Source organism: Oceanotoga sp. (assembly GCF_030445905.1).
Classification (GTDB): domain Bacteria; phylum Thermotogota; class Thermotogae; order Petrotogales; family Petrotogaceae; genus Oceanotoga; species Oceanotoga teriensis.
Window position 1 is genome coordinate 1 of the sequence record NZ_JASUSU010000012.1, and the last position, 57,671, is coordinate 57,671.

58 protein-coding genes and 1 tRNA gene (1 of these 59 running past the window's edge) are annotated in these 57,671 nt (G+C 26.3%); 28 read left to right on the forward strand and 31 right to left on the reverse strand.

The genetic code is table 11. The features are described 5' to 3' along the window. The 8 genes from PWP28_RS04980 to PWP28_RS05015 all read right to left on the reverse strand — a co-directional run bounded on the left by PWP28_RS04980 (window position 1) and on the right by PWP28_RS05015 (window position 8,660). A tRNA-Glu gene (locus tag PWP28_RS04980) sits at window positions 1–72 on the reverse strand. A 123-nt stretch (window positions 73–195) separates the two neighbouring features. Further along, on the reverse strand, window positions 196–1,548 hold the full coding sequence (gene murC / locus PWP28_RS04985; protein ID WP_308644354.1) for a UDP-N-acetylmuramate--L-alanine ligase: 1,353 nt from the start codon (window positions 1,546–1,548) through the stop codon (window positions 196–198). Window positions 1,549–1,557: 9 nt separating this feature from the next. Then, window positions 1,558–2,589, reverse strand: coding sequence for a glycosyltransferase (locus tag PWP28_RS04990; protein ID WP_109604360.1), 1,032 nt, complete (start codon window positions 2,587–2,589; stop codon window positions 1,558–1,560). Further along, window positions 2,576–3,682: an FtsW/RodA/SpoVE family cell cycle protein gene (locus PWP28_RS04995; protein WP_109604359.1), complete on the reverse strand. Its 1,107-nt coding sequence runs from the start codon at window positions 3,680–3,682 to the stop codon at window positions 2,576–2,578. The genes PWP28_RS04990 and PWP28_RS04995 overlap by 14 nt, the downstream gene beginning before the upstream one ends. A gap of 2 nt (window positions 3,683–3,684) precedes the next feature. Next, complete coding sequence (murD, locus tag PWP28_RS05000) at window positions 3,685–4,968, reverse strand: UDP-N-acetylmuramoyl-L-alanine--D-glutamate ligase (RefSeq protein ID WP_308644355.1); 1,284 nt, start codon at window positions 4,966–4,968, stop codon at window positions 3,685–3,687. A gap of 1 nt (window position 4,969) precedes the next feature. After that, entirely contained in the window at window positions 4,970–5,899 is a 930-nt protein-coding gene (mraY, locus tag PWP28_RS05005) for a phospho-N-acetylmuramoyl-pentapeptide-transferase (protein WP_109604357.1), read from the reverse strand. Next, window positions 5,896–7,164, reverse strand: a complete 1,269-nt coding sequence (gene murF, locus PWP28_RS05010) for a UDP-N-acetylmuramoyl-tripeptide--D-alanyl-D-alanine ligase (protein ID WP_109604356.1) — start codon at window positions 7,162–7,164, stop codon at window positions 5,896–5,898. Before murF ends, mraY begins: the two co-directional genes overlap by 4 nt. Further along, the gene (locus tag PWP28_RS05015; RefSeq protein WP_308644356.1) at window positions 7,161–8,660 is read right to left on the reverse strand and encodes a UDP-N-acetylmuramoyl-L-alanyl-D-glutamate--2,6-diaminopimelate ligase; all 1,500 of its coding nucleotides are present in this window, start codon (window positions 8,658–8,660) and stop codon (window positions 7,161–7,163) included. Before PWP28_RS05015 ends, murF begins: the two co-directional genes overlap by 4 nt. 121 nt (window positions 8,661–8,781) lie before the next feature. On the opposite strand from PWP28_RS05015, the gene PWP28_RS05020 reads away from it, so the two are divergent. The 11 genes from PWP28_RS05020 to PWP28_RS05070 all read left to right on the forward strand — a co-directional run bounded on the left by PWP28_RS05020 (window position 8,782) and on the right by PWP28_RS05070 (window position 19,491). Further along, window positions 8,782–9,789, forward strand: coding sequence for a hypothetical protein (locus tag PWP28_RS05020; RefSeq protein WP_109604354.1), 1,008 nt, complete (start codon window positions 8,782–8,784; stop codon window positions 9,787–9,789). A 33-nt stretch (window positions 9,790–9,822) separates the two neighbouring features. Beyond that, a complete protein-coding gene (locus tag PWP28_RS05025; protein WP_109604353.1) occupies window positions 9,823–10,497 on the forward strand; it encodes a nucleotide exchange factor GrpE in 675 nt (224 codons plus the stop codon). Further along, complete coding sequence (dnaJ, locus tag PWP28_RS05030) at window positions 10,497–11,642, forward strand: molecular chaperone DnaJ (RefSeq protein WP_109604352.1); 1,146 nt, start codon at window positions 10,497–10,499, stop codon at window positions 11,640–11,642. The genes PWP28_RS05025 and dnaJ overlap by 1 nt, the downstream gene beginning before the upstream one ends. A gap of 16 nt (window positions 11,643–11,658) precedes the next feature. Then, complete coding sequence (locus PWP28_RS05035; protein ID WP_308644357.1) at window positions 11,659–12,546, forward strand: YitT family protein; 888 nt, start codon at window positions 11,659–11,661, stop codon at window positions 12,544–12,546. A gap of 65 nt (window positions 12,547–12,611) precedes the next feature. Beyond that, on the forward strand, window positions 12,612–13,931 hold the full coding sequence (locus PWP28_RS05040) for a hemolysin family protein (RefSeq protein ID WP_109604351.1): 1,320 nt from the start codon (window positions 12,612–12,614) through the stop codon (window positions 13,929–13,931). Continuing rightward, complete coding sequence (locus PWP28_RS05045; protein ID WP_109604444.1) at window positions 13,909–14,310, forward strand: cytidine deaminase; 402 nt, start codon at window positions 13,909–13,911, stop codon at window positions 14,308–14,310. The genes PWP28_RS05040 and PWP28_RS05045 overlap by 23 nt, the downstream gene beginning before the upstream one ends. Beyond that, window positions 14,294–15,445, forward strand: a complete 1,152-nt coding sequence (locus PWP28_RS05050) for a fused response regulator/phosphatase (RefSeq protein ID WP_308644358.1) — start codon at window positions 14,294–14,296, stop codon at window positions 15,443–15,445. The genes PWP28_RS05045 and PWP28_RS05050 overlap by 17 nt, the downstream gene beginning before the upstream one ends. 57 nt (window positions 15,446–15,502) lie before the next feature. Beyond that, entirely contained in the window at window positions 15,503–16,045 is a 543-nt protein-coding gene (locus PWP28_RS05055) for an NUDIX domain-containing protein (RefSeq protein ID WP_109604349.1), read from the forward strand. 1 nt (window position 16,046) lies between these two features. After that, window positions 16,047–17,504: a glutamate--tRNA ligase gene (gene gltX / locus PWP28_RS05060; protein ID WP_109604348.1), complete on the forward strand. Its 1,458-nt coding sequence runs from the start codon at window positions 16,047–16,049 to the stop codon at window positions 17,502–17,504. Further along, on the forward strand, window positions 17,504–18,898 hold the full coding sequence (cysS, locus tag PWP28_RS05065; protein WP_374045482.1) for a cysteine--tRNA ligase: 1,395 nt from the start codon (window positions 17,504–17,506) through the stop codon (window positions 18,896–18,898). The genes gltX and cysS overlap by 1 nt, the downstream gene beginning before the upstream one ends. Before the next feature lie 125 nt (window positions 18,899–19,023). Continuing rightward, entirely contained in the window at window positions 19,024–19,491 is a 468-nt protein-coding gene (locus tag PWP28_RS05070; RefSeq protein WP_109604347.1) for a chemotaxis protein CheX, read from the forward strand. A gap of 59 nt (window positions 19,492–19,550) precedes the next feature. Here the strand turns inward: PWP28_RS05070 and PWP28_RS05075 are convergent, their stop codons facing one another. Further along, on the reverse strand, window positions 19,551–21,578 hold the full coding sequence (locus PWP28_RS05075; RefSeq protein ID WP_109604346.1) for an alpha-amylase family glycosyl hydrolase: 2,028 nt from the start codon (window positions 21,576–21,578) through the stop codon (window positions 19,551–19,553). Window positions 21,579–21,674: 96 nt separating this feature from the next. Beyond that, window positions 21,675–22,412, reverse strand: coding sequence for a hypothetical protein (locus PWP28_RS05080; protein ID WP_109604345.1), 738 nt, complete (start codon window positions 22,410–22,412; stop codon window positions 21,675–21,677). Window positions 22,413–22,668: 256 nt separating this feature from the next. Here PWP28_RS05080 and PWP28_RS05085 point away from each other — a divergent pair, with 256 nt between their 5' ends. Continuing rightward, window positions 22,669–23,016 (forward strand): encapsulin-associated ferritin-like protein, encoded by a 348-nt coding sequence (locus PWP28_RS05085; protein ID WP_109604344.1) that lies wholly within the window; start codon window positions 22,669–22,671, stop codon window positions 23,014–23,016. 21 nt (window positions 23,017–23,037) lie between these two features. After that, complete coding sequence (locus PWP28_RS05090) at window positions 23,038–23,823, forward strand: family 1 encapsulin nanocompartment shell protein (RefSeq protein WP_305081467.1); 786 nt, start codon at window positions 23,038–23,040, stop codon at window positions 23,821–23,823. 28 nt (window positions 23,824–23,851) lie between these two features. Here the strand turns inward: PWP28_RS05090 and pgl are convergent, their stop codons facing one another. From pgl to gnd, 3 genes are read right to left on the reverse strand one after another with little or no spacing between them, the layout of a single operon-like run. Next, window positions 23,852–24,538 carry a 6-phosphogluconolactonase gene (gene pgl / locus PWP28_RS05095; RefSeq protein WP_305081466.1) on the reverse strand — a complete coding sequence of 229 codons (687 nt, stop codon included), beginning with the start codon at window positions 24,536–24,538 and terminating at the stop codon, window positions 23,852–23,854. Between the two features lie 4 nt (window positions 24,539–24,542). Then, window positions 24,543–26,057 (reverse strand): glucose-6-phosphate dehydrogenase, encoded by a 1,515-nt coding sequence (zwf, locus tag PWP28_RS05100; RefSeq protein ID WP_305081465.1) that lies wholly within the window; start codon window positions 26,055–26,057, stop codon window positions 24,543–24,545. After that, window positions 26,041–27,030, reverse strand: coding sequence for a phosphogluconate dehydrogenase (NAD(+)-dependent, decarboxylating) (gene gnd / locus PWP28_RS05105; RefSeq protein ID WP_109604341.1), 990 nt, complete (start codon window positions 27,028–27,030; stop codon window positions 26,041–26,043). The genes zwf and gnd overlap by 17 nt, the downstream gene beginning before the upstream one ends. Before the next feature lie 189 nt (window positions 27,031–27,219). On the opposite strand from gnd, the gene PWP28_RS05110 reads away from it, so the two are divergent. From PWP28_RS05110 to PWP28_RS05120, 3 genes are all read left to right on the forward strand, one after another. After that, window positions 27,220–27,816 (forward strand): deoxynucleoside kinase, encoded by a 597-nt coding sequence (locus PWP28_RS05110; RefSeq protein WP_308644359.1) that lies wholly within the window; start codon window positions 27,220–27,222, stop codon window positions 27,814–27,816. After that, window positions 27,803–28,417 carry a deoxynucleoside kinase gene (locus PWP28_RS05115; protein WP_109604339.1) on the forward strand — a complete coding sequence of 205 codons (615 nt, stop codon included), beginning with the start codon at window positions 27,803–27,805 and terminating at the stop codon, window positions 28,415–28,417. Before PWP28_RS05110 ends, PWP28_RS05115 begins: the two co-directional genes overlap by 14 nt. An 86-nt stretch (window positions 28,418–28,503) precedes the next feature. Beyond that, complete coding sequence (locus PWP28_RS05120) at window positions 28,504–29,697, forward strand: FprA family A-type flavoprotein (RefSeq protein WP_109604338.1); 1,194 nt, start codon at window positions 28,504–28,506, stop codon at window positions 29,695–29,697. Window positions 29,698–29,720: 23 nt separating this feature from the next. Here the strand turns inward: PWP28_RS05120 and yjjX are convergent, their stop codons facing one another. The 8 genes from yjjX to PWP28_RS05160 form a co-directional block, all read right to left on the reverse strand. Next, window positions 29,721–30,242: an inosine/xanthosine triphosphatase gene (yjjX, locus tag PWP28_RS05125; protein WP_109604337.1), complete on the reverse strand. Its 522-nt coding sequence runs from the start codon at window positions 30,240–30,242 to the stop codon at window positions 29,721–29,723. A 12-nt stretch (window positions 30,243–30,254) separates the two neighbouring features. Further along, window positions 30,255–30,962 (reverse strand): adenosylcobinamide-GDP ribazoletransferase, encoded by a 708-nt coding sequence (locus PWP28_RS05130; RefSeq protein WP_109604336.1) that lies wholly within the window; start codon window positions 30,960–30,962, stop codon window positions 30,255–30,257. Then, window positions 30,952–31,608 (reverse strand): cobamide remodeling phosphodiesterase CbiR, encoded by a 657-nt coding sequence (gene cbiR, locus PWP28_RS05135; RefSeq protein ID WP_264150544.1) that lies wholly within the window; start codon window positions 31,606–31,608, stop codon window positions 30,952–30,954. The genes PWP28_RS05130 and cbiR overlap by 11 nt, the downstream gene beginning before the upstream one ends. Further along, window positions 31,605–32,129: a bifunctional adenosylcobinamide kinase/adenosylcobinamide-phosphate guanylyltransferase gene (locus PWP28_RS05140; RefSeq protein ID WP_109604334.1), complete on the reverse strand. Its 525-nt coding sequence runs from the start codon at window positions 32,127–32,129 to the stop codon at window positions 31,605–31,607. Before PWP28_RS05140 ends, cbiR begins: the two co-directional genes overlap by 4 nt. Next, on the reverse strand, window positions 32,117–32,719 hold the full coding sequence (locus tag PWP28_RS05145) for a hypothetical protein (RefSeq protein WP_109604333.1): 603 nt from the start codon (window positions 32,717–32,719) through the stop codon (window positions 32,117–32,119). Before PWP28_RS05145 ends, PWP28_RS05140 begins: the two co-directional genes overlap by 13 nt. Before the next feature lie 150 nt (window positions 32,720–32,869). After that, window positions 32,870–33,523, reverse strand: coding sequence for an ABC transporter permease (locus PWP28_RS05150; protein ID WP_264150542.1), 654 nt, complete (start codon window positions 33,521–33,523; stop codon window positions 32,870–32,872). Next, window positions 33,520–34,614, reverse strand: coding sequence for an ABC transporter ATP-binding protein (locus PWP28_RS05155; RefSeq protein WP_264150541.1), 1,095 nt, complete (start codon window positions 34,612–34,614; stop codon window positions 33,520–33,522). Before PWP28_RS05155 ends, PWP28_RS05150 begins: the two co-directional genes overlap by 4 nt. A gap of 12 nt (window positions 34,615–34,626) precedes the next feature. Further along, a complete protein-coding gene (locus tag PWP28_RS05160) occupies window positions 34,627–35,280 on the reverse strand; it encodes an ABC transporter permease (protein WP_308644360.1) in 654 nt (217 codons plus the stop codon). 250 nt (window positions 35,281–35,530) lie between these two features. Between PWP28_RS05160 and PWP28_RS05165 the strand changes: the two genes are divergently transcribed. The 12 genes from PWP28_RS05165 to PWP28_RS05220 all read left to right on the forward strand — a co-directional run bounded on the left by PWP28_RS05165 (window position 35,531) and on the right by PWP28_RS05220 (window position 48,125). Next, a complete protein-coding gene (locus PWP28_RS05165) occupies window positions 35,531–37,705 on the forward strand; it encodes a sodium-translocating pyrophosphatase (RefSeq protein ID WP_109604330.1) in 2,175 nt (724 codons plus the stop codon). A 146-nt stretch (window positions 37,706–37,851) separates the two neighbouring features. Next, on the forward strand, window positions 37,852–38,661 hold the full coding sequence (locus PWP28_RS05170) for a fumarate hydratase (RefSeq protein ID WP_305081463.1): 810 nt from the start codon (window positions 37,852–37,854) through the stop codon (window positions 38,659–38,661). After that, window positions 38,651–39,139 (forward strand): FumA C-terminus/TtdB family hydratase beta subunit, encoded by a 489-nt coding sequence (locus PWP28_RS05175; RefSeq protein ID WP_109604328.1) that lies wholly within the window; start codon window positions 38,651–38,653, stop codon window positions 39,137–39,139. Before PWP28_RS05170 ends, PWP28_RS05175 begins: the two co-directional genes overlap by 11 nt. Before the next feature lie 23 nt (window positions 39,140–39,162). Then, on the forward strand, window positions 39,163–40,299 hold the full coding sequence (locus PWP28_RS05180; protein ID WP_109604327.1) for an NADP-dependent malic enzyme: 1,137 nt from the start codon (window positions 39,163–39,165) through the stop codon (window positions 40,297–40,299). Between the two features lie 394 nt (window positions 40,300–40,693). Then, window positions 40,694–42,991, forward strand: coding sequence for a methyl-accepting chemotaxis protein (locus PWP28_RS05185; RefSeq protein ID WP_308644361.1), 2,298 nt, complete (start codon window positions 40,694–40,696; stop codon window positions 42,989–42,991). A gap of 192 nt (window positions 42,992–43,183) precedes the next feature. After that, window positions 43,184–43,783 (forward strand): hypothetical protein, encoded by a 600-nt coding sequence (locus PWP28_RS05190; RefSeq protein ID WP_146192150.1) that lies wholly within the window; start codon window positions 43,184–43,186, stop codon window positions 43,781–43,783. Between the two features lie 18 nt (window positions 43,784–43,801). After that, window positions 43,802–44,605: a DUF4198 domain-containing protein gene (locus PWP28_RS05195; RefSeq protein WP_109604324.1), complete on the forward strand. Its 804-nt coding sequence runs from the start codon at window positions 43,802–43,804 to the stop codon at window positions 44,603–44,605. 59 nt (window positions 44,606–44,664) lie between these two features. Next, on the forward strand, window positions 44,665–44,901 hold the full coding sequence (locus tag PWP28_RS05200) for a FeoA family protein (protein ID WP_158274781.1): 237 nt from the start codon (window positions 44,665–44,667) through the stop codon (window positions 44,899–44,901). A 12-nt stretch (window positions 44,902–44,913) separates the two neighbouring features. Beyond that, complete coding sequence (locus PWP28_RS05205) at window positions 44,914–45,147, forward strand: FeoA family protein (RefSeq protein ID WP_206050525.1); 234 nt, start codon at window positions 44,914–44,916, stop codon at window positions 45,145–45,147. Then, entirely contained in the window at window positions 45,144–45,845 is a 702-nt protein-coding gene (locus tag PWP28_RS05210; RefSeq protein WP_308644362.1) for a FeoB small GTPase domain-containing protein, read from the forward strand. Before PWP28_RS05205 ends, PWP28_RS05210 begins: the two co-directional genes overlap by 4 nt. Next, a complete protein-coding gene (locus PWP28_RS05215; RefSeq protein ID WP_308644363.1) occupies window positions 45,838–47,847 on the forward strand; it encodes a nucleoside recognition domain-containing protein in 2,010 nt (669 codons plus the stop codon). Before PWP28_RS05210 ends, PWP28_RS05215 begins: the two co-directional genes overlap by 8 nt. Window positions 47,848–47,852: 5 nt before the next feature. Next, a complete protein-coding gene (locus PWP28_RS05220) occupies window positions 47,853–48,125 on the forward strand; it encodes a hypothetical protein (protein WP_109604320.1) in 273 nt (90 codons plus the stop codon). 28 nt (window positions 48,126–48,153) lie between these two features. On the opposite strand, the gene rny is transcribed toward PWP28_RS05220, so the two are convergent. The 10 genes from rny to PWP28_RS05270 all read right to left on the reverse strand — a co-directional run. After that, complete coding sequence (rny, locus tag PWP28_RS05225) at window positions 48,154–49,704, reverse strand: ribonuclease Y (protein ID WP_109604319.1); 1,551 nt, start codon at window positions 49,702–49,704, stop codon at window positions 48,154–48,156. Further along, window positions 49,705–50,172, reverse strand: a complete 468-nt coding sequence (locus PWP28_RS05230; protein WP_109604318.1) for a regulatory protein RecX — start codon at window positions 50,170–50,172, stop codon at window positions 49,705–49,707. Further along, window positions 50,162–51,295 carry a recombinase RecA gene (gene recA, locus PWP28_RS05235; RefSeq protein WP_305081458.1) on the reverse strand — a complete coding sequence of 378 codons (1,134 nt, stop codon included), beginning with the start codon at window positions 51,293–51,295 and terminating at the stop codon, window positions 50,162–50,164. Before recA ends, PWP28_RS05230 begins: the two co-directional genes overlap by 11 nt. Continuing rightward, window positions 51,288–51,875, reverse strand: coding sequence for an RNA 2',3'-cyclic phosphodiesterase (gene thpR / locus PWP28_RS05240; protein ID WP_264150534.1), 588 nt, complete (start codon window positions 51,873–51,875; stop codon window positions 51,288–51,290). The genes recA and thpR overlap by 8 nt, the downstream gene beginning before the upstream one ends. 31 nt (window positions 51,876–51,906) lie before the next feature. Then, window positions 51,907–52,422, reverse strand: coding sequence for a CDP-diacylglycerol--glycerol-3-phosphate 3-phosphatidyltransferase (pgsA, locus tag PWP28_RS05245; RefSeq protein WP_109604316.1), 516 nt, complete (start codon window positions 52,420–52,422; stop codon window positions 51,907–51,909). Continuing rightward, window positions 52,419–53,720 carry a 30S ribosomal protein S12 methylthiotransferase RimO gene (gene rimO / locus PWP28_RS05250; RefSeq protein WP_264150532.1) on the reverse strand — a complete coding sequence of 434 codons (1,302 nt, stop codon included), beginning with the start codon at window positions 53,718–53,720 and terminating at the stop codon, window positions 52,419–52,421. Before rimO ends, pgsA begins: the two co-directional genes overlap by 4 nt. Before the next feature lie 126 nt (window positions 53,721–53,846). After that, window positions 53,847–56,510 carry a DNA polymerase I gene (gene polA, locus PWP28_RS05255; RefSeq protein WP_308644364.1) on the reverse strand — a complete coding sequence of 888 codons (2,664 nt, stop codon included), beginning with the start codon at window positions 56,508–56,510 and terminating at the stop codon, window positions 53,847–53,849. A 211-nt stretch (window positions 56,511–56,721) separates the two neighbouring features. Continuing rightward, the gene (locus PWP28_RS05260; protein ID WP_109604313.1) at window positions 56,722–56,997 is read right to left on the reverse strand and encodes a metal-sensing transcriptional repressor; all 276 of its coding nucleotides are present in this window, start codon (window positions 56,995–56,997) and stop codon (window positions 56,722–56,724) included. Between the two features lie 9 nt (window positions 56,998–57,006). Then, window positions 57,007–57,219 (reverse strand): SHOCT domain-containing protein, encoded by a 213-nt coding sequence (locus tag PWP28_RS05265; RefSeq protein ID WP_158274780.1) that lies wholly within the window; start codon window positions 57,217–57,219, stop codon window positions 57,007–57,009. Window positions 57,220–57,432: 213 nt separating this feature from the next. Then, on the reverse strand, window positions 57,433–57,671 hold the 3' end of the coding sequence (locus PWP28_RS05270; RefSeq protein WP_109604311.1) for an SLC13 family permease. It continues 1,042 nt past the right edge of the window; 239 of the gene's 1,281 nt are visible here — the last part of the coding sequence; its start codon lies beyond the right edge, outside the window — the gene reads right to left on this strand; the stop codon is at window positions 57,433–57,435.

The window sequence follows — 57,671 nt, forward strand, 5'->3', positions numbered from 1 at the left end:
GCCCCCAACCAGATTTGAACTGGTGTCTTTGGCGTGAAAGGCCAATGTCCTAGGCCGCTAGACGATGGGGGCTTTTGTTGTTTTTGTTTCGCCAACCGAAATATATAATAACATATTTATTATAAAGTGTCAAGAAAACAAAAGGAAACTAAAATATTACAAAAAAATACATAAATGCGATAATTTTATTCGGTTTTATTTTATATGTGAATTTAAAAGTTCAGAAGACAGTTTATAAGCTACTTTTGTTATATCACCAGCACCAACAAATAAAAAGACAGATTCTTTAATTGCTTTTAGATAATCGATCATATCATTGTCAATATCAAAAAATAAACAATTTTTTCCATTTTCTTTCAATAAACGACAAATATAATTTTCATCTATCCCATCTATGGGATCTTCAAAGGCTGAATATATTCTGTAAACGATTATTTCATCAGAATTTTTGAGAACATTTACAAAATCATTTTTATGTCTATGAAGTCTTGTATATCTATGGGGTTGAAATATTGTTATTATTTTTTTATTTGGGAAATATTCTTTAGCACCTTCAATAGTATGAAAAATTTCTTCAGGAGTATGAGCATAATCATCTATTACATATTTATTAGAATTAGAATATAGTATATTAAATCTTCTACCAACAGATTCAAATTTTTTTAAAGATCTTTGAATATCTTCAAATTTTATTCCATATTCTAAAGAAATGGAAGCAGCTGCCAAAGCGTCATAAGCATAATGGATACCTGGCATAGATAAAGTTATTTTTCCAAGATATATATCTTTTTTATACATATCGAATTCTTGATGAGAATTTATTTGCTTTCTATTTTTCATTATATAATCGGCATCTTCGTCTATTCCAAAATAAATAATATTTTGGAATTCATTCTTCCATTTTTTTAAAATTGGATCATCGTAATTAAAGAATAAAAATTTATTTGAAGTTTTACAATAATTTTTTATAGATTTTTTTAAATTTTCAAAATCATTATCATAATGTTCTAAATGATCAGGTCTTAAATTATTTACAAGTATTGTATTTGAAGAGGCATATTTTATATACCCATCACTTTCATCTACTTCAGATATTAAAATATTTTTCCCAAAGTTAAAGTTTCCATCTTTTAGAGATTTATGCAAACCGCCTAAAAAAACTGTTGGAGATTTTTTAGCATTTATAAATATATTTGCTGTCATAGCAGTAGTTGTTGTTTTTCCATCTGTACCCGTTATACCTATGCTATGATTTTCTTTAAGAATTGTATTTAAAAATTCCATTCTCGATAATATTTTTATATTTTTTTCTTTAGCCGCTATTGTTTCAGGGTTATCATTTTTTATAGCAGTTGATTTTATAAATAGATCTACATCGGGTATATCTTTATTTTGTTCAAATTTTATATTTATATTTTGATTTTGAAGATAATTCGTTCTTTCATTTTCTTCATTATTAGAACCATATACTGTATGACCTGTATATTTTGCATATAAAGCGAGAGAACTCATACCTATCCCGCCAATTCCTGAAAAGTAATACTTCATGAGAACCTCCTAAATTTCATCTATATTATTTATAATTTCATTTGTTGAAACATCTTTTTTTGTATGCCATGTATAATTTATATTTTTGATATTTATTTTATTTATAAAATTTAAAATATCTTCTATATTTGGTTTTTTTTCATCTATTATTATTGCTTTACCATTTTTTTGTAGTTCAAGAGCATTATAATATTGATGGTTTTCTGAAGCACCACTCCAAGGTATTAATATAGCTTTCTGATCATAAAATTTGATCTCAGCAATACTTGTAGCACCAGCTCTTGATACTATTCCATCGCAAACAGATATTATTTCATATAATTCATCTATATATTTAAAACAAAAAACATTTTTAAAATTTTTGAATTTATTATCATTTTCTGTAATATGAATAAATTTTGTATTTATTGAAGATTTTTTATATACTTCATACATTATATCATCAACTTTATTTGAACCCAAACTTCCACCAAATACAAGTAATATTTTATTAGATATATTTTCTATACCATATTTTTTTAGATTTTCTCTTTTAATATCATGATCAGATATTCTTACGGGATTTCCGGTTTGTATAAATTCCTTAAAATAAAAAGAAGTGAAAATTTTTTTTGCCCATTTAGAAAGTCTTTTATTGGTTATTCCCATTATTGAATTTTGCTCATGAACATAAAAAGGAATATTTAATTTCTTTAATGAGTAGCCAACAGGTCCACAAATATATCCACCAGTTAAAAAACCAAAATCTGGACTAAATTTTTTGATTTCATCTTTAATTTCTATATATTTTTTATAAGCATGAAATAATCTTTGAATATTTTTAGGATTATAAATAGGTCTTATCAAACCTTTCATATTTATTTTTATAATATTTGCATCTGGAATATCTTTAGGAAGTTTCTTTTCTTCTATTCTACCATCAGTTACAAAGTATAAAATTTCTAAATCATTTTTCTTTTTAAGTTCTTTTAGTACAGCCAATGCTGGATAATAATGACCACCAGTTCCTCCACCGGCAACTACAACTTTAATTTTTTTCATTACTTTTTCCTCCGGAATTAAAATATATGAGTCCTAAAGATAGACCTATAGATGTTAAAGTAATTATTAATGAAGAATTTCCATAGCTCATCAAAGGAAGGGTTACTCCTGTTACTGGAACACCAGGTACACCAAGTCCTACAAGTGCATTTATAGTGACCTGTATAAAAAGCCATATGGCTATTATAGTTGAAAATGAAAAAGCAATATATGATTTTGTTTTATAAGACATCATTATTAATTCTCTTGATAGAAAATAAAATAAAGTTAGCACTATTATTATTCCTACTTTACCCCACTCTTCTCCTATTATTGACATTATAAAATCACTGTAAGATTCAGGAACCATATATTTAAAATCTCCAGCAAAAGGCGTTTTCCCGAAAAGACCTCCACTTTTAATGGCATTTAATGATTGCAAGGTTTGGAAATTATCTTCTTTATCCAATCTTTTTAATTGATAATCTGTTAATAATATATCTTTAAAATATATTGCCGTTATTCCAAATATTATAGCAATTATTAATAATATAACTATTAATTTTTTATTTCTAATAGATATTAACATAGTTAAAAAAGCTATAAAAGAAACTATTATAGCAGTACTTAAATCAGGTTCTTGCATTATTAAAAGTATTACAGGTAAAGATATAAAGATAGGAACTAAAATATTTTTAAAAATTGTTTCTTTTGAATCTCTTATAAAATCATAATAAAATATTAAAAATGCTGGCAATAAAAATTTTGCAAGTTCACTCGGCTGAAATTGAAAACCAGCCAGTGTAATCCATCTTCTAACTCCAGCAATTGGAGAAGTAAACATGACTGCAAAAAGAGCTCCCAGCATTATTGTATACATACTTATCATGAATATGGGGATTTTTATCAATTTATTACCAAATATAAAAGCTATAGAACCACCTATAAAACCTATACCCATAGATATGATATACATCGTTAGTTTTCTATCTGGATCAAATCCTTTTGCATCTTCCATAGCATATAAGGCACTATATACGAAAAAAACACCCAACATAAGGGTTATACCAAGTAAAATAAAATAAAAAACAAATGATTTTTGATTTTCTTTCATAGTTATCCCTCCAAAGAGTTAACTATTTTTTTAAAATAATCTCCTCTATCTTCATAATTTTTAAATTGATCAAAACTTGCACCAGCTGGAGATAGAATTATATTTTCATTTTGAATTGAATTTTTGAAAGCCATATATAAAGCTTTATCTACATTTTCTGTAAATATAAATTTATCAGATAAATTGTATTTTTTAATTTCTGATATCATATCTCCAAAAACATAAATGTTTTTTGAATTTTTTTCAAGTTCTTCTATTAAAGAACTCATATCTTCATTTTTTGGTATTCCACATAAAAATGCTGTATAAACTTTATTTCTAAAGCTTTTAAATGCATTTACAGCAGCATGTACATTTGTAGCTTTTGAATCATTATAAAAAGAAACGCCTTTTAAAGTTTTTATAAACTCAATTCTATGATTTAAATTTTTAAAAGATCTAAGACCAAATTCTATGTTACTAATTGGAATATTCAAATTATAAGCAGCAATGGTTGCGGCCACAGTATTTTCTTTATAAATATCAAAGTTTAAAAACTCATTTTCTACTTTTATTGTTTTATTATTTATGATTATATTTGAATTTTTTAAAAAATCTTTAGAAAAAGCATATATATTATTGCCGTTTATATTTTTTTGTATATCTTTATTTATTATACTTAAACCATTTATTTTTTGAGTATTTTTGAGCATTTTAAATTTGCTATCATAATATTCATCTAAGTCTTTATGCCAGTTTAAATGATCTGGAGCAAGATTTAAAAGTATTGAAATTTCTGGAGAAAAGTTTTTAGACCAAAAAAGTTGAAAAGAGCTCACTTCAAGAATATAGTACTTAGCATTTATAGGTGCGTTTGCAAGTGGAACGCCAATATTTCCTCCAACAAAAACTTCAGAATTATTACAATGTAATATATGACCTAATAAACTCGTTGTTGTTGTTTTGCCATTTGTTCCAGTTATACCGACAAAAATACTTTTAGGATTTGCTTTTTTTATAAAATTCCATGAATACTCTATTTCTGTAGTATAATTTATGTTATTTTCAAAGATTATTTTTCCAGCTTTTCCGTAAGGGTTCACCCCTGGACTTATTATAGCTAAATCACAATTTTTTAACATCTTATCATGAGATTCTTCATATGGAATATCATATTTTTTTAATAAAAATATATCTTCTTCAGTTAATTTATTATCTTGACTGATATATATTTCATGTCCTTGATCTAATAATATATTTACTAATTGTTTATTACTTTTTCCAAATCCAACGAGACAAATTTTCATGTTAACCTCCGATTATTAAAATTCCAAATAATATATTTATAATCCAAAAATTCATGACTACTCTCTCTTCATGCCACCCTTTCATTTCAAAATGATGATGAACAGGTGCCATTAAAAAGACTCTCTTTTTTCTTATTTTATAACTCAAAACTTGAATTATTACAGAAAACATCTCAGCAATGAATACAAAGCATGTAAATATTGCAAAAATTTCTGTGGAATAATATATTGAAATAGAGGCTAATATTCCTCCTAAAGCTAAAGAACCTGTATCTCCCATGAATATTTTTGCCGGTTTAATATTAAACATCATAAACGCAATTACAGGTAAAACTATTGTATATATTAGATTAATAGGTGCTTTGCTTACTATTACTGTCATTATAGTTGAAATTATAAATAGTCCAGAAGATAATCCATCTAATCCATCTGAAAGATTAGTTGAATTAGATAAACCACTTAAAAATAAAACAGCCCAAATAGGGTAAAAAAATCCCAAATCTAAAGTTTTATCTATATAAGGTATTTTTAAATAAGTATGAGGATTAAATTTATTTACTATATAAAAAATTATCAAAGAAAAAATTATTTGCAGTAATAATTTTTGATAAGATCTAAGGCCCAAAGAATTCTTTTTGAATATGCTTAAAAAATCATCTATAAAACCTACAAATCCAAATAAAATTGAACTGAAAAATACTATTAAATATATTGGATTTGAAGATAAATAATAAGAAATTAGATTCAATATTGAAATAAAAAATAAAAATAAAATTCCACCTGCAGTGGGAGTACCCTGTTTATAATTATGCAAATCAGGACCTTCTTGTCTAATGTATTGACCATATTGTTTTTTCTTTGACCAATTTATATATTTTGGATAAAGTGAGATCAAAACAAAAAAACTTATAATAGATAATATCTCTATCATAAATAACTCCTTTCCTTCATGAATTTATAAAGGCCTGTAGAATTAGAACCTTTTATGTATATGATACCTTTAGTGTTATTTATAAGTTCTTTAACTTCTTCTATATTTTTTATAAAATTTATATTATTTAAATAATTAAATTTATTTTCGGGATCTAAAAAATAAATCTCATTGAATATATTTTGAGCCAGTTTTATTGTTTTTATATGAATTTCTTTTGAATATTCACCAGATTCTTTGATTTCTGACATTATTAATATTTTTTTATCTTTAGAAGTATATTTTTTTATAGATTCAAAACCACTTTTAAAAGATTCGAAAGAGGCATTATATGAATCATTTATTATAGTACAATTATCAGTTTTAATTATTTCAAATCTACTTGATGGTAACTCTATATTAGATATAAAATAAGGATCTATAGGGATTTGAATGAATATACAAAATGAAATAACCGCCAATAAATCTATTAATTGACCTTCAGACCAAATATTATTCAAAGTCAAAAATACGTCTTTACCAAATATTTTATAGAGTACTTTTGTTTTATTTTCTGAGTATTCAAAATCTTTTAATACAGAATCATTAGAATCTTTTTTACCAAATTTTATAATATTTAAATTTTTTGGTATAAAATCCAATAATTTTTCATAATCTCCATTCAAAACTACAAGACCTTTTTTCATATTTTTAGTTATCAAAGATTTTTGATAAGCAATATTTTCTTTAGATTCTAAAAATTCTATATGAGATGTACCTATATTAGTTATAAATGCTACATCTAAATCATAAAAATTAGATAAAAACTTAAGATCATCTTTTTTCTGAAGACCCATTTCAAGTATTGCTACATCTTCATTATTATAATAATTTAATATACTTAAAGGAATTCCTATTTCTGTATTATAGTTTTCATGAGTAGAAAATATACTTAGAGTATTTGACAAAATTTGATGTAAACATTCTTTAGTTGTAGTTTTCCCAGTTGATCCCGTTATACCAATTTTTAATTTACTATTATTATTTACTAATTTTGAAGTCTCTTTTAATATATGAATTAACACATTATCAACTTTTAAAATATTTTTAAATGGTATATCTTTTTCAACAACAGCAAAAGATGCGCCCCTTTGGAACGCATCATTTAAATAGTTATGACCATCATTTTTTTCGCCTTTTAAAGCTATAAAAACATCATCTTTTTTTATATCTTTTGAATTTGTTTGAAAAAAATATTTTTTATTTTTTAATTCTATCAAGTTCATTTTTTCATACTCCTTCTCAAGCCATCTATGGCTTCTGCTGCTACATCGTAATCAGAGAATTTAATCTGTTTTCCACCACCAAAAAGTTGGAATTTTTCATGTCCTCTTCCAGCTATTATTACTATATCTTCACGATTTGCAAAGTTAATAGCTGCATTTATAGCAGTTTTTCTGTCTGGAATGACTATGAAATTTTTTTCTTTATTTACTCCTTCTTTTACCTGTTCAATTATTTTATCTGGATCTTCATCTTTTGGATCATCATTGGTTATGACAACTATGTCGGATAATTCACTCGCTATTTGTCCCATTATCTTTCTTTTACCTTTATCTGCATTACCACCAGCACCAAATACAAGGATTATTCTTCCTTCTGTTAATGATCTTGCATTTTTTAAAACATTTTCAAGTGCATCTGGAGTATGAGCAAAATCAATAACAACAGAAAAACCCAATGCTTTTGAACTTGGAATTATTTCAAATCTACCTCTAACTCCTTTAAAAGTAATTATGCCATGTTTTATTTGTTCATAGCTGAGTCCAAACTGTCTTGCCGCTATCAAGGAATTTACTATATTATAAGCATTAAAACTTCCTATTATGGAAGAATATATAGAAATTTCCCCTTCATCAGGTGTGATCAATTTGAAATTCATTTGGTATATACTTTGATTTAATTCCTTAATAACATAATCAGCATCATCTGAAAAACCATAAGTTATAATTTTTTTAGAATCTATAAATTCGAATTTCTTGATATCAAAATTATCATAATTTATTATCACTTTCCCATCAGGTTTTAAATTATTTGCAAGAGAAAGTTTTATTTTTTCATATTCATTAAAAGATGAATGATAATCGAGATGATCCCTTGTTATGTTTGTGAATGATATAATATCAAAATAAATATCTTCAATTCTTTTTTGAGAAATTGCATGTGATGATACTTCAAGATTTATAAAGTTTACATCTTTGTCTTTACTTTGTTTAAGTAAATTTGATATTTTAATTATGCTGGGTGTTGTATTGTATGGTTCTTCAATTAGCAAATCATTTATTTTAATTTCAACTGTACTCAATAAAGAAGAATTTATCTTTGATTCTCTTAATAAATGATGAAGTATATTAACACTTGTAGATTTTCCATTTGTCCCGGTAACACCAAATATTTTAAACTCGTTTGAGTCTATTTCATTTGAAAGATGAGATAGTCTGGCGAGGGCAACACGTGAGTCTGAAACCAGTATATAAGGAAAATCCAAATCAGATATATAGCTTTTATTTTCTATTATAACTAAAGAACATCCTTTTTTGATTGCCGGTTTTATAAAATTATGACCATCAAATTTGTAACCTTTAATTGCAACAAAAACATCGTTTTTGTTAATATTTTCGCTATTATCTGTTACAGAATTGAGCTCTTTAGATAAAATTAATTTATCACTCTTTTCTAAGATAATATCTGAAAGTTTTTCTAATACGTTTTCAACTCTCATATTTAATACCCCCTAAAATTCTTTTATCTATATTATTTTAACTCTTATTTTTCTATTTGACAATAAATAAATTTATTGATATCATATAATTAGCACTCATAAAAAAGGAGTGATAAAAAGTATGGGAATGGAATTAACGAGCAGGCAAAAAGAAGTTCTATTAAGTATAGTTAAGATTTATATTAAAGAACATAAGCCTGTTAGTTCAGATGATGTTTTGAGTAATTCTAGTATAAAAGCCAGTAGTGCAACTATAAGAAATGATATGCAAAAACTACAACATTTAAAGTATATATATCAACAGCATACAAGTGGTGGAAGAATTCCCACAGATGCTGCATTGTTTCTTTATTTTAATATTATAGATGAAGCTTATTCAAAAAATGGAACATATATGGAAATGCCAAAAGATTATAAATTTTATGATTTAAATCTCATGTATGAAAATATATCTAAAATGATATCAGATATTCTTAACGGAATGGTTCTTTTTGAATATCCAAATCCCAAATATATTTACATAACAAGAGCGGTTGTTACACCTCTTACAGATTATAATTATGTTGTAAATCTTATGACAAATCTTGGAATGACTATAACAAGAACTGTTGATATATATGGTCTCCCTCATTATAAAGAATTAGAAGAGATGTTGAATATAGGGCTAAAAGGAAAATCTTTTAATTCTGTTTTTGAGGCCATAAAAAATCAAAATTTTCAAACTGATGATATAAGAGTAATAAATATGTATAATCTAATTGAGGTTCTATTAAATGAATTTTCAAGAAATAAATATATAATTAATGGGCTTGAAAAGATAATTTCTTTTCACAAACCCGGTTATGATAGTATAAAAAGTTTGAGTATGATAATAGAAAATGATGAAATAAAAGATGAGATATTTAAAGATCTCGACTATTCAAGAGATATAAAAGTTTTTTTTGGAAATGATATAGGTTTTAGGTCTTTAAGAAATTTTGCTTTTTTTTATACATCTTATTGTATGTCATCGAATTCTATAGGTAGACTTCTATTTATCACTGAAAAATATTCTGATTATGAAAAAATTTATAATACAATCAAAGAATATACTTCTAGGTTCTCTGAAATTATATCAAAAAATCTTTAGTTTATAAAATTATATGTGTTGGAGGTGCTTTTAATGAGCAAAAAGGAAAATAAAAAAATTGAAAATAAAGTGAATAAAAAGATAGATGAGAAAATTGTTGAACAGATAGAAGAAGAACTTAATGAAGTCGTTGAGGAAGAAAAGAAAGAGGATATTTTAAACATCGAAGAAGTATTGAAAGAAAATGAAGAATTAAAAAAAGATCTTGAAAAAATTAAAATTGAAAATGATAAATTAAAAAATTATGCTTTTGATTTAAAAAGTGATTTTGAAACTTTTAAAGAACTCGTTGAAAAAGAAAAAAAAGATATAAAACTAAAAGAAAAAGAAAAATTGATAAGGAGTTTTTTAGTACCATATGAAAAATTGTTAATTTCTTTAAATTATAAAGAAGATGAACAATTTCCAAAAGCAATAGAAATGGTAGAAAAAGATATGAATAAATCCTTTGAAAATGCTGGATTAGAATTTATAAAACCATCATCTGGAGATATTTTTGATCCTTTTGAACATGAAGTGTCTGATAAATATGAAACTGATGAAATTAAAGAGTACCATGTTTATAAAACAGAAAATCCAGGATATAAACTTAATGGTAGAGTCATAGAGCCAGCTAGAGTTGTTGTTGCAATTAAACCAAAAGTTGTTATTTCAGTTAAAGAAGAGGCTGAAGAAGATAATCCTAAAAAAGAAGAAGGTGAAAATTAATGCCTCAAAAAAAAGATTATTATGGGATTCTTGAGGTTTCAAGAGATGCTTCTCAAGAAGACATAAAAAAAGCGTATAGAGTACTTGTTAAAAAATGGCATCCAGATAGACATTTAGAAAATAAAAAGGTTGCCGAAGAAAAATTTAAGGAAGTTCAAGAAGCTTATGAAGTTTTATCTAATCCTGAAAAAAGAAAACTTTATGATAGATTTGGATTTGTACCTGAGGGTGGTATGCCAAATGGTGGAAATGGTTCTTATACAGGTGGTGTAGAAGACATATTTAAAGATTTTTTTGGAGGTGGATCTGGCAATTTTGGAGATGCTGGAGGACCATTTTCAGATTTTTTTGATATGTTTTTTGGAAATGAAAGAGGCGGAAGTTCGAGAGGAACGAGAACTCAGAGAGCTTCTAAAGGTCAAGATATTCACGCAACTGTTACGCTTGAACTTGAAGAACTTTTATATGATGTAGAAAAAGTAATAGAATATAGTAGATATGAAAATTGTACATCATGTAATGGTACAGGTGCTGAGGGAGGAACTGCTTTTAGTACATGCCCAAGATGTAATGGTAGAGGACAAATAGCTGAAGAACAAAGAACTTTTTTTGGAACTTTTGTAAAGAATTATACTTGTCCTACTTGTAATGGACAAGGCAAGATAATAAGTAAAAAGTGTAGTGTTTGTGGTGGAAGTGGAAAAAATTATAAAAAAGAAAGACTTAGTGTTAAAATACCTGCCGGTATAGAAGATGGTTATGTATTAAAGATAACTGGGAAAGGTAATAATGGATTAAATGGAGGACCTAATGGAGATTTAATAGTTCATATAAAAGTTATAAATAATCCTAAATTTAGAAGAAATGGAGCAGATCTTGAAACAGAGATAAAAGTTGATTATATAACTGCTGCTTTGGGTGGAACTATTAAAATACCTACATTAGAAGGTAATATTACAGAAAAAATTTCTGAAGGTACTAATCCCGGAACCATAATAAGATTAAAAAATCTTGGCCTTCCTAATTTTACAGGTAAAAAAAGAGGGGATATTTATGTTAAACTTAATGTGGAGATAAATAAACCTTCTATGAGAGAAAAAAAATATCTTAAAGAGATAGCCAAAATAAAAAAATTAGATATATAAAGGCAGGTTGATTCGGTTGAATGATAATCTCAAAAAAACGATAGTTGATTATGTGATAATTTCTATAGGTACGCTGATAACAGCAATTGGAATTGTACTGTTTTTTGTTCCATACAATATTGTGGCTGGTGGAGTTAGTGGATTGGCTATAGTATTGAATTCATTGTTCGGTTGGTGGATTGGATTACAAATGTTAGTTTTTAATGTAATTCTCTTTGCACTCGGTTTTTGGTTGTTAGGACTTGGATTTGGGATGAAAAGTATATTTTCAGCGATTACTTTGTCTGTTTTTACTGATGTATTACAACAGTTTTTTGAGATGGATCAAATGATACCGAATTTAATAGCCCAAAGTCAAAGTTATAATATAGATATAATATTGATGTCAGCTGTTTATGGAGGAGTTATATCGGGATTTGGAATGGGACTTGTTATATGGAGAGGTGCAACTACTGGTGGTACTGATATTCTTGCAATGATATTCAACAAGTATTTTTCTGTATCTGTTGGTACGGGACTTTTAATATCAGATAGTTTGATAACGGCATCTTCTATTTTTATAAATCCTATATTACCAATGTATGGTATAATAACTATTTTTATAGCAGCGAAGACAATAGATGGTATAGTTAATGGTTTATCTTCATCAAAAACTTTTTTGATTATAAGTGAATATCATGATAAAATTAAAGAAAGTATATTTAATGATTTAGATAGAGGAATTACATATATTAAAGGTGTAGGTGGTTACACTAAAAAAGATAAAGATATTTTAATGGTTACAATAACGAGATCTGAGATTGGAATACTTAAATCTTTGATAAAAGAAATAGATTCAAATGCATTTATAATAGTTCTACCCAATAGTGAAGCTATTGGGTATGGATTTAAAAAAATAACTTAAAAATTAAAAGGTAGGTGTGGGAATTGGACGACCCCCAAAGTAGCTCGCAGCTGATATTTTCACTTATGTTTATATTTGTTTTACTCATGTTATCGGCACTTTTTTCAGGTTCTGAAACAGCATTCACCTCTATGGGAAGAGGAAAACTTAAGGATTATCTCGAAAATGAAGAAGATGAAAAGAAAAAAAGTATGCTTCAAAAGTTTATGAATAGTCCAAATCAATATTTAACGACTATTTTAATCTTAAATAATGTAGTAAATATTTTGGCATCATCACTTACTACATTGTTTGTTGCAAATCTTCTTCCAAACTCTAAAGGAGTTGCTGTTGGTATTGCAACGGGTTTTATGACATTAATGATTTTAATATTTGGTGAAATAACCCCTAAAGTATATGCAAGAGAAAATAAAGAAAAATTTTTTAAATTCTCATTTAGAATAGTAAATGTTTTAAATTATATTTTAACTCCTGTTGTATGGATACTTGTTAATTTGTCAAATGTAGTAATAAAAATATTTGGTGGAAAGGGATTTGGTCAGACACCTCCTTTTGTGACAGAAAGTGAAATAATGACTTATCTTGATATGGGACATGAAGAAGGGGTAATTGAAAAGTATGAGAAATATCTCATGCAAAGAAGTCTTGAAATACGTGAAACTTCTGTAAAAGAAATAATGACCCCAAGAGTTGAAATGGTCTCACTTGAAGATGATGAAAAAATAAATGATTTGATTAAAATTATAAATGATGATGGTTATTCAAGAATTCCTATTTATAGAGAAAGTCTTGATACTATAGTTGGAATATGTTATGCAAAAGATATTTTTAAACTCATGGATGAAGTTAGTGATTCAGATAAACTAAGAAATATGAGTGTTTTAAAGATCTCACATAAGCCTTTTTTTGTACCGATTACCATGAAAGTTAAAGATATTCTCAAGATGTTTCTTACAAATCATACTCATATGGCTATAGTTGTTGATGAATATGGAGGAACTGCAGGATTGGTAACACTTGAAGATGTAATAGAAGAACTCACAGGAGAAATTCTTGATGAATATGATGATATAATTGAAGAATCTAATATAACAAGGATTGATGAAAATATTATACTTGTTAATGGTTCTACTCCTATAAATGATATAGAAAGAGAATTAGATATAGATTTTCCAGAAACAGATTTTGAAACTATAGGTGGTTTTTTATTAGAACAACTCGAAAGATTTCCAAAACCAGGCGAACATATAATATTTGAAAATTATGAATTTGAAGTTATATCTGTTACTGTTAATAAAATAGATAAAGTTAAGATAATTGTTGTTCCCGATGTAAATATAAAAGGTGATGAAAATGACAGAGATGATGATTCAGAAACTTTATAAAGAAGCTTTAAAAGCAAGAGAAAATGCTTATGTACCTTATTCTAATTTTAAAGTTGGGGCTGCATTACTTACACAAGATGATGAAATTTTTACAGGCTGTAATGTTGAAAATGCTTCTTATGGTCTTTCTATATGTGCAGAGAGAAATGCAATTTTTTCAGCAAATAATTCAGGGAAAAGAAAGTTTAAAGCTTTATTTGTAATTGCTGATACCCCAGATCCAGTGAGCCCTTGTGGAGCTTGTAGACAAGTTATGAATGAATTTGGAGATTATGAAGTTTATCTTGCTAATTTAAATGGAGAAATAAAAAAAACTTCTACAAAAGAACTGCTTCCTTACGGGTTTAGCAAGGATGATATGGATGATACAAAAAAATAAAAAATTTAAAGTTTTGATCATAGAAGATTCTATGATAATAAGAACTCTTGTAAAAACAATACTTCAAAAAGATTCGAATTTTGAATTTTATGAAGCTAAAAATGGGAAAATTGGATATGAAAGAACCTTAGAAATTCTTCCAGATGTTATATTGTTGGATATAATGATGCCGGAAATGAATGGCTATGAGGTTTGTGAACTTCTAAAAAAGAATAAGTTCACAAAAGAAATTCCTATAATAATAATAAGTGCTCTCGATGAAATAGAAAACAAAGAAAAAGGCTTTGAACTTGGTGCTGTTGATTATATAATCAAACCAGTTGAGCCTCAGGAGCTTGTTGCGAGAATTAAAACTCATGCCGAACTTTATAATGCTCAAAAAGAATTAAAAAATTATATACAACTCTTTGAAAATGATCTAAAAACAGCTCAAACATTACAATACGCCATGTTACCTAAGAAGAAAATTTATGATAATATAGAATTGGATTGGTATTTTAAAGAATCTTTTAACGTTTCCGGAGATATATTTGGGGTTCTTGATATGACTGATGGTTCTAAATTTATTTATGTTATAGATGTTTCAGGGCATGGAGCAGCTGCTGCCATGTTGTCATTACTTGTTAAACAAGAAATAGAAAATTTGATATACGAAAAGAAAATAGTTAATATAAGTGAACTCGGGAAATATCTCGATGAAAAAGAAAAAAATATATTCAATGATGGTTCTTATTTTACTGCTGTTTTTTTTAAAATAAAAAAAGATGAGATTAAAATAATTAATTTTGGACATAGACAACCTTTTATAATAAGAAAAAATAAAAAAACAGAAATAATAAGAAATACTAATTTACCACTTGGAATGGGCCTTATAGAAAACATAAAAAATATAGATGAAATAAGTGTTGAATTTAATAAAGAAGATATGTTTTTAATATATACTGATGGATTAGTTGAAGCACATAACTCTAAAAAAGAAGAATTTTCTGAAGAAAATATAATAAATATAATAAATAATCTTAAAGAGATAAATCCTAACAAATTAGTAAACCAAATTAAAAAAGAATTAAATTTATTTTTAAACAATAATACACCTGAAGATGATATAACAATAGTATCAGGGATAAAGTTATAGCCTAAAGCAAAAAGCTTATAGGCTATTTTTATAATCTAAATGTGAGGAGTAATAATTATGAAACTTGAAGAAATCGAAATATCTGAAAAACAGATATTTAAAGGAAACCTTCTCGATGTTAGAAAATATGAAGTAGAACTTCCAAATGGTAGACAATCAACTCGTGAACTTGTTTTGCATCCTGGAGCAGTAGCTGTTTTTGCTTTTGAAGATATGAATAATAAAGTTATTTTGACGAAACAACATAGATTTCCTATTAGAGCAAATCTTCTTGAAATACCTGCAGGGAAGTTTGATTCTCCGGAAGAAGACCCTATAGAATGTGGTAAAAGAGAGCTCGAAGAAGAAACTGGATATATATCTGAAAATTGGACATATCTTGGATATATATATACTACACCTGGATTTTCTAATGAAATAATACATCTTTATTTAGCTAAAAATTTGAGAAAAACTCATCAACATACTGATGAAGATGAATTTATAGAAATAATAGAAATGAATTTAGATGAGTTTGAAGAATTAATAAAAAATGGTGAAATAAATGATGCAAAAACTATAGCTGCATATACAAGAGCTAAATTATTGGGAGGAATATGAAATGGAAGTTAGAACAAGATTTGCTCCTAGTCCTACTGGTTTTTTACATGTTGGAGGAGCAAGAACAGCTTTATTCAATTACTTATTTGCAAGAAAGCATAATGGAAAATTTATTTTGAGAATAGAGGATACAGATGTTGAGAGATCTACTAAAGAATCTGAGGATCAATTGATAGATGCTCTAACATGGTTAGGTTTAGATTGGGATGAAGGACCTAATGTTGGGGGTTCTTATGGCCCTTATAGACAAACGGAAAGAACAGAAATTTATCTTCAAAAAGCTAAAGAGCTTGTTGAACAAGGAAAAGCTTATGAATGTTATGTTTATCCAGAAGAAATGGAAAGTATAAGAGAAGAATTATTGTCTCAAGGAAAAGCTCCTCATTATAATTATGACATGCTTAAAGTATATAATACAGAAGAAAGAAAAAAGGAATATAAAGAAAAGGGATTAACACCTGTTATATTTTTTAAAATGCCAAGAAAAGATTATAAATTAAATGATTTAATAAAAGGTCCTGTAATATTCAAAGAAGGATCTGTTGGAGATTTTATACTGATTAGAAGTAATGGTTTTCCTACATATAATTATGCTGTTGTAATCGATGATATGATGATGAAAATAACTCATGTGATACGTGGAGATGATCATTTATCAAATACATTAAGACAAGTTGCCATATATGAAGCTTTTAACTCAGAATTACCAGAATTTGCTCATGTTTCTATGATATTGGGACCAGATGGAAAAAAATTATCTAAAAGACATGGTGCCACTTCTGCAGAAGAATTTAGAAATAGAGGATATTTACCAGAATCTGTTGTAAATTTTCTAGCATTATTGGGATGGTCACATCCAGAAGGAAAAGAATTATTAGATATAAATGAATTGATAGAAAATTTTGGACTTGAAAGAGTAAATTCGAGTGCAGCAGTATTTGATGATGTAAAATTAAAATGGATGAATGGAAACTATATAAGAAGTGCAAAACTCGATAGAATATATAAATTATCAATTCCTTTTATAGTTCAAAGTGGTATATTAACAGAAGAACAATGTGAAAACAATAAAAAATGGCTTCTTGAAGCAATAGAACTTGTTAGAACATCTTCAGAAGAATTAAATGATATTCCAAATGAATTAAAAATATTTATAGAAGACTTTAAAATAAATATGGAAGATGAAGAATTCATAGGGTATCTAAATGATGAAGGTGTTAAAGAAGCTATTAAACAAGCTTATAAACTATTTTTAAATGATGATGAATGGACATCAGATAGTGTGCTTGAAAATCTAAAAATAGCTATGAAAGAAAATAAACCTAAGAAAAAATCTTTTTATATGGCTCTAAGAAAAACTTTAACAAATGAATTCCATGGCCCAGATCTTGTGAAGTCCATACACTTAATAGGAAGAGCAAGAGCTTTAGAAAGATTCGAAAGGGTGATTGAATATTGATAAGAATTTATGATACTTTATCTTCAAGTTTAAAAGAATTAAAAACTATAGAAAAAAATCATGTTAAAATATATGTATGTGGACCAACTGTTTATAATATAATACATGTTGGAAATGCCAGACCTATGATTGTATTTGATTCTTTTAGAAGATTCTTAGAATTTTCAGGGTATAAAGTTACTATGGTTCAAAATTTTACAGATATAGATGATAAGATAATAAATAAATCAAATGAAGAAAATACTCCTTTTAAAGAAATTCCAGAAAGATTTATAAATGAATATTGGAAAGATTCAAATCTTTTAAATATAAGACCTGCAAATTTTCATCCAAAAACTACAGATTATGTAGATGAAATAGTAATATTTATAGAAGATCTTATTAAAAAAGGATATGCTTATAAATCAGAAAATAATGATGTATATTTTGATGTTAGAAAACTTGAAGATTATGGAAAACTTTCTCATAGAAATCCGGATGATATGCGTTCTGGAAGTAGAATAGAAATTTCTGAAAATAAAAGAGATCCTCTAGATTTTACTTTATGGAAGGCATCAAAAGAAAACGAACCAAGTTGGAGCAGTCCTTGGGGTGATGGAAGACCTGGATGGCATATAGAATGTTCTGTAATGTCAACTCAAATCTTAGGTAAAACTTTTGATATTCATGCAGGAGGAAATGATTTGATATTTCCCCATCATGAAAATGAAAGAGCACAATCTGTTGCAAGACATGGGTGTGAGTTTGCCAATTATTGGATGCATAATGGAATGTTAAAGCTTTCTGGAAGTAAAATGTCAAAATCTACTGGAAATATATGGCTTGTTAGAGATATAGTAAAACAATATGGTGCAGATACATTAAAAATATTTATGTTATCTAAACATTATAGATCGCCGCTTGATTTCAGTGAAGAAGGATTGATATCTCAAAAAAAATCAGTTGATAGACTCAATGAAACACTCAAAAAAACTGAAGATTTATTTGAAAATGATATACCATATTTAGCCTATACAGATTATATGAAAGAAAAAATAAATATTTTTAAAGAATATCTTTCAGATGATTTTAATACAACAAAGGCAATTGCTTTAATATTTGATATAAGTAAAGAATTAAATAAATCACTTGAGCAAAAAAATAAAAAAAATATACTTGAAAATTATCATCTTTTGAAGAATATATTTGGCCCAATATTTGGAATTTTTGAGGACAATTATATTGAAAAGCAGAATATGAGTTCTGATGAAGTTATAAACCTTCTCATAGACATAAGAAATAAAATGAGAAATCAAAAAAACTATGAAATGTCTGATTATATTAGAGATAAATTAAATGAAATAGGAATAGAAATAAAAGATAATATTGAAGGAACAACATATAAAATAAAATAATAAAAGGGAGAAATCCCTTTTATTTTTAAAAAAATTCAAAAATTAACATAAAATAAAATAAACGTTTAAATAAAATATTCAATTAATGTTATAATTTTATTATCAAGTATTTGGGAGGTATTAATATGATAGATGTAAAAATAATCAATTCAGTTTTAAGTTCTTTGACAGATACGTTTAAATCAGCTGCACAAACAGATATAAATTTACAAAGCCCTAAACTTGTTAAAACAATTGAAAAAACATATGAAATAGTTACAACAATAGGATTTAATGGAGTTTTAGAAGGGAATGTAATATATACTTTAACTTCTGAAACTTCATTAGAAATAGTAAATAGTATGATGGGTGGAATGATGAAATTAACCGAAGTTGATGATATGGCAATAAGTGCCATAGGTGAATTGGGAAATATGATATCTGGTGCAATAGCTGTATCACTTGAAAAAGTAGGATATTCAATAGACATAACTCCTCCTTCTGTTGTTGAAGGAAAAGAAATGAGAGTTAGTGTAGAAGGAAATATATTAAAGTTTGCTGGAACATTATTAGATGGAAAAGAAATAGAAATATTTTTAGTTGTAAAAAAATAAAAAATAAAAAAATATCCTGTGAATAATATTTTTAATTTATTTTCACAGGATATTTTTTATCATTTAATAGTAAATACTCTAGCCTCTCCAGGATTTATTGTTACTCTCAGTATTCCATCATTTATATCCCAAGAGCTTTCGCTTCTTCTATAATTTTCTATAGTCGTTTTTATGGAATGATTTCCTCTCCATGTATGATATCCAAGATTAATTTCAAAATAATAAGGATTATCAAAGTTTAAATTTATTGGTATTACTATTCCATCTTTTCCATCCCACCAAAACATCACGAATGATTTTTCTCCAAAATCTAAAAATCTATAATTCTCTTTTTTCAATAATAGATTTTTATGATTATTTTTTATATTCCCAAGATATTTTAAGAGTTTTATCATATGATGATCTGTATCCCAATGAAGAGCATACCAATCAAAAAAAGCAAGTTTCCCATAAAATTGATCATCCGGTTTTAAGTATTTAAATTTTTCTTCTAAAGGTTTTTCAAAATCAAGACCTGTGTTCATAGGTTGAGATTCGAATATCTCTGATCCAGAATTTATAAAAGTTATCCCATTTGGCATAAATGTATTTATTACAGCAGAAAGTTTTGAGAAATTTTCTCCATATTTTCTTGTTATTGCTCTTGGCGAATCTGGTGTTTCAGAGGTTGCAAATGCTGGTAAAGAAAGTTCAGGCATTATTTTAGAAACGAATTTTTTAGTCCATCCCTCATCTATACGAGGCTCTGACCACCAAGAATTGCCTAAAATTCCATCATAACCATTATTTTTAGCTCTGTTATGATTATCCATATTCAATTCTTCTGCTATTATAGCAAAAGCTGGATCATATTCTTTGGCTTTTTTTATTATCATATCTTCAAGCTCAGAAGGTAAAGCATGTCCCATATCAAGTCTTGCACCATCAATACCAAAATTTTTTTGATAAAATGGCATTATATCTGAAATTAATGTCCAAAGTTCTTGATTTTTTTCTTTACCTGGGAAATTACTCGATTTAACAACATCAAAAAGTACATATGGAGGTTGATTCTTAGGTAAATATTTTTCGGCTTCTTCAGGATGAGATAAATAGAGTCTTAAGAATGTTATATCATCCCAAGTGGGTTGAGTATCGTTTATCCAATCAGAAAAACCTGGTACAGTGATAATTTTGAATGATTTTATTAATTCATCAAAGAAATCAGGATTATCCTTATTTTTTTTCAAAAAAGTTTCCCATTTTTTAGGGTTTGTAGTTTTTGGATCAAATCTAAATTTAGATAGATGTTTTTTTACTTCATCATCATTATATAAAATTTCTAAATTTTCTTTTGTAGGTTGTTCAAATTTTAAATTTTTTATTTTTGGTGGTGCATAAGAATTTAATTCTTTTAAGTCTATCCAATAAAACCATTCTGGATGATCTAATATTAATTTATTATCTCTTGCAGCAGTTCTTGGAACAAAATCTAACATAACTCTTATTTCCATTATATGGCAGGCCTGTACAAAAGCTGCAAATTGTTGATTAGATGAAAATTCATCATCCAAAAGAGTATCTTTATAATCTTTTTCCACACTAAAATAATCTTTTACTGCATATGGTGATCCCACTTCACCTTTTTTAAATTTATTAGAGCTTTGGCTTATAGGTAGAAGATATATACAATCGATATTCATTTTTTTAAAATAAGGTATCATAGCGATCATTTTTAAATATGTACCAGATTCTGTATATCCGAGTTTATCTATAGGCATAAAAATAGTTTTTTGATCATGTATATATGCAGCTGTAGCTCTTATATGTGCCCCATACATAGTTGATAAATTTACCCATGAAGGATCTTTTTCTTCTTTTATAAAAGACAAAGGATTAGAATAATCTTTTTTTTCATCAGAGTTTTTTAAAATTTCATCAATAACGCTGGAAACGTATTCATAAGGGTTTAAGAAAAATTTTCTTCCATTTAATTTAACATCACCCGAATAATTTTCTGGCATCCAATTTTTTGGAACAGCATAATTTTTTTTACCTTTTTTTACTTTAGATTTAAGATATTCATTTATATCTTTTAAGTCTTTCATTTTTTAACCTCCTTTAATAAAAGGGTAAAAAGGGGTAAATCCCCTTTTTGTAAGAATTAAGTCAAATTTATTATATCATACAAATTGTCTAATTAATTAAACAACATCATCTATTTTATGAAGTATTTGTTTCAAGAGTTTTTTTAATTCGGAATTTTCTTTCGAAAGTCTTTCATTTTCTTTCAATAAAAATTCATAATCCACTTTTTTTAAAATATTTTCTGATTGTTCATTTAAAGATTTTTTTTCTTCTTTTGAATCATGACTTTTTTTGTATATTGATTTCAAAAGATCTATTATATATTCATCGAAAAGTTTATTATTTTCTTGTATGGCATGAAAAATAAACAAATTATATTCTGGGATTTCACTTTTATCAGAATTTAAGTTAGATTTTAAAATATAATCAATAAAATTTTCTTTTTCGAGGGTGTTCATTTTATTTAAAATGGTATTTATTTTGTCATTATAATTGATTATATATATTTCAAATATATCATTTAAAATCAAGTTTAAATTTTTATCTTTTGTATAATGAGAAGTATTTTTTATTTCATTTATAAGTTTAAGATATACATTTTGCATTATTTCAATTGAATTTGTATCATTATTTATTTTTAAAATATTATTTATTTTTTTTATAAAATTATCCCAATAAATATAATTTATTCCTATTGAATCTATATATAACATCATTAAATATGCATCATATTCATTCAATTCATAAATATCATTTATCTTGTGATAGTTTTTATCAAGAAATTTGTTTATTTTATCAAAAATCGACATAAAAAAAGATTTATTATTTTTAAAATAATAAGGTCTAAAATTCATAATAGTCCCCCTGTATAATTATATTAATATTTTTATAAATAGTATTACATTATTAATACTATAGAAAAATATATTTCATATATTATTATACAATATTTTTTTTGATTTTTTCTTAAAATTGTATAATATTAATTTTTAAAAGGGTGTTTTACTTTATGTTTAAAAATATATAAAGAAAAAATGTTATAATGGTACTTAGAACAAACTAATATTTTATTTAAAGGTAGGTGATAATCCGGATTTTCCGGAGGAAAATATGGGAGATTATCATGAATCATATGATGCTTTAGATCAAAGAACAAGAGATTTAACAAGAGCTTTGAATAGTTTAAAAGAAGAAATAGAGGCAGTTGATTGGTATAATCAAAGAGTTGCCCTCGCAGAAAATGAAGAATTAAAATCTATTATGGCTCATAATAGAGATGAAGAAATAGAACATGCTGTTATGACACTTGAATGGCTTAGAAGAAATATGGATGGTTGGGATGAAGAAATGAAAACATACCTTTTTAAAGAGGGAAATATAACAGATTTGGAAGAAGAAATTGAAAAAAGTGAAGATTCAAAAGATGAATCTTTAGGAATAAAAGACATGAATAAATAAAAAGAGGGGGAGTTTAAATTTATGAGTATATTTAAAAGAGATTTAGCTCCAATTTCAAAAGAAATTTGGTCAGAAATAGACGAAAGAGCTAAAGATGTTTTTAATTCGTATTTATCTGCCAGAAAAGTAGTTAACTTCATAGGTCCTTTTGGAATTGATTATAATGTTTTATCAGAAGGAAGAATTGCAGTTGAAGAAAGTAAAGAAGGAGTTAATTTCGGTATATATAAAGTAAAACCTTTAGTTGAACAAAGAATAGATTTTGAATTGAACAGATGGGAATTAGATAACATATTTAGAGGAGCTAAAGATATAGATTTTTCACCATTGGAAGATGCTGTTAAAAGAGCGGCTCTTTTTGAAGAAAATGCCATTTATAATTCTTTATCGCAAGCAAATATAAAAGGTATAATTCAAACATCTTCAAATAAAATTGAATTTGGTAACTCATCATCTGAAATTATGGAATCACTTGCAAAAGGAATTCTTGAATTGAGAAGTTCATATGTTAAATCTGATTTAGTTTTAATTGTTGGACCAGATAATTGGAAAAAAATAAATAAATTTTCTGATAATTATCCATTAAAAAAGAAAATAGAAGAATCTTTAGGAACAAAAATAATTTTGTCCCATGTTTTAGATGGAGCTATTTTAATGCCATTAAAATATGAAGACATAGAATTAATTGTTGGACAAGATTTTTCTATAGGATATCATAATTGTACAGAAGATAAGATAAAATTTTTTATTATGGAGTCTTTCACATTTAGAATCTTAGATCCAGATATAATAGTAAAATTTGAATGATATTTTTAATTTATAAAAGACGGATATTTTAATATCCGTCTTTTGCAATTAAATAATAAATATTTTGATTTTTTAATGATGTTGTAGGATATTTATTTTTTACTGTTTCAAAATTTTCTATTATTTGATTTAAAACTTTTTCCTTTTTTTTATAATTTGACATAAAAATAATTTTGTCAGCTTTTTCTATTAAATCAAAGTTGACAGAGATTCTTTTTAATGGAGGATTTCCATGTTCTTTTTCTGTGTATATGATAAATCCTTTTTTCTTTAACTCATCTGGAAATAAAGAAGCTGTGTGACCATCATTTCCTATACCTAAATATATTAAATTAAATTTATAATTTTTAGTTTTTGTTATAATTTTATTTTCATAATCTATTATAGATTTTTCTATTGGAATATCTGTTCTTATTTTAAATATGTTTGACTTTGGTATTGGAATATGTTTTAAAAAATTTTCATAAGTATTTTTATAATTGTTATTTGAAGAATTTTCAGAAATAAATCGTTCATCGCCAAAAAATATTAAAACATTTGCCCAGTTTATTTTATCTTTATATTCAGATATTATTATTTTATACATATTTACAGGAGTAGATCCTCCTGAAAGCATTACTTTAAAAGAATTACTATTTTTTAAATATTCTTCATAGAATAATTTTGCAGATCTATTAGCCATTTCATCTTCATTTTTAAACAAATAAATTTTCATAAAATCACCTCAATGGATACCATGTACCCTTTTTAAATAATCTACTACTCTCTTTAGGCCCCCATGTTCCTGCTTCATAAAAATTCAAAGTATTTTCTTTTTTCCATTTATTAATTATGGGTTCTAAAAGTTCCCAAGATATTTTCATAGCATCACTTCTTACAAATAAAGTTTGATCACCTATTAAAGCATCTAAAATTAATCTTTCATAAGCTTCTGGTGGATCAAAATCAAAATGATTCTTATATTTAAAATCCATATTTAAAGTGTTTAAACATAATTTAGAACCAGGTTGTTTTGCCTGTATATAAAGAGAAAATCCTTCATCTGGTTGTACATTTAAAATTAAAGAATTTTGTTCTAAATTTATAAAATCATGTGAAAAAATGGAATGTGGAACATCTTTAAATATTATTGCAATTTGACTTAATTTTTTTTTAAGTCTTTTGCCGGATCTAAGATAAAATGGAACTCCACTCCAACGCCAATTATCTATAAAAAATTTTCCAGCTACATATGTTTCAGTGCAAGAATTCTTGGCTACATTCTTTTCTTCTCTATACCCTGGAACTATTTCATCATCGATTTTGGAGGAAATATATTGTCCTCTGACAAGATTATCATCTATGTTTTTATTGTTAAAAGGTCTTATAGATTTTAAAAGTTTAACTTTTTCATTTCTAACGCTTACAGGTTCTAAGGATGCTGGAGGCTCCATTGCGACAAGAGTCAAAAGTTGAAGCATATGATTTTGAAACATATCTCTTAAAAGACCTGCATTTTCAAAGTATCCAGCTCTATGACCAATACCAAGGGATTCTGATACTGTTATTTGAATATTATCTATATATTTATAATTCCATATAGGTTCAAATATTATATTTGCAAATCTTAACATCATAATGTTTTGAACTGTTTCTTTTCCAAGATAATGGTCGATTCTATATATTTGCTGTTCTTCTAAATACTTATGAAGTTCATCATCTAAAGAGTTAGAAGAATTTAAATCACTACCAAAAGGTTTTTCAATTATAACTCTTTTGAAATTATTTTTTTGATCATTTAAACCAACTTCACCTAATTTTTTTATTATTATTGAGTGTATATCTGGTGGAGTTGCAAAATAAAATAAATTATTTCCATTTGTTTTGTATTTATCATCCAAATATTTAATCTTATCATTTAGTATTTTATAAAGATTAATATCATTATATTGTCCATTTTGATAATATATTATTTTTAAAAATCTATTTATTATTTTTTCATCTTTGCAAAGATTTGAAATAATATTTTTTGTTTTATCTCTAAAATTTTGATCATTCATTTGAGTTCTTGCAACACCTAAAACATAAAAATTTTCTGATAAAAGATTTCTTTTAAAAAGTTTAAATATTGCCGGAATTAACTTTCTTGAAGTTAAATCACCTGAAGCACCAAATATTATTATTGATGATTTATCAGCTTTTATTTCTTCACAACTATTACTTTGGCTTATTATTTTTTTATTTATTTTTTCCATAGAAATCCCTCTTATCTGGATTAGCTGATTCAACTTTACCGGCACCGGTAGAAGTTTTTTTGATATTCCTATCTTTTTTATAAAGTGCATGACCACCAAATTGATTTCTCAAAGCAGCTACTACTTTATCAGAAAAAACATCTTTTTGTCTTGATTGAAAACGTTTAAATAAAGAAGCTGATATTATTGGAACAGAAACACCATTATCTATTGCTTCATTTACAGTCCAACGAGCTTCTCCAGAATCTTCAACATAACCTTGAATATCTTTGAGAGAAGAATCATCTTTAAAAGCTATTTCAAGCAATTCTAATAACCAAGATCTTATAACACTTCCATTATTCCACATTTTTGATATATCTGAAAGATTTAAATTTTCACCATATTTTGAAGCTTTTAAAAGTTCAAAACCTTCTGCATAAGCTTCCATCAATCCATATTCTATACCATTGTGTATCATTTTGACATAATGACCCGCTCCTGTAGAACCACAATACATATACCCATTATTTGGAGCTAAAGACTTTATTATAGGTTCTATATATTCAAATATTTTTTCATCTCCCCCAACCATTGTACAGTAGCCTTCTTTCAATCCCCATACTCCTCCAGAAACACCTGCATCTATATAATTAATACCTTTATTTTTTAAAGTGTTAAATCTTTTAATATCATCTTTATAATTAGTATTAGCTCCATCTATTATTATGTCTTCTTCATCCAATATTTCTGAAAGTATTTCAATGTTTTTTTCAGTTATATCTCCAGCTGGAAGCATTGACCAAACTACTCTTGGTGTAGATAAAACATTTTTAATTGTTTTTAAATCATAAATAACTTTTGCTCCGTATTCCTTTAGAGTTTCAGATTTTTCTGAAGTTCTATTGTATACAAAAACTTCATGGCCGTCTTCTAGTAATCTAATTGCCATATTATATCCCATTCTACCAAGTCCTATTATAGATAATTTCAAATTTATCTCCTCCATTTAATTAATTTTTTAATAATAAATACATTTAAATTTTAACATATTATTTTGTATTTTCAGATAATAAAAAATAAAAATACTATTACGGGGTATTATAAATATTTGTTGTATGTTTATTGACAAAAAAATGTATTATGGTACAATATATTGAGAAAATACTTAGGAGTGATTCTTATGAATAAAATAAGAATAAATATAGAAGGAAATATAGGTAGTGGAAAAACAACATTAGCAAATGCTCTATTTAAAAAATTTAAAGCAGATGAATTGATATTAGAAGAGTTTGAAAATAATCCTTATTTACCTTTATTATATAGAAATGAAGATGTTGGATTTCAAACTGAAATGTTTTTTCTTGTATCCAGATATAAACAATATAATTCCATGTCAGAAAGTTCTTTAATTATAAGTGATTATGATATGATTAAAAATAAAATTTTTTCAAATATCACTATAAAAAATGAAATAGAAAAATTAAAATTTTATAAAATATATGATATTCTCACAGAAAATCTTGAAAAATCAGATTTAATAATATATATAGACACTTCTGTTGAAACAGTTGTTAAAAGAATAAAAAGCAGAAAAAGAGAGTTTGAAAATAAAATAGATATTGAATATTTAAAAAAAGTCGATGAAGCTTATAAAAAAACTTTTAAAAAAATTAAAAACTGTATAATTTTGGATGGAGATAAATTTGATGTTTTTAATAATGAAGATTTTGAAAGACTTATAAAAATAATAGAGGTGAAAATAGATGAAAAAAAATAAAATGATCGTCTTTGCTGGAAATGTAGGTGCAGGAAAATCTACATTTACAAATATAATTTCCAATAAAATAGAATTTAAACCATATTATGAATCTGTTGTGGATAATCCATTTCTTGAAGATTTTTATTATAATCAAAAAAGATGGTCATATCATTTACAAACATATTTTTTATTTCATAGATTTAAAAGTATAAAAGATATAATAGATAAAGAAGTTAATGCTGTACTCGATAGATCTATTTATGAAGACTCTGAAATATTTGCAAAAAATCTCTATATGAACAATAAAATGAGTAAACCCGAATATGATTCATATAAGCAAATATTTGATACTATGTTGCAATATTTAAAGAAACCAGATCTACTAATTTACATAAAAACAGATGTAAAAACAATTTTAAAACGTATAAATAAACGTGGTAGACAAATGGAGATTCAGACACCAATTGAATATTGGGAACAATTAAATGATTTATATAATAATTGGATAAATGATTATGATCAATCACCTATTTATATAGTTGATGGAAATGAATTTGATATAATTGAAAAACCTAAACTTGTTAATGATATTGTTGAAAATATAAAAACATTAATTTAAGTTTTGAATTTATTTAATTAAAAGGGAACAATTTTTATGGTATAATTAAATACGACTCAAACAATCGACTAAAGGGGGTATTATTTGTGAATGGATTCATAAATATAACTGAAGATATTTTTTATGTTGGTGTTAATGATAGAGAAACGGCTATATTTGAAAATTTATGGCCTTTGGATAAAGGAGTTTCATATAATTCTTATATTATAAGAGACAAAAAAAATGTTTTAGTGGATACTGTAAAAATAAACAAATTCAGTGTTTTCATTGAAAAAATTAGAAATCTTTTAAATGGTGAAGATATAGATTATCTTGTAATAAATCATATGGAACCAGATCATTCAGGATCTATACAGGAAATACTTGAAGAATTTCCTAATATGAAAATAATTGGAAATAAAAAAACATTTGAATTTTTGAATGATTTATATGGTATACAAAAGAATTTATATGAAGTAAAAGATGGAGATGAAATAGATCTCGGAGAACATAAATTAAAATTTTATATGACACCAATGGTTCACTGGCCAGAAACTATGATGACATATGAAACAAAGAGTAAGATTTTGTTCACAGGAGATGCTTTTGGAGGATTTGGAAGTCTTGATGGTGGAATATTTGATGATGAGGTTAATTTGGATTTTTTTGAAGATGAAATAAGAAGATACTATTCAAATATAGTTGGTAAATATTCTCCTATGGTGCAAAGAGCTTTAAAAAAGTTGTCAGATGTCGATATAAAAATAATAGCGGCAACACATGGGCCAGTTTGGAGAAAACATCCTGAAAGAATAATAGAAAAATATGATAGATGGAGTAAATATGAATCAGAAGAAGGCGTTGTTATAATATATGGTTCCATGTATGGTAATACTGAAAAAATGGCAGATCATTTGGCAAGAAAAATAGCTGAACAAGGTATAAAAAATATAAAAGTAATAAATGCTTCTAAAACTCATCTTTCACATATTATAAATGAAATATGGAGATTTAAAGGTGTAATGCTTGGAAGTTGTACTTATAATACAGGATTATTTCCACCAATGGAAGAGATAGTACAATGGATATCTCATACAGGTTTAAAAAATCGTGTATTAGGAATATTTGGAACATATGGTTGGAGTGGAGGTGGAGTTTCCACTATAGAAAAATATGCTGAAAACTTTAAATGGCCTATAGTAAATGAATCTGTGGAAGCTAAATTATCTGCGAAGGAAGATGATTTAAAGAAACTCGATGAACTCGCCAAAGCTATGGCAGATGCTGTAAAAAATAATTAAAAGGGGTTAATTAACCCCTTTTTTTATTGATATATATCGGCATTTAATATAGGTATCAAAGAACTTATTATTGCAGGTATGTATATTTTAGTCCTTGTTAAAATCCCCTTTGAAAAAAATTCAATAGCACCACCCTTTTGTTTTATATTTTCAATTTTTGAAATTTCTTCCATTATATCTCCAAGTTCAGCACCTTTTTTTATGTCTTTCATTATAAAAGTTGGAAGTTGATATATTGGGGATATTCCTATTCCTTCTTTTCCAAATTTATTTATTGTATGAACTACGGTGAATAAAAAAGGTTTATTGAACATTATTTTTATTCCAGCTTCTATACCAATGAAAAAGTCACCATCTAAAAAATTTTGTTTTAGTTGTGAAGCTCTATTATAAGCCCCTTTAAAGGTTTCTTCTTCTAAAGGTTGGGCTGAAACTTTAGAATCTATATCATAACTTTTCAGTTCAAAGTCTTCAAAATACTCTTTAAAAGCTAAGTTACAAGCATTTATTTTAACTGGGTTTTTTGAACCTACCAATATTATCATATTGAATTCTCCTTATTTTATATTTATAATCAAAAGAAATATTATTTCAGTTAAACATATATTAGCTCCTATTACATCACCATTTATACCATTGATTTTTTTATTCGATATAATATTTAATAAAAAAGAACTTATTATAGAAGATATGATACCGATTAAAAAGATTTTCAAAGAGATAAAGGCTGTTATTGAAACTATTAAGAATGAAGGAATTAAATATAATTTTTTGAATGGAAAATACATTTTTCCAAGTCCTTCATCAAATGCTGGTTTTGAGATAGATAACAAAACTGGTACAGAAAATCTTGAAAAAATTGGCATCATATACCAAAAGTCTTTATTTTGAAATATTAAAAAAATATATAATATTATATAAAAAATCCCATATAATAAAGAAAAAGCTCCAATCCTTGAATCTTTAAGTATTTTTCGTCTTTCTTCAATATCTCTTATTTGAGCGCCAAATCCATCGAATAAATCTAAAATACCATCAAAATGAAAGTATTGAAAAAGATAGAAATATAAAATCATATTCAATATAAAGGTTATATTTATATTGAATATATTGATGAAAATCATTTGAAATAACCACAAAACAAAACTTGCAAATATTCCTACCAATGGAAAATAAATTACAGACCTTTTAATATTTACATTTTTTACAGTTGGGACCGGAATTCTACTAATAGTACCAAAAGCTACAAATATATCATTTAGCATTTTTTAATACCTCTACTACTTGTAATGTCTCTTCAAGTTTAAATAATTCTACACATACAGGAGTATCTTTAAAATATTTTTTATAAGTTTTTATAAAGCTTTTATACTGTTCTTTCGTTGGTAAAGAATGATCTTTGCCATTTTGAATGCCATGAAAATGTATTTCTCTTATTTTACTTTTAACACGACTTATAAAATATTCAGGATTCTCTCCGAGTAGAGTTAAATGTCCCCAGTCCATTGTTATAGAAGGATTATATTCTTTTATTTTATTATAATATTCGAAGAACTTTCCATCTTCTAAATTTTCAACACATAATCTTTTTTTAAAAATATCCTGACAATATCTGAAGGTATCTTTAAATTCATCTATTTCTCCAAATGGATGCATTGTTAGTCTATAAACATTAAAATCTTTAAAATAAGAACAAACATTTCTAATGCTTTTCATATTATCTGTTGGGAGATGAATGCTGAGTTTTATGTCAGAGTTAAAAAGTTCTTCGGATTCTTTTTTTATTATAGATTGAATATGTTCATCCCATGAATATATTAATAATTCTACAAAATCTACTTCATCTTTTAATATTTTTAAATTTTCAAGATATGTTCCAGGTATTTGCCATGAAGTTGTTCCTACTATCATTTTATTTTCACCTCTATTCCTGAAACCATTAAAAATACATTATCACATAATTTTGCAAATTTTTTATTTACAGTGCCCAATATTCTTACATATCTTCTTGCTAAGGTATTTTCAGGGATTATTCCCCAACCTACTTCATTTGTAACAAAAATAGTTTTAGGTATATCATTCTTTTTAAGAAAATCTATAAATTTATCTACTTTTTCAAAGATTATATAATCATCATCTTTTTCATGTTTTAAAAGTAAATTAGATGTCCACATTGTAATACAATCCATTAAAATAACATTGGGATTATAAGTTAAAGCCTTTTTAAAAGCATCAATAGGATTAAAGGGTTCTTCTACTGTAAAGAAATTTTCTCCTCTTTCTTTTATATGATTATCTACTTTTATTCTCATCTCCTCATCAAATATTTGAGCAGTAGCTATATAAACTCTGTTTGGTTTTTCTTTTTCGGCAAGAATTTGGGCATAAGTTGATTTACCACATGCCTGTCCTCCAGTTATCAATGTATACATTTTTTAATCCTCCCTATTTCGAATAAAGGTATATCATTTCTTTTTATTTCTTTTTTAGAAGTAAAAATTCCGCAGGTTGCTGGGCCTGCAGATTTTTTTATATTGATATTTTTATTTTCTATTATATCATCGAATAAAATATATTTTAATTCATTTTCTTTTGATAAAATTTCGAGTTCCTTATATATGCCACCCGAACCACAGGGAAGAAAATCTCCTATTGGATTTTCTTTAATTATTTGAGCTATTATTTTAGGATTTAAAATATTATTTTGATTTTTGATAACTTCTTCACCTACATATGGAATACCTATCAAATATATATGATCATTTTCTTTTGAATTTCTCCATATAATATTTTCTGTATATCCAAAAACAGCCATACCATAAGCAGTCATTGAAGTTTTAAAGTTTTCTTCTGTACTTCCATTAATAGGAATGTCTAATTCTAACTTTGAAAGACCTTTTTTAATACCTTTTAATACATTCATTCCTGTTGGATTCCATTCATTACTAACCATAGAAAGCACTGTTAATGGTTTTACATTTAAACTATATAATTCATTTAAACAAACATTTAAAGTGAACATAGCCGAATCTACAACATTAAAAGATAATTCATCATTTTTTTTTTCACCAATTGAACCAAGAGTATCTAAAGCTATAACCTGATAAATATCTTTAAATTTATAAATAGTAGTATCTCTATAAGTATTTATTATTTTTATGTATATCGCCTCCTAATTTTCTGTTATCATTTTGATTCCTTTAGAAGTTAAAAATTTTTCTATTAGACCTAAAATCTGATCTATAATTACTGCAAGCAAAGAAACAGGTAAAGCACCAGCTAATATCATTGTATAATCAAAAGCACTTAAACCTATGAAAATTAATTCTCCAAGTCCTCCAGCTCCAACTGCTGAAGCTACTGTTGTTGTTGCAATATTTATCACAGCTGAATTTCTAAGACCAGAAAATATTGATGAAATTGACATTGGTATTTCTATTCTAAAAAGTATATGAAAGTTTGTCATACCCATCCCTTTAGCAGCTTCGATCAATTTTTTATCAACACTTAATAATCCAGAAGCAGTATTGAATATAATAGGTACTAAACTATATAGAAATAAAGCAAAGATTGCGGGAGTTGCTCCAATACCTAAAAATATGAAAACAAGAGCTATTACAGCTATTGATGGTATTGCTTGTGTTGTACTCATTATGTTTATAATTAATTCACCAGTTTTTTTTCTTTTTGGTCTGCTTACAAAAACACCTATCAATATACCAATTATAACAGCTAATAACCATGAAATAATAAAAATATAAAGATGTTCATAAGTTTTTAAAAATAAATAATCTAAGTTTTCATTGTAAAATTCAAAAATATTCATTTATTCACCTCTGAAAGAGAAAAATGTTTAAAAATACTTTCAAATTCAAGTAAACCAATTATTTCATTTTTATTATTTATAACAGGAATTTTAGATACTCCAGCTTTTAACATTATATTCAAAGAATCAAAAAGGCTAAAATCACTTTTTACATTTAATTTTTTTATCTTTTCAATATTAAACTTATCTTTATTCATTAAATCAAGATATCCAGAAAATTTATTATTTTCATCATTAAAAATAATAAATTTTAAATTGTTATTTTTTATCATATTAAAGACTTGATCTTCATAATTATTTATATTGAGAACTGTATAGTTTTGACTCAAAGATTCTGAAACTTTTATAAATTCAAGAGCTTTAAATTCACTATCTTCTCCCAATAAATTCCTTACAAAAGAGTTTTTTGGTCTTTTTATGATATTGATTGTATTATCATATTGTTCTATTTTTCCTTTATTCAAAATAGCTATTTTATCTCCAAGTTTAATAGCCTCTCTTATATCATGAGTTACGAATATTATAGTCTTTTTTATTTTATTTTGAATTTCTAAAAATGCATTTTGAAGTGTCTCCCTATTTATGGGATCTATAGCACCAAATGGTTCATCCATTAATAAAATTTCTGGATCTGCAGCCAAACCTCTTGCAACACCTACACGTTGCCTTTGACCACCAGAAAGTTGAGCTGGATATTTATTAATATTTATTTCATAATCAAGATTAACAAGTTCCATCAAATATTTGATCCTATCCTCTATCTTTTTTTTTGGCCATTTTAAAAGTTTAGGTACAATAGAAATATTTTCTTTTACTGTCATGTGTGGAAAAAGTCCTATTTCTTGAATTACATAACCAATACTCCTTCTAAGAGATATAGTATCTATATCATCTATTGAATTATTATTTATATAAATTTCGCCTGAACTTCTTTCAATTAATTTATTTATAATTTTTAAAAGAGTTGTTTTACCACAACCGGAAGGTCCTATTAAAACAGTTATTTTATGATCTTCAAACTCTATATTAATATTTTCTATTGCTGTAAAATCATCATATTTTTTATATATGTTTTTTAGTTTTATAGACAAATAAATCACCTCTTATTTAATTTTTAACCCCTTTGAAGTTATTAAATTTTCTAATTTTATGAGTAAATAATTTGTCATAATTCCAAGAAAAGAAATAAGTATAACTCCTGTTATTACCATTTCATATCTTGATCTACTCAACCCTGCAAATATAAAATAACCAAGTCCTCCAGAAGATACGAAATATCCCAATGTTGCTATTCCAACTCCCATCACTACTGCATTTCTTATTCCAGACATTATTATCGGTATAGATAAAGGTAACTTTATTTTTAACAAAATTTGAGAAGAAGTCATACCCATTCCTTTAGCAGACTCTATTATTTTAATGTTTATTGATTTAATACCTATCAATGTATTTCTTATTATTGGCATCAAAGAGTATATTATTAAAGCAATTACAGCTGGAGTTGTCCCTATTCCAGCTTTTATAGGTGCAAGAATTACAACCATTATACCAAATAAAGCCAATGAAGGAATTGTCATCAATATTCCAGCAATTTGAAGAGTAATATTGGCTATTTTTGAATTTTTAGATATAAAAATGCCTATAGATACTCCTATTAATATCGAAAAAGGTAAAGATAAAGCTATAAGTTTAATATGCTGCAATGTTTCAAATAAAATTTTATTATAATTTATTAATATATAATTTATAAGGTTCAAATAAAAACACCTCCTTTAATTATTTTGTTAAAAAACATTTCTCTTGTTAACATTATTATATCATGATAATTTTATGCAATTTATATATTTAAAAGTCTAAAAGAGAAAATTTGTGAAAAAAAGAATTAATTGAATATAATGTTATTTTTTTGATTCAGAAAATAATTAATCGTATTTTTTATAATGAATCAATTGTTATAAAATTATAATGGGGGAATTTTTAAATAAATTTTTAATCGGAGGTGTGACTATGCAATTTTTGTGGTTCTTGTTAATAGTACCATTATTAGCTTTGTTGTTCGCCAGGATTAATTATAAAGGTATTCTAAAGCTTGATGAAGGAACTTCAGAAATGAAAGAAGTTTCTAAAGCTATTAGAATAGGGGCAAACGCGTTTTTAAAACATGAGATGACTACGATATTATTTTATGTAATAATAATAGGTATCGTATTATCAGTGATAATAGAATGGTATGTCGGTGTTGCTTTTGCCATCGGTGCTTTTATGAGTGCCATGGCAGGTGTTGTTGGAATGAAGAGCGCAACACAAACCAATGTGAGAGTTGCTAATACTGCAAGAAACACAGAAGATATAAGTTCCACTTTAAAAGTGGCTTTTAAAGGTGGTAGTGTTATGGGTCTTGCGGTAGCTGGGTTTGCACTCAGTGGTATGATATTGATTTATTTGATATTTGGACATTATCTTGGACAATTAGATCCAGAAAATATGATAATAAAAGTTAATTGGTTAAAAATAAATTATATACCTTTTACTATGACTGTTTCTGGATATGCTTTAGGTTGTTCTTTAATAGCCATGTTTGATAGAGTTGGAGGAGGTATATATACTAAAGCAGCTGATATGGGAGCAGATTTAGTTGGAAAAACAGAACTTGAACTTGATGAAGATGATCCAAGAAATCCAGCGGCAATAGCAGATAATGTTGGAGATAATGTTGGAGATGTAGCTGGTTTGGGAGCTGATTTGCTTGAAAGTTATATAGGGGCTATAATTTCTTCAGTAGTACTTGTATTATATACTCAATTTTTGTTGGGAGATTCAAATTTAACACATAATTCAGCTATAAATCTGACATTATATCCTTTAATTTTTATGAGCATAGGCCTTGTAAGTGCTATGATAGGAATATTTTATATATTGAAATCTAAAGGTAGTAGTAATCCTCATAAAGATTTAAATAGATCTTTGACCATATCTGCCGGTTTAACAATATTATTTTCATTCATAATGACCTTTTTTTATCTCGATTCCATGACGGCAGAAGAATTGAAAAATATAGGTTTTGTTTTTGGTAAAATATCTCCATGGGTTGCATCTATAGCGGGTATATTTTCTGGGATATTCATAGGCCTTCTTGCAGAATATTATACGAGTGATGATTATAAACCCACTCAAACATTATCTAAATTTGCAAAAGGTGGACCTGCAATAGTTATTTCAAAAGGATTGGCACTTGGAATGAAAAGTGTTTTTTTACCAGTTGGAGTATTAATGATATCTATATTATTTTCATATGAAATATCTGGACTTTATGGTGTTGCCATGGCTGCAGCTGGTATGTTGTCTTTTGTAGCAGCAACTGTAACTGTAGATTCTTATGGACCTATTGCTGACAATGCTGGTGGAATTGCAGAAATGGCTCATTTACCTAAAAAAGTTAGAGATATAACTGATAAATTAGACTCTGTTGGTAATACAACAGCAGCTGTTGGTAAAGGTTTTGCAATAGGCTCTGCTGGATTGGCTGCATTATCACTATTTGCATCATATATATATTCTGGAGCTGGACCTCAAGATGCAGGTATAGGAGATTTAACTCATATATTGAATTTAAATATAGTCAATTCAAGAACTATTGGAGGAGCTCTTTTTGGTGCAGCATTACCTTATTTTTTCAGTGCTTTTTTAATAGATGCTGTTGTAAAAGCTGCAAATAAGATGGTAGATGAAGTTAGAAGACAATTTAAAGAGATTCCAGGACTTATGGAAGGAACTGCTAAACCTGATTATGAAAGATGTATAAAAATAAGTTCAGAGGGCTCTTTAAAAGAAATAAAAATACCTGCCATGATTTCTGTATTCACTCCAATAGTTACTGGATTTATATTTGGAGTAGATTTTGTTGGTGGATTATTAGTTGGTACAACTTTAAGTGGTATAATGCTTGCAATATTTTCAGCTAATTCTGGTGGTGCTTGGGATAATGCCAAAAAATATATTGAAAAAGGAAATATACAAGATGAAAAGAAAGGTGGAGAAGCTCATAAAGCTTCTGTTGTCGGAGATACAGTTGGAGACCCATTAAAAGATACAGTTGGTCCATCTTTAGATATATTAATAAAAATAATGTCTGTTTCATCTTTGATAACAGTATCTATATTCAAAGTATATCATTTATTTTAAAACTCTAATGATTAATGAAAATGGTGAATTTAATATTCACCATTTTTTATTTTTATTGATTTTTCTTAAATGTATTTTATTTTTAATATAAATAATAAAAAATACTTTATAATATTAAAGAAAGTAAATTTTATTGGAGGTTAAAAATGTTTGAAAATATAATAAATAAAATAGCGAAAAAAATAGAAATTGCAAATAATCATATAAATAAAGATGTATTAAAAAGTTTAATAGAATATGATGGCCCATTTTCTAAAGAAATAAATGAAAATTATAAAATATCTGAAAAGCTTAATATACCTTTATGTCAAGATACAGGTATGGTTGAATTTTTTGTTTTTTTACCAAAAAAAAGTATAGATTTAGATATTGAATATATAATAAATCAGTCTGTTATAAAAGCATATACTTCTAATAATTTTAGGTATTCTACAGTTAAAGAACCTCTATTTAAAAGGGAAAATATGAAAAATAATTCTCCAGCTATAATACATTATTTTTTTCATGAAAATAAAAATATAAAAATAAAATTTTTAATAAAAGGTGGTGGAAGTGAAAATCTTTCTGCACTTTATATGTTAAAACCTTCTGCCGATAAAGAAGAAATAAAAAAGATTATAAAAGAGCATATAAAAGAAAATGGAGCAAGAGGGTGTCCACCTATGAATATAGGAATAGGAATAGGTGGAACATCAGATAAAGCTATGATATTATCTAAATTAGCTTTAACAGAAGATTTTAATGAAAGAAATCCAATTACAGAATATTCTGATTTTGAAAAAGAATTAATAAACGATTTAAATGATCTAAGAATAGGATTTCAGGGACTTGGATATGGAAAAACAGTTCATTCTGTACATATAAAATCATTTCCAACTCATATAGCAACACTTCCACTCGCAATAAGTATAGATTGTTATCTAGTTAGAAAAGGAGAGGTTGAAATTGAACTTTGAAAATCTAAGAGTTGGAGATCAAATTGAATATACGGGGGAACTTATAGTTATGAGAGATGCAGCTCACAAAAGATTGAAAGAAATATATATTTCTGGTAAAGAACTTCCAATAAAGTTAGATAATAAAATAATTTTTTATGCTGGCCCTGCAAAGAAACCAGATTTTCAAGTTATTGGAGCAATAGGACCAACAACAAGCAATAGGATGGATAAATATTTAGAATTTGTTTATAAACTTGGTGTTATTGCTACAATTGGTAAAGGGAAAAGAAGTTTAGAAGCATGCAAAGTGAATAAAAAATATAAAAAACATTATTTTATAACTCCCAGTGGAATGGCTGCTTTATTATCTCAAAAAGTAAAAAAATATGAAATTTTAGCTTTTGAAGATTTGGGAACAGAAGCTATTCAAAGACTTTTTGTTGAGAAATTTCCATTGATGGTTGGGATAGATAAATATGGAAAAAGCTTATGGTAAAATGAAATCTAAGGAGTGAGTTTATGGATAATAAAGAAAAAGCACTTAAAATGCATGAAAAATGGAATGGTAAACTTGAAATATTATCAAAAGCAAAAGTTAATAATGCAGAAGATCTTGCAATTGCTTATACTCCAGGAGTTGCAGAACCTTGTAAAGAAATAAATAAAAATATTGAAAATGTGTATAAGTATACTATGAAATCCAATACTGTTGCTGTAATAACTGATGGGACAGCAGTTTTAGGTCTTGGAGATATAGGCCCAGAAGCGGCATTACCTGTTATGGAAGGAAAATGTGTTTTATTTAAAGAATTTGCGGGAATAAATGCAATACCAATATGTTTAAATACTAAAGATACAGAAGAAATAATAAACACAATAAAAATAATATCCCCTGCTTTCGGGGGAATAAATCTTGAAGATATTTCGGCACCAAGATGTTTCGAAATTGAAAATAGATTAAAAGAAGAACTGAATATTCCAGTATTTCATGATGATCAACATGGAACTGCAATAATAGTATTAGCAGCTATAATAAATTCTTTAAAAATAGTAAAGAAAGAAAAAAAAGATTTAAAAGTTGTTATAAATGGTGCTGGTTCAGCTGGTATAGCCATTACAAAACTATTAAAAGATTTTAAAATAGAAAATATTATTTTATGTGATAGGGATGGTATATTAAAGAAAGAAGAAAAAAATTCAAATTGGGCGCATGATGAAATCGCAAAATCTATAAATCCTGAAAACATAAAAGGTGGATTAAAAGAAGCTTTGATGGGAGCAGATATATTTATAGGGGTCTCTGCACCAAATATTCTTAAAGAAGAGATGATAAAAAGCATGAATAAAAATCCTATAATATTTGCTTTAGCAAATCCAATTCCTGAAATAATGCCAGATATTGCAAAAAAATCAGGTGCAAGAATAGTTGGTACTGGTAGATCTGATTTTCCAAATCAAATAAATAATGTTCTTGCATTTCCCGGAATATTTAAAGGTGCTCTCATTTCAAGGAAACAAATAACTCAAGAAATGAAAATAAAAGCAGCTTTTGCGATTGCTTCTATGATAAAAGAAGAAGATTTAAATGAAGATAATATACTTCCAAAGGCTTTTGATGAAGGAATATCAGAAAAAGTTGCAAAATCTATAATATAATAAAAAAAAGGTTTAGATTTTATCATCTAAGCCTTTTTTTATTGATAATAGAAGAAAAAGAAAAAGTTTTTTTCCATCATATTATTTACTCTATCAACCTTTTTATCAATATTTTCTTTTTTCTTTTTAAAATACATAATATCACCTCTCCTAATTCGGATATTTTTTATCTCAATTAAATTATATCATTATTATATTAATTAATTATTTAATATAATAATTTTTTGTAACATAAATCTTTCTTTTTTTGAAAAATAAAGATTTACTCTCTTAATCCAATTTAATTATACATAATGTATGTTAATTGGAGATATACCGTATATTTATATATCGATAAAAAAATCTTTTTTGATATAATATTATTAGAAAACGTTTTCAAAAAAGGGGGATTTAAATGAATTATAAGGTTAATTGGTTTAATAAAATAAGTAATAAAATAGCAATTATAATGCTTTTAATAGCTGTTATACCAACTTTATTTATAGTTTTTTATATGAAAACAAATGTTGATAAAGAAAGTATAAAAGTACAAAATAATTTAAATGAGAAAATTTCTATACTTGAAGAAAATTATGAAAAAGAATTTGAAAGTTATAACGAAAACGTTATCAAAAATATAAATGATTATAATTTATACATAGTTGAAGAAATAAAAAATATTGAAAAAGATATAAATGATAAATTTTCAAATTCTTATCAAGAATCTTTTGATTCAAAATTGAAAACATTAACAAATGTTTTTGTTAATTTTATAAGAAATGAAAAATCTGATATAGAAAAGATAGGAAGGTTAATAACTGAAAATCGAGATTTAAGAGAAATTACAGCAAATAAAAAAATAACTTTAATGCAAAGGTACAATCTTTTAGAACCATTTGCAATGCATCTTTATATGACTGGAATGCAACTTTGGGTTGTGAATCCAGAGAAAACAAACAAAGATAATATAGTACAAGTAAAAAATGATATTATCAATAAAAAATCAGAATATTTTAAGGATAGTAATAATATAATAAAATCTCAAGATATGTCAAAATATCTTGAAGAATATTTTAAAGATTTTTTGAATTCGACAAATAAACATCCAAAAATAGTTACATTATCTATAGATAATTTACCATATTATATGGGAATATTTCCTATAACTGGTATAGACAAAGTTGATACTATAAATGGATTTTTAATCATATTTGATGAATTTAATTATCAAAAACTTATTGATATTTCTTTGATACTTGATTCATATATAACAGTTTATTCAAAAGATAAAAGTCCACTATATTCAAATTTACCATTAGATAGTCTAAAAATAGATGATAAAAAAATTATTGAAGAATATTCAACAGATAAAATAATAGGTAAAAATTTGAGAAGTCATTATAAAAAAATAGATGATTTTGATGGCATATATATACAAGTATCTGATGTGTTTAAAGATGCAAAAGCTGATATAGAAATACCTTTAAAAACTGATTTCAAAGTGGATTTTTATGTTCCTGAAAAACAAAAATTTAATTTTAATATAGATCTTGATAAAATAATCCAAAATATATTCATAATATTATTTTTTATAATAGTGATTATTTTTTTAATATCTTATTATATAAGTAAAAAAATAGGAAAAAATGTAAACAATATAAATGATGAATTAAGGAATATTTCAGATGGAAATTTAAATTATTTTAATAAAACTATTAAGAAAAATGATGGTGAATTTTTCTTAATGAAAAATAATTTAGAAAATACAAAAAAATCTTTAAAAGATATTATAAATAGTATAAAAGAAAATACTCAAAACCTTTTACATGTTTCAAAGAATATAAACAATGATTCTAATGATTTAGAATTTTTTCAAGAAAATATTAAAGATATTATAAATAAAACAAAGAATTTAGATAACAAAATAGAAAATATTTTAAATAATGCATTGATTCAAATGCAAGAACTCTTAAAAAATTCATTTGAATTAAAAAATAATTCTGATAAACTTTCTAATATAAACAAAGAAGTTAAGAATTTTTCTGAAATAGGTTTAGAACAAGTAAAAACTATAAACGTCAATAATGAAGATATTGAGAATTTTATGAGTAAAACTTTTATAGATCTTGAAAAATTTAAAAAAGAATTTGAAAATATAAATTCATATATAGAAAATATAATGAATATATCTGAACAAACAAATTTACTTGCATTAAATGCATCTATAGAAGCTGCTCGGGCAGGTGAATCAGGAAAAGGATTTTCTGTTGTTGCAGAAGAAATAAGAAAATTATCAGAGAAAACTCAAAGTACAGCAACAAATATAAATGAAAATGTTTTAAATCTTTCTGAAAGATTTAAAGAGCTTATAAAGGGGTTAAATTCATCTAAAAATGGTGTAGACAATTTAAAATCATCTGTTAAAAATCTTAATTTAGGATTCAATGATTTAAATAATTCAACGAAAGAATCTATAGAATATTCTAAAAACCTTAAAAGCTCTATAGATATTCAATTATTAAATGTAGAAAATTTTAAAGAAAGTATTACAAATATAAAAGACAATATAAATATTTCAAAAGATGAATTAGATAATTTATTAAACACATTGGAAAAGAATTTAGAAATTTTTGAAAGATTAAACAATGATTCTCAAAGTATAGATAGAATTTCTTCTTTGCTCGAAGATAAATGTAAAAAATTTAATATTTGAAATTTAAAAATAAAAAACAGGATTATTTTTATATAATTCTGTTTTTTTTTATTCTTTTTTTAGATTATTTTTTTTAAAAAAAATAATAATAAATTAAGTAACTTAAAGGTTACTTTTAATTATTTTTGATTTAAACTAAATAATGTAGTATAACAATAAAAATGTAGATAAAACTACAAATTTTTTTTGGGGGTGTTTGTCATAAAAAAAACATTTTTATTTTTAATGATTTTATCAATATCGATTTTATCTTTTTCACATTCTCCACTTCTTTTGATAGAAGATAATGGCGATGGAACAATATATGTTGAAGCAGGATTTTCAGATGGAAGTGGTGCTAAAGGTCTTGAAATTAGACTTGAAGATGAATCGGGTAATATTTTATACAAAGGTGTATTGGATGATTTTAATTCTATAGAATCTATACCTATACCAGAAGTTGAAAAATATTTTGTTATATTTGATGCAGGTCCTGGTCATATTGTTACTAAAGATGGCATAGTCAATTCAAATAAATCAGAAGAAGTTTCTTTTGAAGAAGAAAAACAAGTAGAGACTAAAATAGAAGAACCTGTTCAAAAAGAAAATAATTCTCAAAACAATCAAAATGTAGGACAATATATGCCAGTAAACAGCTCTATGATCTATCCACAGATGAATTATAATTCATCTGATGATGGTATAGAAAGAACGCTTATTACTACAAATATATTATTGACTTTTATAGCGGTATGTCTTTTAATAATTGCTTTTACATCTATATTAAATTTAACTTCAAAAAATAAAAAATAAATTTAAGGGGGTAATTATATGAAAAAAAGCATTTTGGTAATTTTTAGTATTCTTATGTTAATAACTGCCTTTTCACATTTTCAACTAGTTTATACAGAAAAGGATTTTATTGGTGAAGGAGATTCAAGTAATTTAGATATTCAATTAATATTTACACATCCAGGTGGAGGAACACATGATGTTATTTCAGATCCTTTATCTATGAATATGGGAAAACCTAAAAAATTTGGTGTATGGAATAAAGGTGAATATACCGATTTAACAGATTCATTAAAAGCATATACTTTTTCACATGGAAAAAGAAATGCAGATGCCTATAAACTAAATTATAGACTTAGAGGTATGGGAGATTTTGTTTTTGTTATAGAGCCAGAACCATATTGGGAAGCTTCAGAAGAAATTTATATAACTCAATATACAAAAGCTATAGTTAATAAAGCGGGATTACCTTCAGATTGGGATGCAGAACTTGGCTTACCAGCAGAAATAGTTCCTTTAACTTGGCCAACAAATATATATGCGGGTAGTACTTTTAGAGGAGTTGTAATGAAAGATGGAAAACCAGAACCTAATGTTGAAATAGAAATTGAATATTTAAATGCAAAAGCTTTTAAAAATGCTTTCAATGAAAAAGAAATAAATTTTGATGGAGGAGAAGCTCCAGCAATGTTAATAAAAACGGATAGCAATGGACAATTTTCTTTTACTTTTCCTTGGTCAGGAGTGTGGGGATTTGCAGCACTTATGGAGGGGGAACAGTATAAAGGCCAAGATCAAGAACTTGGCGCATGTTTTATGTTAAGAGTACATGACTTACCCTAATTTTAATTAGTCCTGCTTTTTAAAGCAGGACGCCTTTTAATATAATGGAGGGATTTTATATGGTAAGTTTAAGTTTAGATAAATTAAAACAAGGTAAAAAATCAATGATTATTTCTATGGATTTAAATGAAGATATATTGAAAAGACTTAATGATATGGGCCTTAACATAGGGGCAAATATAGAAGTCCTTGTAAAAGGCAGTAAGAATTCTCCATATCTTATAGGAGTAGATTCATTTAGAGTTGCTTTAGAACCGGATCTTGCACAATCTGTATATGTTATATCTGAAATGTGAGGTGTTTTATATATGAAAGAAATTTATTTGCATTCTTTAAAACCAGGGCAAAAATGTATAATAAGATCTTTAAATTCAAGTGGTATAGAAGGTCAAAGACTTTTGGATATGGGTTTTATAAGAGGGACTGAATTAAAAGTTGTAAGAAATGCCCCTTTTGCAGATCCAATAGAAATTCTTATTAGAGGTTGTAATATAAGTATAAGAAGAGATGAAGCAAGTTTAATAGGTGTTGAAATAATATGAAAAATTTTAATGTTGCCCTTGCCGGACAACCAAATGTGGGAAAATCTACTCTTTTTAATGCATTAACTGGAGTGAGACAATTTGTTGCAAATTATCCTGGGGTTACTGTTGAAAAAAGATTTGGAAAGTATGTTTATAAAGATACAGAATTTACAGTTATTGATCTTCCGGGAACTTATAGTCTCTCTTCATATACCAAAGAAGAAAGAGTTTCAAGAGATTTTATTCTTAATTCTGATATAGAACTCGTTATTCAGGTCTTAGATGCTTCTAATCTTACAAGAAGTTTTTATCTGTTTTTTCAGCTTTTAGAGTTAGAAATACCTATAATAGGAGTTTTAAATATGGTAGATATATCTAAAAAAAGAGGAATTGAAGTAGATATAGATAAACTTCAAAATAAAATAGATATTCCTATAATAGAATGTATTGCCAATAAAAATAAAGGAATTATTGAATTAAAAAATCGAATATTTGATTTTTGTTTAAAGGATAAAAAAATTTCTAATTTTAAAGTTGATTATGGTGAAGAATTAAACAAAGAGATTGATCAAATAACAGAAATAATAAAAAAATTAAACATTAAAAATTATCCACCAAGATGGCTTGCTATAAAGTATCTTGAAAATGATAAAACAATAATAGATCTTATAAATTCTTCTTTTGAAGGATTAGAAATGAGTGATATTAATGTCTGAAAAGAAAAAAATGGAAAAAATAAAAGAAGAAATAATGGAAAAAAATAAAGTACCTTCACAAGTAATAGTGGCAGAAAAAAGATTTTTAAATGCAGAAAATATAGTAAATTCATGTTTAAAAAGTTCAGGACATGGAAAAAGAACTATTACTGATATAATAGATTCTTTTGTTTGTAATAGATTTTTAGGTCCTATAGTACTTTTTTTGACTTTGTTTGCTGTATATGAACTTGCCATTGTTGGTGGTTATAAATTAACTGATTATTGGTGGCCTATTCTTGGAGGAATTCAAAAATCTATAGTTAATATACTTCCAGCAGAAGGGTTTTTAAATGACCCTTTTATCAGAGATTTTGTTATATGGATGGTTCAAGGAATAATGGCGGTTTTAAATTATATTCCTATATTTATAATTTTATTTGCTTTAGTTGCGATAATGGAAGATTCAGGATATATGGCAAGAATTGCTTTTATATTGGATAGAGTTTTTAAACCTTATGGATTACATGGACAATCGGCCTTACCTTTAATGTTAGCTGGTCTTTATGTAGGTGGTTGTGCGGTTCCTGGAGTTATGGCTACGAGATCTATAAAAGATGAAAAAGTTAGAAATGCAACTATAATGGTAACTCCACTTATGAATTGTTTAGCTAAAATACCTTTTTATCTTCTCATGATAGATGTTTTTTTTAAGGAAAGTAGTGGATTAACTATGTTTTTGATTTCTACTATTACTATATTTATAGCATTAACAGTTAGTAAATTACTTTCTATAACAGTTTTAAAAAATAAAGAGACAGCTCCTTTTGTTATGGAGATGCCCCCATACCATATACCTTCATTTAATAATGTTTCAAGAAGAGTTATTGAAAGAACATGGATATTTATAAAAAAAGTTTTGACTGTTATAGTAGTTGTTATGGCTGTAATTTATTTCTTTTTGAATTATCCAGGAGTAAATAATATAGAAAAAGAAAACTTTGAAAATAATATAAATACTATTATGTTAGAGCATAATTTAAATAATATTGAAAATCCATATATAAAGACTTTTTCAAATTCAGAAATAATAGCAGAATATTTTGATTATTCTTCAAGATATAGAAGTAGTTTGAGAAATGCAAAAGATGATTCAGATAAAGAAAGAATAGATTTTAAATATAGGCGTATAAACCCTGAATTTTTTATAGTTTATAATAATGGAAAGGTTAATATATATGATTCTGAAAAAGAAAACTTTGAAAGATATTTTAATGATTATAATAAATCACTAAATAATCTTATAACATCATATGGCAGTATAAATAATCAAAATTATTTAATCTATTATGATTTTTATAAAGCTTGGCAAAGTGCTAATCCTGTTTATTTTAGTTTTGTTAAAGATGGAGATTCCAATTATAAAAATTCAACATTATTCAATGCACAAGCTTCAAAAATGAATAAGAATTTAAAAGGAATAGATAGAAGTAGAAAAGAATTAAGATTAAAAAAACATGAAGAAAATCTTATGGGTAGTATGCTTGGAAAATTAGGTATATATTTAGAACCAGTTACAAAATATGCAGGCTTTAATTGGAGAATAAATGTAAGTCTTTTAAGTTCATTTGCTGCAAAAGAAAATACAGTCTCTACACTTGGTAGTATATATAAAGATGGAGTTGAATCAAAAGAATTGAGCCAAAAAATTTCTGATATGGAAAGTGGTTGGACTTCTTTACATGCAGCTGCTATGATATTTTTCATGGCTTTAACACCTCCATGTATAGCAACTATAATAACTATTGCAACTGAAGCTGGATGGAAAATAGCTGTTTTTACCTCTATTTATCCAGTTATTATAGGTTTTATATTTGCCGTTTTTATATTCAGTCTCGGATCTATTTTAAACTTGACAGGTTTGCAAATGCTATTAATAGTATATTTTATATTTGTATTCATAACCGTATTGCTTGGAATTTATAGTAATTATTCTAAAAAGAAAAAGCAAAAAAAGGTGTGAGCTATATGATTATAGAACTTTTATCCATCATAGAAAAAAATAATATATCTACTTATTATGAAATTTCTAAAATAATGGATAAAGAAGTTTTTGAAATAAAAAATTTGATTTTTTTGTTAAGAGATATGAACTATATAAAATTTTTAAATACAGAAACGTGTATAAGTTCTAATTGTAGAATATGTAGCATAAATAGTTCATGTTCGATAAAAACATTTGTAATGCCAAAAATAGTTTTAACAGAAGAGGGTAAAAATTTATTAAAGTATAAAAATTAAAAAAGCTTGCACGAAAGTGCAAGCTTTTTTAACTGGCATAAGAAACTGATCTTTTTTCTCTGATAACTGTTACTTTTATTACTCCTGGATACTGCATCTTTTCTTCTATTTGTATGGAAATATCTTGTGCTAATTTTTCAGCCATCGCATCTTCTATTTTATCAGGTTGAACTATTATTCTTAATTCACGGCCAGCCTGTATAGCATAAGCTTTATCAACATATCTAAATGATTTTGCTATTTCTTCTAATTGTTCTATTCTTCTGACATAATTTTCTAAAGTTTCACGTCTTGCCCCAGGTCTTGCAGCTGATAATGCATCAGCAGCTCCAACCAAAACAGCTTCAGGTGTCATGGCATCTACTTCATTGTGATGATATTGTATACCATTGACAACTTCGATTTTCTCATTATATCTTTTAGCTATTTGGCCACCTACAACTGCATGAGAACCTTCAACTTCATGATCAATAGCTTTACCTATATCATGGAAAAGAGCAGCTCTTTTTGCAAGTTCAACATTTAAACCAAGTTCGGAAGCCATTAAACCGGCAAATTGTGCAACTTCTATAGAATGTTCTAAAACATCTTGACCATAACTTGTTCTAAATTTTAATCTTCCAAGAAGTTTAACTAATTCAGAATGAGGTGGTTTTATTCCAACTCTCATGACTGCTTCTTTACCAGCTTCTTTTATATATTCTTCAACTTCTTTTTTCGATTTTTCATACATTTCTTCTATTCTTGCTGGATGTATTCTTCCATCTGCCACTAGCATTTCTAAAGATCTTTTAGCTATTTCACGTCTCAATGGATTAAAACATGAAAGAACTACTATTTCAGGTGTATCATCAATTATTAAATCTGTTCCAGTGAGCTTTTCAAAGGTTCTAATATTTCTTCCTTCTCTACCTATTATTCTACCTTTCATATCATCGGTTGGTAAAACTACAGTAGATGTTGTAATTTCTGATGTTATATCTGAAGCGTATCTTTGAATAGATGTTGTTATAACCCATTTAGCATATTTTTTTGCATCTTCTTCATATTGATCTTTAATTTCTTTGAATTTCAATGCTAAATCACTTTCATATTTTTCTTTTACCTCATTCATAACAATTTCTTTTGCTTCATTTTCACTCAAATTGGCAATTTCATTTAATTTTTCTTTTGCTTGAGTTTTAATTTCTTCTATTTCAGTTTTCTCAGTTTCAAGTTTTTCTTTTAATTTTTCAATATTTTGATCTTTTCTATCTATATTTTCTTCTTTTCTTATGAGTCTTTCTTCTTGATTTTTTAGATCCTCTTTTTGTTGTTTAACTTCTGAATCAAATGATTGTCTTAATTTATGAACTTCTTCTCTCGCTTCTACAATTTCTTTTTTCTTTATTGCAGATGCTTCTTCTAAGGCTTTTTCCCTTATTTTAGCAGCTTCAACTCTTGCTTTTGCAATATCTTCTTCAAGCTCTTCTTTTTTTGTTTTTAAAGTAGAAATAAATTTCGAATTTCCCATATATAATCCAATAAAAAGTGTAATTATTGCAATTATTAAAGTAATAATTATTTGGATTACTAACATTTAGTCACCTCCTAAATCTCTAATCACGAATTCTATTGTATCGGTTTCGAATCCTCGTCTGAATAAATAGTTTTTTGTTTTTAAAATATCTTTTGTTTTTTGATAATATTTTGAAGAAACATTTTTTGCAATTTCATAAATGTCGACTTCTTCTTTTATTTTTTCAAGGGTGGTATAAATTATTGATTCATCTACACCAAGTTTCTTAAGTTCTATGAAAACATACTTAGGACCTTTTTCGCTCAATGTAATTTTATCATAAGAATAATAATATGCAAACATATTATCATTTATAATGTTATGTTTTTTTAATTTTTTTATTAAATTTTCTATATTTTGTTCTGAATATCCTTTCATTTTTAATCTAAACTTTAATTCATGTTCAGAACGCATTCTATATTTTAATAAAGAAGCAGCAGCTTTTTCAACAGCTGCTGGGTCATCTGGGTCTATTTTTTTATTTTTCATCTTCTTTTCCTTCACCAGCATCTTCTTTTACTTCTTCTTTTTTATTTTTTTTAGATTTATCTTTAAACATCTCTTCGAGATCTTCTGGAACTGCTATTTCCATTTTTTTTCTTATTTTATATTCAAGATAATCGAGTAATTCAGGGTTTTCCATTAGATAATTTACAGAGTTTAGTTTTCCCTGTCCTATACTTACTTCTTCTTCATTTTCATTTATATAAGAAAACCAAGCTCCTTTTCTTTGAATAAATTCATTTTCAACTGCAAGATTAAAGATATCATATTCTTTTGCAATACCTTTTCCATAGATCATATCTACTTTTGCTTCTTTAAAAGGAGGTGCAACTTTGTTTTTCACAACTTTTAAAGTTGTTTCATTTCCAACAGCATCCTTTCCTTCTCTTATCTGAGAACCACGTCTTACTTCGACTCTTATAGTAGAATAAAATTTTAGAGCTACTCCTCCTGTAGTTGTTTCTGGGCTACCATACATAACTCCAATTTTCATTCTAACTTGGTTTATAAAGACTACTATAGTTTTAGATTTACTAACACTTCCCGCTAATTTTCTTAAGGCTTGAGACATTAATCTCGCTTGTAAACCAACATGAGAATCTCCCATAGCACCTTCGATTTCAGTTTTTGGAACTAAAGCAGCTACTGAGTCTATAACAACCATATCTACAACATTTGATCTTACAAGAGAATCAACTATTTCTAATGCTTGTTCTCCAAAATCAGGTTGAGAAACTATTAATTTATCAATATTTACACCCAACTTTTTAGCATATTCAACATCAAGAGCATGTTCTGCATCTACAAATGCAGCTATACCATTATTTTTTTGAACTTCTGCGAGTGCTTGAAGAGTAAGAGTAGTTTTTCCTGAGCTTTCATTACCATAAACCTCTATTATTCTTCCACGAGGGAACCCTCCAACACCAAGTGCTACATCTAAAGATAAACAACCGCTTGGTATAGTAGATATATTATTATTATCTACACCTTGTCCCATTATCATAACAGAACCTGTACCATGACTTTTTTCAAGTTCTTTTACCAATTTTTCTAATAATTGATCTTTGTTATTATCATTATTATTTGTTGTTTTTTTCTTAGCCATTTATTATTACGCCTCCTTCAAAGTCAATACTGTAAAGCTTTTTATATACAGGACCTGTTTTTGTTAGTGTAGATGAAAAAATTCCCACAGAGTTTACAGGTATCTGTATTGGTTCAAAGCTTATAGATTTTATAAGAGTATCCCAATGTTCGGGGTATTTTTTGACCCTTCCCAAAGTTATATGTGGAACAAACTTTTCGTCTTTAACATTAATATTTAAAAGTAATAAAGATTTCTTTATTTCTGAATAAAGACCTTTTAGAATTTGTTCTTCTTCTACTCCGAACCATATGCTTTTTGGTTCATTCTCAAAAGAAAAGTAACCTATTCCTCTCGTGGTGTAAACAAAAGTTGGGAAGCCTGAAATTCTTTCGCCTATTTTATAAGCTAATTTTGCTATTAAAGACATATTTAAATTACCAAGAAAAAATAAAGTTAGATGTATATTTTCTCTCTTAGTCCAATTTGATTTAAAACCCATTCTATCGAGTTTTAATATGCTATCAGTTAAAAGATTTCTTTGTTCTTCATTAGACTCTATAGCAATAAAAGTTCTTATTGAATTTCTATTTTCCATCATTTGAATACACCCCTCCGCCACCTTTTTTTGTTTACATTTTAAAGCCTTCTTTGTTTTTTATTAAATAGTTAAAACCAGAAAATAAACTTACAAAAGCTGTTGTATATATTAATACATTGTTTAATAAGATAGAGAAATTCAAATATATAGCAATTATTAAAACTATTTGTAAAAATGTTTTTAGTTTTCCAAATTTATCTGCAGCAACTACTATATTTTTATTTGCAAGAAACATTCTCAATCCACTTACGAAAGTATCTCTAACTACTATTATTGCAACAAACCAACCAGGCACAAATCCAATGGTAAGTAATGATATTAAAACAGCATTTATCATTATTTTATCTGCTATTTGGTCAAAAAATTTTCCAAGATCTGTAACCATATTATATTTTCTTGCAATCCAGCCATCTAATAGATCTGTGAAAGAAGCTATTATGAATACTATGAGGGCTGGTAAAAAATAATTTTCACCCATAACAGTTAATATATACAATGGAAATACTGCTAAAATTCTTGAAAATGATAACCAATTAGGTATATTCAATCTACTAATTCTCCTTCCATATCATAATCAAAAGTTTCATTTATTTTTATTTTAATTAAAGATCCTTTTAATAAGTCTTTTTTGCTTTTGAAAAACACATTTCCATCTATTTCAGGTGCATCCATCCAAGATCTTGCTATGTATACTCCATCATTTTCTTCTTCGAGTATACATTTTATAATTTGATTTTCAAATTTTTTTAAGCTTATATTTGAAATATCTTTTTGTAAAGACATTAATTCATCCAATCTTTCTGCTTTTGTTTCTTCATCTACTTTATTTTTAAAATTATAAGAAGGAGTTCCTTCTTCTGGTGAATATATGAAAGCTCCAAGTTTATCGAATTCAACTTCATCTACAAAATCTAAGAGCTCTTTGAAATCTTCATCAGTTTCACCAGGAAAACCAACTATTATAGAAGTTCTTAGAATTGAAGGAACTTTTCTAACTTTTTTTACAATTTCTAATAAATTTTCCCTCATCCTTATTCTACCCATGGCTTTTAACATTTTATTTGAACCTGTTTGCATAGGAATATCAAAATAGTTTAAGATTTTATCGTTATTATGTATGGCATCTATTATTTCATCATTTATAAAATCAGGGTGAAGATACATAACCCTTATCCAAAAATCACCATCTATTTTATTCAGTTCGTTCAAAAGTTTAGGTAAACTTTGTTTTCCATAAAGATCTGCACCATATAGAGTATTATCTTGTGATACAAGTATTATTTCTTTTTTTCCATTTTTTATAAGAAATTCAACTTCTTTTTTTATATCTTCGATTTCTCTACTTTTTGGATCACCTTTAAAATAAGGAATAGAACAAAAAGCACATTTTCTTGAACAACCATCTGATATTTTCACATAAGCATATGGAGTTTCAGGTATATATCTATATTCACATTTATATGTGTCGATGGGAAAAGGATGTTTATAAAAAAATTCATTATTTTCTATTTTATCAACTATCATTTGAGGAGTTATAACTCCAAACAATCCATCAGCTTCATTTAATTCTTCTCTAAATTCATCATAATATCTTTCAATCATACAACCAATAGGAATTATTTTTAAAGCGGGATTATTTTCTTTTAATGAATTATATTCAAATATAGTATCTATAGATTCTTTTTTAGAGTTTTCTATAAAACCGCATGTATCTATTATTATCATATCTGAATTTTCTGCATTTTCTTCGTATTTATAACCTTTGTTTTCTAAAATACCTCTCAGTATATCCATATCAGCATCATTTTTTGGACAACCGAGTCTTACAATATGAAACTTTTCCATTTGTTAACCTCCACAATTTACATCAGACATTAGGGCGAACTTTAGTTCGCCCGTATTTTGAATAGATTATATAAAAATTATATCAAAAAACGGGTTTAAAAAAAATAAAGTTAAAAAAATTAACAATTATTTATTCCATATTTTTCCAAAGGAAACATCGACTTTTAAAGGAACAGAAAGTTTTACAGAATTTTCCATACAGTCAACTAATATATTTTTGATTTCTTCTTTTTTATTTTCTGGAGCTTCTATTAAGATTTCATCATGTACTTGAAGTATCATTTTTGCATAATCTGGTAAATTTTTAAAAAGTTTTATCATTGCTATTTTCATAATATCAGCTGCAGTACCTTGAATAGGTGTGTTTATAGTTATTCTTTTCAAATCATGAGATCCAGTTCTTATATTTTTCATAAATCTTTTTCTGCCAAAAAGAGTTTCTACAAATCCATTTTCTTTAGCTTTATTGATAGAATCCTCTTGATTTTTTTCAACAGCTTTATAAAGTTCAAAATATCTATCTATGAATAACTTCGCATCTTTAAAAGGTATATTTAATTTTTGAGAAAGACCGTAAGGAGTTGAACCATATACGAGTGAAAAGTTAACCATTTTTCCTATTCTTCTCATATTAGAATCTACGTTTTTTTGATCTACATTAAATATTTTTGAAGCTGTGATACTGTGAATATCATCATTTGTATTATAAGCTTTTAATAAAACTTCGTCTTGTGATATGTGAGCCAATACTCTTAGTTCTATTTGAGAATAATCTGCACTTATCAATATATTATTGTTATCTTGTACTTTAATAGTTTTTCTTATTTTTTCTCCTTCAGGTTCTCTTATTGGTAGATTTTGTAAATTTGGATCTGAACTACTTAATCTACCAGTTGCCGTACCTGTTTGATTAAATGAAGTATGGACTCTACCTGTTTTTTTATTTATAAGTTTTGGGATTGAATTTATATAAGTAGAGAGTAATTTTTGATATTTTCTATATTCAAGTATTTCTGATATTATTTCATGATCATTTTTTAATAATTCGAGTGATTCTGCATCCGTAGAATAATTGCCAGATTTTGTTTTTTTCTTTCCTTTTAAGCCAAGTTTTTCAAACAATAATTCTCCAACTTGTTTGGGAGAATTTGGATTAAACTCTTCTCCGGTAAATTTAGACATTTTTTCTTCAATTTTATTCAATATTTTTTGATATTCTGTACTCAATTTTTTTAAATCTTCTGAATCAAAGTAAACACCATTTAACTCCATATTGGCAAGAATTGGAACTATTGGCATTTCTATTTCCGTGAAAATCTTTATTAAACCTTTTTTATGAAGTTCTTTTGAAAGTACTTCATAAAGCCTAAAAGTTATGTCAGAATCTTCTGCTGCATATTCAAGAACTGTTTTTTCATCTATATCTTCAAGAGTAGATGAAAAAAGTTTTCCATTCATAACTTCTTTATATTTTTTTGTTGTATAGTTTAAATATTTTTGTGCGAGGTCATCCATATTAAATTTTCTTGAATCAGGATTTATCAAATAAGCAGCTATCATAGTATCAAAATATGGATTATTGATAGTATAACCATACCTGTTCAATATTGAAATATCATATTTTAAATTTTGTCCTATTACTTTTTTTTCATTTAAAATTGGTATGATTTTTTTCAATATATTTTTCTTTTCATTTTCATTTATATTTTTTAAATTTAAATAAAATCCTTCAAAAGATTTAAATGAAAAGGCAATTCCTAAAAGTTTGGCTTCAAATGGATCTAAAGAAGTCGTTTCTGTATCAAAACATATGAAATCATTTTTCTTCATCATTGATATTAATTCATCTATATTTTCAGGTTTTAATTCCTTATAAGTTCCTTTTTTTGAATAATCAATTTTATTTTCAGTATCATTTGAAGAACCTAATTCAAGTTCTTTTATTAAGGATGAAAATTCTAATTTTTCAAGAAATTTTTTTAATTCTTTTTTATAGCCAGTGTATAAAATATCTTCTTTTTTAAAATCTAAAGGGGCATCCAACATTAATTTAACAAGCTTTTGACTTAAAAAAGCCATCTCTTTATTTTCGATCAATTTTTTCTTAGTTGCACCTTTTACTGAATCTATATTTTCATATATATTCTCAAGATTTTTGAATTCTGCAAGCAATTTTTGAGCAGTTTTGATACCTATCCCTTTCACACCTGGTATATTATCAGAGCTATCACCCATCAAAGCTAATAGATCTATAATTTGATTTGGGAAAACACCCATTTTATTTTTAACTTCTTTTGAATCATATTTTTTAATGTCGGTAGTGCCTTTTTCAGGTCTCAAAATAAAAATATTCTCTTTTATTAATTGCATCATATCTTTATCAGAAGTTATTATAAAAATATTATCATAATCATTTTTATATTTTATTGCTGCAGTAGCTATTACATCATCTGCTTCATATTTATCAAAGGCTATTACATTTATTCCAAGATTTTCAACCATTTCATTTATATTTGGAAGTTGAGCAATAAATTCATCTGGTGCTTTAGGCCTTTGAGCTTTATAACTCTCAAGTAATTCATGTCTATAAGTTTTTGTCTTTTTATCCATAACAAATAATATAGAATCTTCATCTTTTTTTATATAATCATTTAAAATTTTTAACATCATTCTTGATACACCAAATATAGCATTTGTTGGTTTACCATCAGAAGTACTCATCCAATTACCTATAGCAAAAAACGCTCTATAAGCTATTCCAGAACCATCTATTAAATATAAATCAGCCATATTAAATCTCCTTTGTATATTTATTTATGTAATTAAAAATTATCAATTTTTGTTTTTGATAAATGTAACATAAAACTTATTAATTCACCATATTATTATAACATTATTTCATTACATATTTTTTGAAAGAGAATCAAAAAATATATATTTTTGTATAATTTTTTTATAAAAAAAAGGTGAAGAATAAAATCTTCACCTTTCAAAATTAATATCACATATTTTTATTGAGATAACTTATAACATTTTCAAGTTCTTTAAGTTTTTCATTTATTTCATTTTCATCTTTTCCAAAAGCGGCTTCTTTTACGCAAGATTCTATATGATTTTTTAAAATAATCGTATTAGCTTTTTTTAATAAAGCTATAGACGCAAGTACTTGATTAGAGATATCAATACAATATTTTTCATCTTCTATCATTTTTATAGCGGCTTCTGTTTGGCCTCTTGCTGTTTTTAGTATTTTTAAAGCATTTTGATGTTTTTTCATATTGCACCTCTATTTTTTTATATTTTCTTTCATTCTGAGATACTCATCTTCACTTATTTCACCTTTTGCGTATCTTTCATTCAAAATTTTCAAAGAATTATCATCGATGTTATCATTAGGTATATTTCTATATCTGTTTTCATAATAATTTCTATTATTATTCTCATTTCTAAATATTATCCAAACAATTGCGATGATTATTACGATTAGTATAAAAAACATAAAACCACCTCCAAAAAAACCATTTGAGTAATAATGCATCATATAAATCAACTCCTAAAACTTATACCCCTATATAGGGGGTACTATATAATAACTCATTTGTTTTTCAAAAATATTAATATAATATAAAAAAATATTCGTTTTTGAATTTATCATACCAATAATTTTGGAGGACTATATTCAAAAACGAATATCTTGTATTTTAAAAATTATTTATAAAATTACATAATAATGGAAAAAAAGGTATAAAGTTCCAACTATTAAAGTGGCAAGTACAGTTAAAGAAGCCATTTTCATATATTCAGCAAAACCAATCTCTTTTCCGGTTTGCTTTTGAATTAGAGATGCTCCCACAATATTTTGAACGGCTCCTAGAGGGGTTAAATTAGTTCCTAAATTTGCACCAATTGCATAAGCATACCATAATTCAAAAGGAGCTCCTTTTGATATTA

What these genes read in the sequence shown, in the direction of transcription:
- PWP28_RS05080 (WP_109604345.1), bottom strand. Translation starts at nt 22,412, where the DNA reads ATGAATTTTAGACCTTATTATTTTAAAAATAATAAATCTTTTTTTATG.
- gltX (WP_109604348.1), top strand. Translation starts at nt 16,047, where the DNA reads ATGGAAGTTAGAACAAGATTTGCTCCTAGTCCTACTGGTTTTTTACAT.
- mraY (WP_109604357.1), bottom strand. Translation starts at nt 5,899, where the DNA reads ATGATAGAGATATTATCTATTATAAGTTTTTTTGTTTTGATCTCACTT.
- PWP28_RS05040 (WP_109604351.1), top strand. Translation starts at nt 12,612, where the DNA reads ATGTTTATATTTGTTTTACTCATGTTATCGGCACTTTTTTCAGGTTCT.
- PWP28_RS05230 (WP_109604318.1), bottom strand. Translation starts at nt 50,172, where the DNA reads ATGAAAAATAAAAAAATAGACCCAGATGACCCAGCAGCTGTTGAAAAA.
- pgl (WP_305081466.1), bottom strand. Translation starts at nt 24,538, where the DNA reads ATGAAAATTTATTTGTTTAAAAATGAAGATGAAATGGCTAATAGATCT.
- PWP28_RS05085 (WP_109604344.1), top strand. Translation starts at nt 22,669, where the DNA reads ATGGGAGATTATCATGAATCATATGATGCTTTAGATCAAAGAACAAGA.
- PWP28_RS05210 (WP_308644362.1), top strand. Translation starts at nt 45,144, where the DNA reads ATGAAAAATTTTAATGTTGCCCTTGCCGGACAACCAAATGTGGGAAAA.
- PWP28_RS04990 (WP_109604360.1), bottom strand. Translation starts at nt 2,589, where the DNA reads ATGAAAAAAATTAAAGTTGTAGTTGCCGGTGGAGGAACTGGTGGTCAT.
- PWP28_RS05180 (WP_109604327.1), top strand. Translation starts at nt 39,163, where the DNA reads ATGGATAATAAAGAAAAAGCACTTAAAATGCATGAAAAATGGAATGGT.
- dnaJ (WP_109604352.1), top strand. Translation starts at nt 10,497, where the DNA reads ATGCCTCAAAAAAAAGATTATTATGGGATTCTTGAGGTTTCAAGAGAT.
- PWP28_RS05115 (WP_109604339.1), top strand. Translation starts at nt 27,803, where the DNA reads ATGAAAAAAAATAAAATGATCGTCTTTGCTGGAAATGTAGGTGCAGGA.
- PWP28_RS05205 (WP_206050525.1), top strand. Translation starts at nt 44,914, where the DNA reads ATGAAAGAAATTTATTTGCATTCTTTAAAACCAGGGCAAAAATGTATA.
- PWP28_RS05170 (WP_305081463.1), top strand. Translation starts at nt 37,852, where the DNA reads ATGTTTGAAAATATAATAAATAAAATAGCGAAAAAAATAGAAATTGCA.
- PWP28_RS05070 (WP_109604347.1), top strand. Translation starts at nt 19,024, where the DNA reads ATGATAGATGTAAAAATAATCAATTCAGTTTTAAGTTCTTTGACAGAT.
- zwf (WP_305081465.1), bottom strand. Translation starts at nt 26,057, where the DNA reads ATGGAAAAAATAAATAAAAAAATAATAAGCCAAAGTAATAGTTGTGAA.
- PWP28_RS05220 (WP_109604320.1), top strand. Translation starts at nt 47,853, where the DNA reads ATGATTATAGAACTTTTATCCATCATAGAAAAAAATAATATATCTACT.
- PWP28_RS04995 (WP_109604359.1), bottom strand. Translation starts at nt 3,682, where the DNA reads ATGAAAGAAAATCAAAAATCATTTGTTTTTTATTTTATTTTACTTGGT.
- murF (WP_109604356.1), bottom strand. Translation starts at nt 7,164, where the DNA reads ATGAACTTGATAGAATTAAAAAATAAAAAATATTTTTTTCAAACAAAT.
- PWP28_RS05055 (WP_109604349.1), top strand. Translation starts at nt 15,503, where the DNA reads ATGAAACTTGAAGAAATCGAAATATCTGAAAAACAGATATTTAAAGGA.
- PWP28_RS05145 (WP_109604333.1), bottom strand. Translation starts at nt 32,719, where the DNA reads ATGTTCACTTTAAATGTTTGTTTAAATGAATTATATAGTTTAAATGTA.
- PWP28_RS05215 (WP_308644363.1), top strand. Translation starts at nt 45,838, where the DNA reads ATGTCTGAAAAGAAAAAAATGGAAAAAATAAAAGAAGAAATAATGGAA.
- PWP28_RS05015 (WP_308644356.1), bottom strand. Translation starts at nt 8,660, where the DNA reads ATGAGAGTTGAAAACGTATTAGAAAAACTTTCAGATATTATCTTAGAA.
- PWP28_RS05110 (WP_308644359.1), top strand. Translation starts at nt 27,220, where the DNA reads ATGAATAAAATAAGAATAAATATAGAAGGAAATATAGGTAGTGGAAAA.
- PWP28_RS05165 (WP_109604330.1), top strand. Translation starts at nt 35,531, where the DNA reads ATGCAATTTTTGTGGTTCTTGTTAATAGTACCATTATTAGCTTTGTTG.
- polA (WP_308644364.1), bottom strand. Translation starts at nt 56,510, where the DNA reads ATGGCTGATTTATATTTAATAGATGGTTCTGGAATAGCTTATAGAGCG.
- PWP28_RS05020 (WP_109604354.1), top strand. Translation starts at nt 8,782, where the DNA reads ATGGGAATGGAATTAACGAGCAGGCAAAAAGAAGTTCTATTAAGTATA.
- PWP28_RS05025 (WP_109604353.1), top strand. Translation starts at nt 9,823, where the DNA reads ATGAGCAAAAAGGAAAATAAAAAAATTGAAAATAAAGTGAATAAAAAG.
- PWP28_RS05130 (WP_109604336.1), bottom strand. Translation starts at nt 30,962, where the DNA reads ATGCTAAATGATATATTTGTAGCTTTTGGTACTATTAGTAGAATTCCG.
- murC (WP_308644354.1), bottom strand. Translation starts at nt 1,548, where the DNA reads ATGAAGTATTACTTTTCAGGAATTGGCGGGATAGGTATGAGTTCTCTC.
- thpR (WP_264150534.1), bottom strand. Translation starts at nt 51,875, where the DNA reads ATGATGGAAAATAGAAATTCAATAAGAACTTTTATTGCTATAGAGTCT.
- recA (WP_305081458.1), bottom strand. Translation starts at nt 51,295, where the DNA reads ATGGCTAAGAAAAAAACAACAAATAATAATGATAATAACAAAGATCAA.
- PWP28_RS05150 (WP_264150542.1), bottom strand. Translation starts at nt 33,523, where the DNA reads ATGAATATTTTTGAATTTTACAATGAAAACTTAGATTATTTATTTTTA.
- PWP28_RS05045 (WP_109604444.1), top strand. Translation starts at nt 13,909, where the DNA reads ATGATGATTCAGAAACTTTATAAAGAAGCTTTAAAAGCAAGAGAAAAT.
- yjjX (WP_109604337.1), bottom strand. Translation starts at nt 30,242, where the DNA reads ATGATAATATTGGTAGGTTCAAAAAACCCAGTTAAAATAAATGCTTGT.
- PWP28_RS05140 (WP_109604334.1), bottom strand. Translation starts at nt 32,129, where the DNA reads ATGTATACATTGATAACTGGAGGACAGGCATGTGGTAAATCAACTTAT.
- rimO (WP_264150532.1), bottom strand. Translation starts at nt 53,720, where the DNA reads ATGGAAAAGTTTCATATTGTAAGACTCGGTTGTCCAAAAAATGATGCT.
- PWP28_RS05265 (WP_158274780.1), bottom strand. Translation starts at nt 57,219, where the DNA reads ATGTTTTTTATACTAATCGTAATAATCATCGCAATTGTTTGGATAATA.
- PWP28_RS05195 (WP_109604324.1), top strand. Translation starts at nt 43,802, where the DNA reads ATGAAAAAAAGCATTTTGGTAATTTTTAGTATTCTTATGTTAATAACT.
- PWP28_RS05200 (WP_158274781.1), top strand. Translation starts at nt 44,665, where the DNA reads ATGGTAAGTTTAAGTTTAGATAAATTAAAACAAGGTAAAAAATCAATG.
- PWP28_RS05260 (WP_109604313.1), bottom strand. Translation starts at nt 56,997, where the DNA reads ATGAAAAAACATCAAAATGCTTTAAAAATACTAAAAACAGCAAGAGGC.
- PWP28_RS05185 (WP_308644361.1), top strand. Translation starts at nt 40,694, where the DNA reads ATGAATTATAAGGTTAATTGGTTTAATAAAATAAGTAATAAAATAGCA.
- cbiR (WP_264150544.1), bottom strand. Translation starts at nt 31,608, where the DNA reads ATGATAGTAGGAACAACTTCATGGCAAATACCTGGAACATATCTTGAA.
- rny (WP_109604319.1), bottom strand. Translation starts at nt 49,704, where the DNA reads ATGTTAGTAATCCAAATAATTATTACTTTAATAATTGCAATAATTACA.
- murD (WP_308644355.1), bottom strand. Translation starts at nt 4,968, where the DNA reads ATGAAAATTTGTCTCGTTGGATTTGGAAAAAGTAATAAACAATTAGTA.
- PWP28_RS05075 (WP_109604346.1), bottom strand. Translation starts at nt 21,578, where the DNA reads ATGAAAGACTTAAAAGATATAAATGAATATCTTAAATCTAAAGTAAAA.
- PWP28_RS05090 (WP_305081467.1), top strand. Translation starts at nt 23,038, where the DNA reads ATGAGTATATTTAAAAGAGATTTAGCTCCAATTTCAAAAGAAATTTGG.
- PWP28_RS05050 (WP_308644358.1), top strand. Translation starts at nt 14,294, where the DNA reads ATGATACAAAAAAATAAAAAATTTAAAGTTTTGATCATAGAAGATTCT.